Here is a 55,303-nt window from a genome sequence, read left to right on the forward strand (position 1 = left end):
ACCACCCCTCTTCCCCACCCCCCCGCACCCCCCATCTGGGGGGGTGGGGGCTACCGTCCCCCCCTCCCCCCCCCGGGGCCCTTTGTGGGGCGCGGATTGCGCCACAGATCGGCACGCGAGGTTCAGCGGGCGGCGCAGGTGGCGGTGGTGGACGGGGCGTTGCCGGTGCCCTGGAAGCCGAACTGCGTGCTCGCTCCGGCGGCGACCGCGCCGTTGTAGCCGACGTTGGTGAAGGACACCGCGCCGGTGCTGCCGCTCGGCGTGGCGCTCCACGTGTTGGTCACCGCGGCGCCGGTCGGCAGGGTGAGGCCGGCGGTCCATCCGCTGAGCGCGGCCGAGCCGGCCTTGACCGTCACGGTGGCGACGAACCCGCCGGTCCAGGCGTTGATCGAGACGGTCGCCGTGCACGCGCCGGTGCCCTGCGACTGGCTGGCCGACGGGGACGGCGAGGCGGAGCCGGAGTTGCTGGGCGACGGCGAGGTGGCGCCGCCGCCGAGCGCGCTGAGCACGGCGGTGTACGCCTGCTTCGGGTTGCCGTTGCCGTCGAAGAGCAGCGGGGTGCCGCTGGCCCGCCACGAGTCGGTGTCCCGGATGCCCCACACGGTGATGCCGTTGCAGCGGGCGACGGCGAGACAGTCGTTGGTCACGTTGCCGTACGTGGTGGCCTGGGTGCTGCCCGAGCCCTCGATGTCGAGCTCGGTGATCTGCACGTCGACGCCGAGGGCGGCGAAGTTCTGCAGCGTGGTGCGGTAGTTGCTGGGGTACGGCGACCCGCTGTTGAAGTGCGACTGGAAGCCGACGCAGTCGATCGGCACGCCCCGGGCCTTGAAGTCCTTGACCAGGTTGTAGACGCCCTGGGTCTTGGCCCAGCTCCAGTTGTCGGTGTTGTAGTCGTTGTAGCAGAGCTTGGCGGCCGGGTCGGCGGCGCGCGCGGTGACGAACGCGTCCTCGATCCAGTCGTTGCCGGTGCGCTGGAGGTTGGAGTCGCGGCGGCCGCCGGTGCTGTCGTCGAACGCCTCGTTCACCACGTCCCAGGAGTGGATCTTTCCCTTGTAGTGGGTCATGACCTGGGTGATGTGGTTCTTCATGGCGCTGCGCAGGGCGGTGCCGCTCAGGCTCTGCATCCAGCCGGGCTGCTGCGAGTGCCAGGCCAGCGTGTGGCCGCGGACCTTGGCGCCGATCTCGTTGGCGCGGGTGATGAGCCGGTCCGCGGTGGTGAAGTTGAACTGGTTCTGCGTCGGCTCGAGAGCGTCGATCTTCATCTCGTTCTCGGCCGTGAGCATGTTGAACTCGCGGTTGAGGATGGTCGAGTAGGTCGAGTCGCTCAGCTTGTTGAGCGAGACCGCGGTGCCGAAGTAGCGGCCCTTCTCGGCGGCGGCCGCGCCGAGTGTGGACGCTGCCGCGTCGGCGGTTGGGGACAGGGCGACGAACGTGCCGGCCGCCAGCAGGGCGGTGGCCAGCGCGCCGAGAACGGTACGGGGACGGGTCATGGGGATCTGCCTTCGGTCCAGTCGATTCGGGGCATCGACGGATGGCTCTGGACGGCCGAAACTTTAATGATTCGGTCCGTGATCCACCAAGGCTGAATTGTCCTTTCTCCCCGCTAATGATGAGGATGGGAGCGCGCCCATCCTCCTCCAAGGCTCCGAAACTTACGGAACTACTCGGCGATACGAAGCACCTCGGCCACCGCGAGCGCGGCGAGGTGGGCGTCGTCGCCCGTGGCGTGGACGATCACCGTGGCCCCGGCCGGCGCGCCGAGGGACATCAGGCGCAGGGCGCTGCGGGCGCTGGCGGAACGGCCGCCGTGGCGTACCTCCACGTCCGCGCTGAAGGTCGACGCGGCCCGGACCGCCTCGGCCGCCGGACGGGCGTGCAACGCCGCGGGCAGTGTCACCTCGACCTCAGAACTTGGGGACATCGCGAGCCTCCCCGGCCGCCTCGGCCACCGTGGCGAGATCGGCGCCGGTGGACGCGAGGACCGCGGCGGCCACCGCGCCCTCGACGAACGGCGCGTCCACCAGCAGCGGCCCCGGTGGCAGTTCGGCCAGCACCGCCCGGGTGGTCAGCACGGCGCTGCCCAGATCGGCCAGGACCAGCACCCCGGCCCCGGCGTCGGCGGCCGTGATCGCCGCCTCGATCCGGTCCGCGCTGGTGCCGAGCGAGCCGTCGTCGGCGCCGCCGGCCGGCTCGACCCGGACGTCCGGGCCGGCCACCTGCGCGAGCAGTTCCCGCACCCCGGCGGCGAGTGTTGAGCTGTGTGACACGAGCACGATCCCCACGTACGCCATGGGTCCCGATGGTAGTCACGCCAAAGGCTTGGCCGAATCACTCAGCGCGACCATGCTGAGGGGACCGAGGCAAAGGAGCCGGCCGTGAAGAAGTTCATCAACGATCCGAACGACGTGGTGGCCGAGGCGCTCGCGGGACTCGCCGCCGCCCATCCCGAGTTGCGTGTCGACACCGCCGAACAATATGTGGCCAGGTCGGACGCCCCGCGTGCCGGCAAGGTGGCGCTGGTCTCCGGCGGTGGCTCCGGCCACGAGCCGTTGCACGGCGGGTTCGTCGGCCCGGGCATGCTCGACGCCGCCTGTCCCGGCGAGGTGTTCACCTCCCCGGTGCCGGACCAGATCCTGGCCGCGACGAAAGCCGTCGACGGCGGCGCCGGCGTGGTGCACGTGGTGAAGAACTACACGGGCGACGTGATGAACTTCAAGATGGCCGCCGAACTGGCCGCCGACGAGGGCGTCACGGTGGAGACGGTGCTCGTCGACGACGACGTCGCGGTGGAGAACTCGACGTGGACGGCGGGCCGCCGCGGCACCGGCGCGACCCTGCTGGTGGAGAAGATCGCCGGGGCGCTCGCCGAGGAGGGCGGCAAACTGGGCGAGGTCGCCGCGATCGGGCGCGAGGTCAACGCCGCTTCCGCCTCTTTCGCGTACGCGCTGACGGCCGTCACCACCCCCGCGGCCGGCCGTCCCGGGTTCGACCTGCCGGACGACGAGATCGAGGCCGGTGTCGGCATCCACGGGGAGCCGGGCCGCCGCCGGGAGAAGCTGCGCCCCGCCCGTGAGCTGGTCCGCTCCGCGCTCGACGCGATCCTGGAGGCGAAGCCGATCGACTCCGGCGACCGGGTGATCGTGCTGGTCAACGGGCTCGGCGGCACCCCGCTGATCGAGCTGTACCTGGTCTACGGCGAGGTCGCCACGGTGCTCGCCGAGCGCGGTCTCGAGATCAGCCGGCGACTGGTCGGCAACTACGTGACGAGTCTCGACATGGCCGGGCTGTCGATCACCGTGACCCGGGTGACCGACGAGATGCTGCGGTTGTTCGACGCGCCGGTGCGTACGCCCGGGCTGCGGTGGGGTGCCTGACGTGGATGTCGCCCTCGCCACCGGATGGCTTCGCGCTGTCGCGGAATCCGTCGCCGCCGAGGCCGACGAGCTCACGAAACTGGACTCCGCGATCGGCGACGGCGACCACGGCGTCAACCTGCGCCGTGGTTTCACCGCGGTGACCGCCCTGCTCGACGGCACCGCGTTCACCAGCGTCGGCGACGTCTTCGTCCGGACCGGCGGCACCCTCATCTCCAAGGTGGGCGGCGCGTCCGGCCCGCTGTACGGCAGCGCCTTCCGCGCCCTCGGCAAGGCGCTGCCCGCGGGCCCGTCGGCGACCCTGCCGGACCTGGCCACCGGCCTGCGCGCGGGCCTGGAGGCGGTGTCCGCGCTGGGCGGCGCGGTGCCGGGCGACAAGACCATCGTGGACGCCTACCGGCCGGCGGTGGCCGCGTTCGAGGAGGCGGTGATCGGCGGCGCCGCCCTGCCCGAGGCGGCCGCCGGCGCGGCCCGGGCCGCGGGTGACGGGGCCCGCGCCACCATCTCCCTGACGGCTCGTAAGGGGCGGGCCTCCTACCTGGGCGAACGCAGCGCCGGCCATCAGGACCCGGGCGCCACCTCGACCTGGCTGATCTTCCAGGCGCTGGCCGACGTGACCGCACCCTGACTCCGGATGTGACGGCCGCGGCCGTCACATCCGTCCCTCCCGTCAATCTGGACGAAGTCGGCCCGCCGAGGCTGTCCGGACGGAGAGACTGATGCCGGGCGGCCCTCTCAAGCTCGAACCGGCGGTGCCGATCCTGCGGTCGACGGCGAGCCGGACGATGAGGGATGGGAACACCATGGGGCTGAGCAGACTGATCGACGACCGTTCGCTGCGCGTCAAGATCGGGGCCGCGGCGCTGACCGCCACGGTCAGCGGCCTCATCGTGGGCGCGCTCGCGGTCACGACGATCCACGACCTCAACGACGACGGCGCCGCGACCCAGCGACGGTCCCTGGCCATCGAGTCGGCGGTGGGCTCCTTCAGTACGAACATCGAGGCGTTCAGCGGCGCGGTGTCCGCCCTCCAGCTCTACCCGACGCTCGCCGACCGGATCAAGAAGGGCATGGAGGCGAACACGGCCGCCGTCAGCGAGGCCTTCACCGCCCTCGACACCCACCTCGCCGGGGACGAGGCGGTGGCCAAGGCCAAGACCGACTGGTCCGACTACCTCGCCTTCATCAGCGCCGACCGGACCTCGTCGACCCCGGCCCAGCTCGCCGACGCGGTCAAGCAGTACGACGCGCTGCGCGGCGCACTCGCCGAGGACCAGCAGGCGCTGCGGGAACGGGCGGTCGCGCTGGCCGACAAGAGCATCACCGACGCCGAGTCGGCGGGCTCCAGCGCCGCCTGGACGGTCGCCGCCGTGCTGGTCGTCGGCATGGTGCTCAGCCTGGTCATCGGTTTCCAGGTGGCCGGCCGGGTGCGCCGGACCGTGCGGGAGGTCTCCCGGATCGCCGAAGGGCTGGCCGAGGGCGACCTGACCCGTACCTCCGGGATCACCAGCCGCGACGAGATCGGCCTGATGGCCGCCGCCCTGGACCAGGGGGTGGCCCGCCTCCGGGAGGACATGACGCAGGTCGGCGGCAGCGTCGGCACCCTCCAGGACGCGGCCGGCCGGCTCAGCTCGGTCGCCGGTGGCGTCGACGCGGCCGCCAGCGAGGCCTCGGTGCAGGCCGGCACGGTCGCCACCGCGGCCGACACCGTCTCGCACAACCTGCAGGTGGTCTCGGCCGGCTCGCAGGAGATGGGCTCGGCGATCCGCGACATCAGCGTCTCCACCTCCGAGGCGACCGAGGTGGCCGCCCAGGCGGTCCGGGTCGCCGCCGAGACCAACGCGATCGTCGGCCGGCTCGGCGCCTCGTCCGAGGAGATCTTCACCGTGGTCAAGGTGATCACCAGCATCGCCGAGCAGACCAACCTGCTGGCCCTGAACGCGACCATCGAGGCGGCCCGCGCCGGCGAGGTGGGCAAGGGCTTCGCCGTCGTCGCCGGCGAGGTCAAGGACCTGGCCCAGGAGACCGCCAAGGCCACCGAGGACATCTCCCAGCGGGTGCAGGCGATCCAAGCCGACACCAGCGGCGCGGTCACCGCGATCGGCGAGATCACCGAGATCATCGAACGGATCAACGGCATCCAGCTGACCATCGCCTCGGCCGTCGAGGAGCAGACCGCGACCACCGCCGAGATGAACCGCACGCTCAGCGAGGCGGCCAACGGCGCCGGCGACATCGCGATGACCATCGGCACGGTCTCCGACGCGACCCGCAAGACCACCGACACGGTCGGCGAGACCCGGCACGCGGCCGAGGACCTCGGCCAGACCGCGGCGCAGCTCCAGGCGGTCGTCTCCCGGTTCCGGTACTGAAAACATCGAGAGCGTTGAACGTACGACCGCGGGGTGCCAGGGTGGGGACATGTACCCGCCCGAGCCCTGGCACCTGCGCGGACAGATGTACCTGTCGGTGTTCCTGATCCCTCGCCGTGACCTGCCGGCCCTGCCACCGGTGCTGGACGACACGGTCCGCCCGGTCACCGTCGGCGGCCGGGTCGCGGTCGGCGCCGCCTGGGTGTCGTACGAGCCCGGCGGCGTCCTGCACTACCGGGAACTGCTCAGCGCCGTCCTGGTGCACGAGCGCGGCCGCCCGCGGGTCAGCATCACCGACATCTGGGTGGACAGCGTCGCGTCCCGGGAGGGCGGCCGCCGGCTCTGGGGCATCCCCAAGGAGCTGGCCGAGTTCACCCTTGACGCGGAGACCGAGCCGCTGGTCGACGCCACGATCACCGCCCCGGACGGCGGCGGGCCGATCGGGTCGGCCCTGATCCGGCTCAAGGGGCGGCTCCCCGGCCGGTACCCGCTCGGGTTCACGGTCGCGCAGCAGCTCGGCGAGCAGGTCCGGCGGACCCCGGTGCGGGGCCGGGCCGGTCTGCGGACGGCCACCGCGGCGTGGCGCCCCGAGCCGGACGGCCCGCTCGCCTACCTGGCCGGCCGCCGCCCGGTGCTGAGCCTGGCCATCACCGACTTCTGGCTGACCTTCGGCCGCTCCGCCCAGGACCGCGCGAAGACCCGCTCCGCCTAGACCAGGCCGGCTCCTGCCGCCGTCTGAGCGCCGCTGAGACAGCGGTGAGAGCCGGCCCGCCATGACCGGGCGCCGCGGCGGCCACGATGACCGGCCGGGTCGTCGCGGGCGGATGGGCCGGCGCCGGCACCCGGCCGGGTACGGTTCGCGGGTACCACCGCAGGCCGCGACGAGGAGCACGATGAGCGCCGACCACCATCACCACGCCCATGCGGAGCTGCCGGAGTTCCCGCACGCCCGGCGGCTCACCCTGCTGTTGCTCGTGCCGGCGGTGCTGGTCACCCTGGTCGGGATGCTGCTGCTCTGGCCGCGCGACACCCCGCAGGTCGAGGGCGGGGCAGGCCCGGCCGTGGTGACCGGCGAGGTGGTGGCGCTGACCCCGCAGGAGTGCCCGCCGGTGCCGGAGGGCGACCAGCCGCTGGAGAACTGCGGGACCGTGCAGGTGCGCCTCGACGACGGCGCCGTGATCACCACGGACATCCCGAACGGGCCCGGCGCGCCCGAGGTGTCGGCCGGTGACGACGTCACCATGCTGGCGCTCAACGACGAGGGCAGCACCAGCTACGCGATCTCCGACCACCAGCGCGGCAGCGAGCTGTGGATGCTCGGCGCGGCGTTCGCGCTGGCGGTGATCGCCTTCGGCCGGTGGCGCGGGGTGACGGCGCTGGCCGGTCTGGCGGTCACCTTCGGGATCCTGCTCTGGTTCATCGTCCCGGCGATCCTGGACGGGCGGTCGCCGGTGCTGGTCGCCGTGGTCGGCGCCGCCGCGATCATGCTGATCGTGCTGTACCTGACCCACGGCCTGTCGATCACCACGACGATCGCGGTGGCCGGCACCCTGGCCAGCCTGGCGATCACCGCGATCCTGGCCGCTGTCGCCACCGGGGCGGTGCATCTGACCGGGGTCGCCGACGAGACGTCGAACTTCCTCACCATCACCCAGGGCGATGTGAACATGCGGGGCCTGCTGCTGGCCGGCATCGTGATCGGCTCGCTCGGCGTGCTCGACGACGTCGCGGTCACCCAGTCGGCCACGGTCACCGAGCTGGCGCTGGCCAACCCGTCGTACGGGTTCAAACGCCTCTACGGCGCCGCCACCCGGATCGGCCGTGCCCACATCGCTTCGGTGATCAACACGATCGTGCTCGCCTACGCCGGGGCGTCGCTGCCGCTGATGCTGCTGTTCGCGGCGGGCGACACCCCGCTCGGCGAGCTGCTCACCTCACAGATGATCGCTCAGGAGCTGGTGCGCAGCGCGGTCGGCACGATCGGCCTGGTCGCCGCGGTGCCGATCACCACGGCCCTGGCGGCGCTGCTGGCCTCCCGCCGGGCCCGGCCGGTGGCGGCCCCGCCATCGGGGGCGGAACCGCGGCCGGCCGGGGATCCGTGGGCGGCATTCGTCGACCGGAACAACTGATCAGCACTTCTTCCAGGCGACCCGGTAGAGCGTGTTGATGGCGGCGTCGGTCGAGTCCATCGACAGGAAGTTCGTGTGCTTCTTGGTGTCCGAGGACCCGCGGTTCACCCGCAGTTCCGTGTTGATGTTGAGGAATCGCCGCTCACCGCAGGGCAGGTAGCTGTACGAAGCGATCCCGATCTGATCGGTGCGCTGCCAGTTGTCCTCCATCGGGCCCTTGAAATCGTGCCGGCTGCGCGCGGTCTGCGAATGGCCCTGGAAGTAGTAACTGGCCGCCTGCTGGCCGTACGCCCCCGGCCGGAGGCTGGCGTAACCCCGGTAGTCGGCGCTGGCGATGGCGAAGGTGAATCCGGACGGCACCAGGATGTCCAGCGCGAGCTGGCAGTTCTTCCGGAAGTCCAGTGGCGAGGCCTGCGGCCCGACCGACGCGGTGTACTGCGAATAGGTCACCGTGAACGCGGTGTTGTCCGGTGAGACCTGGATGTCCGCGCTGCCGTCCGGGCAACCGGACCCGTTCGCGGAGACCACGTCGATCACCATCATCTTGTCGGGCTTGGGCGGTTGTGGCTGGGCATGGGCCGGAGCGGCCGTCGCGAGCACGCCGAGAAGTGCGGCACCAGCCGTCATGGAACGCAACATGAGCATTTCCCCCGTCAGTTTTCGGATCCCTTTCCCGGAACCGGAAAATGGTTCGGAAAAGACCTTGAAGAATTGTTTACAAGGCCCACACTAGCGAGATCCGGAACTGTCGGGAGCGGCCCGCGAAACAGCCGTACCAGCGTCCGGACAACACGTCCATTCGGCCGGATTTCCGGAATCACCGCACAGGCCCCGGGGCATTGTGGTAACGCGGCCGGTCAGCTGAGGCGCCTGGTCAGGGCGGTGTGCCGGCGGCCCGCGCCGACCGTGCGCACCGCTGCGGCCAGCGCCCGGCGCGACCCGACCAGCACCACCAGCTTCTTGGCCCGGGTGATCGCGGTGTAGAGCAGATTGCGCTGGAGCATCATCCAGGCGCTGGTGGTCAGCGGGATGACCACGGCCGGGTACTCCGAACCCTGCGAACGGTGGATCGTGATGGCGTACGCGTGCGCCAGCTCGTCCAGCTCGTCGAAGTCGTACTCGATCTGCTCGTCCTCGTCCGTCCGTACCGTCAAGGTCTGCTCCTCGGGCGACAGCCCGGTGACGACGCCGACCGTGCCGTTGAAGACGCCCGCCGCGCCCTTCTCGTAGTTGTTGCGGATCTGGGTGACCTTGTCGCCCACCCGGAACACCCGCCCGCCCAGCCGCCGTTCCGGCAGGCCTTCGCGGTGCGGGGTGAGCTCCTGCTGGAGCAGCACGTTGAGGGCGCCGGCGCCGGCCGGGCCGCGGTGCATCGGGGTGAGGATCTGGATGTCGCGGCGCGGGTCCAGGCCGAACTTGCGGGGCATCCGGCGGCACGCCACGTCGACGGTGAGCGCCGCGGTCTCCTCGGTGTCGTCACACGGGAACAGGAAGAAGTCGGTCAGGCCCTCGAACCGCGGCGGCCGGCCCTGGTTGACCCGGTGCGCGTTGGTGACCACACCGCTCTCCGCGGCCTGCCGGAAGATCTGGGTGAGCCGCACCCGCGGGATCACGTCGGCGGCCAGCAGGTCGCGCAGCACCTCGCCGGCGCCGACCGACGGCAGCTGGTCGACGTCGCCGACGAGCAGCAGGTGCGCGCCCGGCGGGATCGCCTTGACCAGCTTGTTGGCCAGGATCAGGTCGAGCATCGAGGCCTCGTCGACGACGATCAGGTCGGCGTCCAGCGGGTTGTCCCGGTCGAAGGTGGCGTCCCCGCCGGGCTGCAGCTTGAGCAGCCGGTGCACGGTGGCGGCCGGATGGCCGGTCAGCTCGGCGAGCCGCTTCGCGGCCCGGCCGGTCGGCGCCACGAGCTGGATCTTCGCCTTCTTTGCGGCGGCGAGTTCGACGATCGATCGTACGGTGAAGCTCTTCCCGCAGCCCGGCCCGCCGGTGAGGACCGCCACTTTCGACGTGAGCGCCAGTTTGACGGCCTGTTCCTGCTCGGTGGCCAGCGTCGAACCGGTGCGCTGGTGCAGCCAGTGCAGCGCCTTCGCCCAGTCCACGTCGCGGAAGTGCGGCATCCGGTCGGCCCGGCCGCTCAGCAGGGCGATCAAGCTGGAGGAGAGCGACATCTCGGCCCGATGGAACGGAACGAGATAGACCTCGTCCTGCTCGCGCACCACGCCCTCCTCCTCGACGAGTTCGTCGAGGCAGGCCGGGACCAGCGCGTCCGGCACGTCGAGGATCTTGGCGGCGTCCGCCATCAGGGTCTCCGCCGGCAGGAAGCAGTGCCCGTTGTCGGTGGCCTGCGACAGCGTGTACTGCAGGCCCGCTTTCACCCGTTCGGGACTGTCGTGCGGAATCCCGACCGCCTGCGCGATCGTGTCCGCAGTTTTGAACCCGATGCCCCAGACGTCCGCCGCCAGCTTGTACGGCGAGTTCTTGACGACCGAGATGGACGAGTCCCCGTACTTCTTGTAGATCCGCACCGCGATCGACGTGGACACCCCCACACCCTGGAGGAAGACCATCACCTCCTTGATCGCCTTCTGCTCGGCCCACGCCGAGGTGATCTTCTTCGTCCGTTTCGGCCCCAGCCCGGCCACCTCGATCAGCCGCTCCGGGGCGGTCTCGATGATCTCCAGCGTGTCCAGTCCGAAGTGGTCCACGATCCGCTCGGCGAACACCGGCCCGATGCCCTTGACCAGCCCGGATCCCAGATAGCGGCGGATGCCCTGAATGGTCGCCGGCAGCACCGTGGTGTACGAGATCACCTCGAACTGCCGCCCGTACTGCGGATGCGACGACCACCAGCCGCTCAGCCGCAGGCTCTCCCCGGGCTGCGCGCCGAGCAGCGCACCCACCACGGTCAGCAGATCGGTGCTGCTCTTGTGCGCGACCCGGGCCACCGTGTAGCCGGTCTCCTCGTTCACATAGGTCAGCCGTTCCAGGACGGCTTCGAGGACATGCTGGGGGCGGGCGGCGGCTTCCGATGGCACCGGCCCATCGTGCCCGTCCAGGGGTGGAACCGGCCAGTCCCAGCGCCTAGCGTGATCACCATGGCGCTCTTTGACTTCCCGCTCCACGAATTGCGCACGTACCATCTCGCCCGCCCGGAGCCGGACGGCTTCGACGACTTCTGGTCCGGCACGCTCGCCTCGGCGCGCCGGGCCGCCCTGCCGCCGAAACTCGCCGAGGTCGGCACCCCGCTCAAGGGCGTCACCACCCACGACGTCACCTTCACCGGCTACGCCGGCCAGCCCATCCGGGCCTGGCTCAACCGTCCGTCCACCGCTGACGGCCCGCTGCCGGTCGCCGTCGAATTCATCGGGTACGGCGGAGGCCGCGGCCTGCCGATCGACTGGCTGACCTGGACCAGCGCCGGGTACGCCCACCTGGTCATGGACACCCGCGGCCAGGGCGGCGGCTGGCGTGGCGGCGACACCCCGGACCCGGACGACCACGGCGCCGGCCCGTCCACCCCCGGGTTCCTGACCCGTGGCGTGCTCGCCCCGGAGACGTTCTACTACCGGCGGCTGATCACCGACGCGGCCCGGGCCGTGGAGACCGCCACCGAGTTGCCCGGCGTCGACGCCTCCCGGCTGGTGGTGACCGGCAAGAGCCAGGGTGGCGCGCTCGCCCTGGCCGCCGCCGGCCTGGTGCCCGACCTGGTGTCGGCGGTGGTCGCCGGAGTGCCGTTCCTCTGCGACATCCAGCGGGCGATCACGATCACCGACAGTTTCCCGTACGCCGAGGTGGTCAAGTTCCTGCGCGCCAACCCGCAGCTCGCGCAGCGCACCCTGGACACCCTCGACCACGTCGACGCGGTCCACTTCGCCCGCCGGATCACCGCGCCGTCGATCCTGTCGGCCGCGCTGATGGACGACGTGTGCCCGCCGTCCGGGGTGTTCGCCGCCTACAACGCGATCGGCGCGCAGAAGGAGATAGAGGTCTACCCGTGGGACGACCACGCCGGCGGCCGCAGTTTCTTCGACACCACAGCCCTGGAGTTCGTAGACGACCGCCTGACCTGACCCCCACCGCCCACCGTCGCCGCCCTCCGTCGATCTTGTGGAATTCGGTCACACCCGTCTCGCCGAACTCCACAAGATCGACGCGCGGGTTGGCCAGCGCCGCCGTACCCAACGCGATCTTGTGGAGTTCCGACACACTCGAGTTTCGCCATTTGGAGATCGTTTGCGTCGGCCGCGCCGGCCTTGTGGACGCCGCCGCCCACGGCGACAGTGCACCGGGTGTCCGTCGGGATGGACGGTGCGGTTGGCCAGACGCGGTCGCCGGCGTTCGGCCAGATGCGGTCGCCGGCGCTCGGCCCGGAGTGGTCTCCGGTGTGCGACGACCAGCGCACACAATGCGGCAATGTGCGATTTCACCCTCGCCGGAGCGATGACAGGCGCACACGGACGGCATAACGTGTGCGCCCGTCCCCGTCAGAGCGAAGCAGGCGCACACGATCGGCGAACGTGTGCGCTGACCATCGCAGCGCCCAGGCGAACGTGTGCGCTGACCACCGCTGCGCCCAGGCGAACGTGTGCGCTGACCACCGCTGCGACTGGCGGACCCGCCCTCGGCGGCCCGCTACCGGCACCGCCTCCGGACGGACACCCAAGGCCACAAGACCTCACGATGATCTTGCGAAGCTCGCTGAGGGTGACGTTGACCAGGACGAATGCAAGATTCACTTCAGCGTCGACCCTGACCCGCAAAGTCGCTGCCCAATATGGCGAAACTCGAGCGACACACCTGTCCCGCTGAACTCCACAAGATCGACAGCGGGCCAGGCGGGCGGCGCGAGGCGGGCGACGCGAGGCGGGCGGGCGACGCGAGGCGGGCGGGCGACGCCACGTGGGTGACGGGACGTGGGTGACGCCAGGTGGGCGGTGGGCCGGCTTTGGGTCAGAGGATTGCTCGGATTATGCCGATCGTGATGAAGACGACGATGAAGGCCAGGTCGATGGAGACGCCGCCGACCCGGAGCGGGGGCAGGATCTTGCGGACCGGGGCCAGGATCGGCTCGGTGATGCGGTAGATCACGTCGAGGGCCTTGGCGCGGGCCGATCCGGGCATGGCGGGACCGGCCAGCATGACGCTCCAGTCGAGCGCGACCCGAACCAGCAGCACCAGCTGGACCAGCAGCAACGCGAAGCTGATCAGGGCGAAGAGACCCATCGGAACCTCCTGTGAGGGGGACGTGACCCCAGTGTGCGGCGGGTTCCTGTGAAGCTGCTTAACGATCTCTGTGACGGTCACCAGATGATGTGACCGTCACAAAGCCTAAAGATCGTCAGTTGAAGTGATCCGGGTGCGGCCCGGTCCGGCCGTCGTTCTCCAGCGCGTCGATGGCGGCCAGTTCGTCGGCGGTCAGCTCGAAGTCGAAGATCCGCAGGTTCTCGGCGATCCGGGACGGGGTCACCGACTTCGGGATCACGATCCGGCCCTGCTGCACGTGCCAGCGCAGCACCACCTGGGCCGGGGTGCGGCCGTGGTCGGTGGCGATCCGCAGCACGGCCGGGTCGCCGAGCACACCGGCCTGCGCGAGCGGGCTCCACGCCTCGGTGACGACGCCGAGTTCGGTGTTCGCCACCTGGGCGTCACGCTGCTGGAGAGCCGGGTGCACCTCGATCTGGTTGACCGCGGGCACCGTGCCGGCGAGGTCGGCGACGGCCCGCAGGTGCTCGGGCAGGAAGTTCGAGACACCGATGGCGCGAACCCGGCCGTCGGCGAGCAGTTTCTCCAGCGCCCGCCAGGTGTCCAGGTACTTTCCCCGTTTCGGGGTCGGCCAGTGGATCAGGTAGAGGTCCAGATTCTCCAGTCCGAGGCGGGCGGTGCTGGCGTCGAACGCGCGCAGCGTCTCGTCGTACCCCTGATCGGTGTTCCAGACCTTTGTCGTGATGAACAGCTCGTCGCGGGGCACTCCCGCTGATTTCAGCGCGGCGCCGACACCCGACTCGTTGTGGTAGATGGCGGCGGTGTCGATGCTGCGGTAGCCCGCTTCGAGCGCGGCAGTGACCGCGGCCGCGGTCTGCGCCTCGGGAATCTGGAAGACGCCGAATCCGATCTGCGGAATCGTGACGCCGTTGTTCAGCGTGATGACAGGCGTGTCGCCCATGGAGAGTGCTCTCCCTCTCAAGCGGGTGCGGCCGCCCGGCTCGCCGACGGTGACCGGCGAGGCGAGCGATGTGCCTCTCTTGTACCCCGAAGAGGGCGTCGTCCCAACCAAGGTCCCACGGCTGCCCACCGGGGGAGCGCGGTATCACCCGGCTTCGGTGAGATTCTCGTGACAACCTGTGACATCGCGGTTAAATGCCGGACTTCTCCGGCGCATGGTGGTGGCCGTCCCGGATGGGCCACTGGTGGTGGTGGCACAGCGTCACCCCCGGACCGATCCAACGCCCGGTTTGCGAAAATAGTCACGGTCCGCGATTCGGCAAACCATCTTCCGGTACGCCTACGCGCCCCCGCCACAGCCGGAGCCCGCACGATCGCCCCCGTATGCCCGGCAGCAGCGCTCAGCCGACCCGGTCGCCGCAGCCCGGCACCCGCCGCACCACCCGGACCGTCTCCACGGGCACCACCCGCCGCACCACCCGGACCACCGCCGGGGGCGGCACCCGCCGCACCGGCCGGCCCGCCACCATGGGCGGCATCTGTCGCGCTGCCACGGGCAGCACCCGGCCCGCATCCGGCCGGCCTGTCGCCGCGGGAAGGTGCTGCCCTGTGGTGATGGGCCGCCGCCAGCAGGCGTTCACTCGTTCGCTGTGGGCCGGCCCGGCCGCATCGCGGCCGGCAGAGCCCGTTCGTCCTGTTCCGCTCGTCCCCCGTCAGCGCACGTGGGTGATTGTCCGCGGGTTCGGACCGTCCCCGGTCGCGGCGGTGTGGTCGGCCGGCCGGCGGCACCGCCGGACGTGTCGTGGCGTTCACAACGCGACCACCCGTCGGGTCGGGACCGCGCCCCGCCGCCGTCCGGTGCGACGGGTCACCGCAGTGTTCGCGGTACGTCCGTCGGCCGGCGGCCGGGTCCACGGCTCAGGCAGGCCGGCTTCGGTGTGCCGGACCGGGAGGCCGGCCTCGGCGTGCCGGACCGGAAGGCCTGCCTCGGTGCGGCGGATCGGGAGGGCCGGTTCGGCGCGCCGGACCGGGAGCCTGTCCGGCGTGCTGTCCGGCCGTCGATGACCTGGATAGCGGGAGAGGGCGGGCGCCGGCGGGCGCACCACCAGACTGTTGCCGCCACTGGCCGGCCGGGCCGGCGTGACGACCTGCGGGGGAGCCTGGCCGGACGACGGCGGAGGGGTCGCCGGTCCATGGCCATCGGGGGGCTCGGTCGTGCTCCGGGACCCGTCAACCGGTATCGCCTCGGCTCGATTCATGGCGCTCATTATTGATGAACGTGCATTTCGCGCAAGACTCCCGGAGCGCCTGTAACTGCGCGGAAACAACTTTCGCGGAGCCGGATACGCGAAGACGACATCACGCAGGGTGACCAGCAAGGCCCTGTCGCAGACCCCTGTCACGACGGCCGTCCGCCCGGCCCGGACACCCCGTCCGTGTCGTCGCCGGCGGTCCGCCCGCCGATCCGGGCCACTGCGGCACCGATCCGTCCGGCTGCCGCGAGCCTCCACGACGCCTCCCGGCTGAGGCGGGCGCGCTCCGGCCGTACTCACGCGCGGTGGCGGCCCGGACCATCGGACCGCCGCCGCCGGACCGGATGGCAGGCGCCCCGGCCCGAAAGAATTTATTCCCGCGATGCGGTCGCGCCCGGGCGGCCGGTCAGGCGGCGCCGGCGGCGTTCGTGCTCTGCCACTGGACGATCAGCACGCCGAGCACGAACACCTGCAACGGCAGCGGCAGGCCGGGCAGTTCGGCGGCGAGGTTGCCGGTCAGGGAGCTGGTCCGGCGGATCGTGCCGATCGTCCGTTCGCCGTCCATCAGGTTCTGGTCGGACCGGAAGATCGACGTGCGCCGGAACTCGTAGGCCCGGCCGCCGGCGTGGACCGTCCAGTTCTTCCGGCCGACCCGCTCGGCCTCGGCGAACACCGCGCCGGCCGCGTCGAGCATGGTGTAGCGGCTGCCCCACATGTTCGCCCGGACGTGATAGGCCCGCCCGCCCAGCTCGAATGTGCCACCCGACTTCCACCAGCTGTTGTCCCACGTGGTGATCGGCGTGCCGTTCTCGGCGATGGTGTAGGTCTTGCCCCAGAAGCTGGTGCTCTCCGCCGTCAGCATGCCGCCATCGTAGAAGCCGCGGGCTCGCCGATCAGGAAGCCGGCGAGCCGGTTCGCCGCGGCCGCCGGTGTCGACGAGGTCTCCCGGGCGGCCTCCAGGATCCCGGCGAGGGTGTCGCCGATCCCCGCGACCCGGGCGGCGACCCGCGGCGGCGTCTCCCGGTGCAGTTCGGTGGCGACGGCGTGGATGATCCCGCCGGAACCGGCCACCACGTCCGGCGCCCACAGGATGCCGCGTTCGTGCAGCAGGTCCGCGGTCGCCGGTTCGTCGAGCTGGGCGTTCGCCGGCCCGGCGACGGCCGCGCAGCGCAGGGCAGGCACGGTCGCGGCGGTGAGGACACCGCCGAGGGCGGCCGGCACGAGCACGTCGACCTCCGCGGTGAGACAGGTCCGCGGATCGGTCCAGGTCGCTCCGAGAGATTCCACGACGGTACGCCGTGAGCCGTCCACATCCGCCGCGAGCACCTGCCCGCCCGCTGCCGAGAGCAGGTCCACGAGGTGCGCGCCGACCCGGCCGACCCCGAGCACGGCGAACCTCCGCCCGGCCAGCGAGGGTGATCCGAATCGGTCAGCGACGACGGCCTGAATCGCGGCCACCACACCCGCGGCGGCGGCCGGCCCGGAATAGCCGTCCCGGCCGAGCACATGCTCGGTCCGCTCGCCGACGACCCGCATGTCCGACGGCCCGGTGCCTACGTCCGGACCGGCGGAGAAGATCCCGCCGAGACTCTCGACCACATCCCCGACGTCGTGCAGGACCGCCCGCCGTTCCCCGCCGCCGGGCGCGCCGACGTCCCCGCCGCGGGTCTCACGCCCGGCGCCGTCCCGGTTCCCGGGCAGGACCACCACGGCTGAGCCGCCGCCGTTCGGCAGGCCGGCCAGCGCGGTCTTCGAGGTCATCGCCGCGGACAGGCGCAGCGCGTCGTCGAGACCCGCGCGCCAGTCGCGGTAGACGGCCATCCGGCAGCCGCCGACCGCCTGACCGAGCGCGGTGGAGTGCACCGCGACGACGATCGGGAACCCGGTCCTGGTCCCGCGTTCGACCACGACCCGCTGGTGGATCGGCATGCGCTTCTCCCGTACATCTGAAGGGGTTGTGGTGTTGAAACTAGGAGGCCCGACGGGCCGTGAGTGATCGTGCCGAACAACGTTCGGCAAATAGTTCAGAATGATGGTCGTGGATGACATTGATTCGGCGATCGTGCGGGAATTGCAGACGAACGCCCGGCAGACCAACCGCGAGCTGGCCCGGGCCGTCGGCGTCGCGCCGTCGACCTGCCTGGAGCGGGTGCGTCTGCTGCGTGACCGTGGGGTGATCACCGGGTATCACGCGGACGTCAGCCTCACCGCGCTCGGCCGTGAGGTGCAGGCGCTGCTGCACGTCCAGGTCCGCCCGCTGAACCGGGAGGTGATCGAGGGCTTCAAGTCCTACGCGTCCGGGCTGCCCGAGGTGCTGTCGGTGTTCGTGCTGGCCGGCGGCGACGACTTCCTGGTGCACGTGGCAGTGCCCAGCGTGGAGGGCCTGCACGCCTTCCTGATGGACCGGTTCTCGGGGCGCCGGGAGATCGTCGGATTCCGCAGCTCGGTGATCTACCAGCACCACCGCAACCGGATCATCGATCCGCTGGATCCCGCCGGAAATGCCAGATGATCAGCAGGGGCACGCCGCCGGTGACCGCCTCCCACACGTGCGGCAGCAGCCCGGCCAGCGACCACGGCCACTGCTCCCACGGCCCGGTCTCCCCGGCCGGGGTCTCTCCGGCCGGTAGATCGGCGCCGGCGTTCAGTGGTACCACCGGGCCCTGCCGTGGCTCGTCGCACGACACCACCCCGAACCCGGCCGGGAGGGCCGCGCCCAGGTAGTCGGAGGTCCGGTGCCGGTGGCCGGGCGTCAGCGCCGGACGCCCGTCGTCGAGCCGGACCCGCGGCACCGAACCCATCGCGATCCACTCCTGGGCGACATCCGAGATCACCAGGTCGCCGCCGGGCCGCAGCACCCGCGCGAACTCGGCGAACACCGGCCGCAGATCGCGTACGTGCGTGAGGGCGAGCGCGCACACCACCGCATCGACCGAGGCGTCCGGCAGCGGCAGCCGCTCCAGCGGTCCCTCCCGGAAGTCGGCGCCGGGCACCTTCCGGCGGGCCCGGGCCAGCATCTCCGGCGAGCCGTCGACACCGATCACCCGGTGTCCGCGGGCGGCCAGCCACTCGCTGTGCCGGCCGGTGCCGCAGGCCGCGTCGAGCACCACGCCCGGCTTCAGATCGGCCAGGATGCCGTGGACCGCCGCCTCCTCGGCCGGGAAGAGGCCGTTGCCCGGCTCGTCATAGGTCCGCGACCACACCCGGTAGCCGTCGGTGGCCGGCACCCGCTCGGCCGCCACCGGCTCCACGTCGAGCTCGGCCATCGCCAGCAGCCGCCGCATCTCGGCCACCCGCGCCCGGCCGAACCCGGGCTCCGACTCCTCCACGAACGAGCGCAGCAGTGCGGCGCCCTCGAGAGCCAGAAGGTACTCCAACGCCCGCTGATGAATCATCCATCGATTGTCAGCGATCCCAGGGTGGTGGCACGAGCACATATCGCATGCCCGCCGCCCCGGCCGCGGCCACACCCAGCGGAGTGTCCTCGAAGACCAGGCAGTCCGCCGGGTCCACACCCAGCAGCCGGGCCGCCAGCAGATAGCCCTCCGGGTCCGGTTTCGGGCGCGCGTAGTCCTCGGCGCAGACCAGCGCCGCGAACCGGTCCAGCAGATCAAGAGCGGACAACGACGCGGTCACCGACTCGCGGGTGCTGCCCGACACGACGGCGAACGGGATCCGGCCGTACGACGCCTCGATGTGCTCGAGCACCCCCGGCACCGCCCCGATCTGCGGGAGCATCGCCTGGAACAGCTCCTCACGCCGGGCCGCGACCTCGGCCACCGGCATGCTCAGCCCCTGCCTGGTGTTGAGATCGGTGATCACGTCGACGACGGTCCGGCCGCCCCACGCGTAGAACAGCTCCTCCGGGAAGTCGCCACCCCACTCGCCGAGCGCCGCCAGCCAGGCCCGGTGGTGAGCCGGCATCGAATCGGTGATCGTCCCGTCACAGTCGAACAGGTAGGCCTTGAACTCGCCGTCCGGCAGAGGTAGCAGCACCCCGAGAGGCTACGGCCTGCTTCCGGCCCGCCTGTTCGCGCGGCGGGGAGGAGTGAGCTGGGCTACCGCGCGTGGCACGGTGGTGGCATGGACTATCGCCGCACCTACCGATCGGCTGCCATCGTCTTCGCCGATCTCGTCGCCCGCATCCCGCCGGACGCCCTCGACGGTCCCGGTCTCGGCGAATGGACGCTGCGCGACCTGCTCGGCCACACCGTCAGCTCGGCGTTGCGCCAGGTTCCCGCGGTCCTCGCCACGCCCGCTCCGACGGTGCTGGTGCCGGCGCCCGAGGCGTACTTCGCGCTGGCCCGGGTAGCGCCGGCCGACCTGGTCGCGGCCGCCCACAAGGCGTCGGACGAGGACGCCCGGGCCACCGGCGCCGCCCTCGGCGACGATCCGGCCGGCGTGGTCAGCGGCTACATCGGCCAGGCCACCGCAGCGCTGGCCGGCGCCGGCGACGACGATCTGGTCGTCACCGCGGCCGGCGGCATGCGCGTCGAGGACTGGCTGCCCACCCGAACCTTCGAACTGGTCGTGCACACCTCCGACGCCGCCGTGGCGGCCGGCCTGCCGATCGCCTTCGACCCCGACACCCTCGCGACGACGGCCGCCCTGGCCGCCCGCATCGCCGCCGCCATCGGCCACGGCATCCCCACAATCCGCGCCCTCACCGGCCGGGCCCCGCTCCCCGCCACGTTCTCCGTCCTCTGACCCACCCAGCCCCGACCAGCCGGGGTTGTGGCCGTCGTGTGCGCGATCGGTGTGGGTTGTGTGAAAGGCGGCGGAACCGGGCGGGCCGGATGGTTCGGTGTGCGGCATGACGTGCTTCCGGATTCCACCCGGGACGCTCTCAAGCTGGCCGCGGAGTCCACCCGGGACAGCGCAGGCGGCTTCCATCTGAACATCGCGATCGGCTACGACGGCCGCGAGGAGATCGTCAACGCCATCCGCGCCCTGCTCGACGAGGAGGCGGACGCCGGGTTCAGCGTCACCGACATCGCCCAGCGGCTCACCGCCGACCGGATCGCCGCCCACCTGTACACCGGGCGATGAGGGAGCGGTGAGCGACGGCTGACGGTCGGGCCGTCGCTCAGCGGCCTTATGAGGGCGGCGAAACAGGGCTGAGCGACGGCTGGCGGGTCAGAGGAGGGTGGCGGTCATGGGGAGCGGGTTGCCGAAGCGGTGGGCGGTGATGCTGATCGCCTGTTCGCGGAGGAACGGCAGCAGCTCGACCCGGCCCGACTCGGTGACCGGGGCGGACCAGATCGCCAGGTCAGGGCGTCCGCCGGTGGCGGCGGCCAGCGCCGGGGCGTCGCCACCGATCAGGCGGATCCGGCTGGCGGTGAGACCGGCCGCGAACGTCGTGTCGTCCTCGACGGTGAGGCCGGGGCAGTGGGCGGCCACCGCGGACGGCAGCGGGACCGCGCTCGACACCCGGATCTCGGCGCCGGTGAGCAGGCCGGCCGCGAGTACCCGGACCAGGTCGGCGACCGAACCACCGGCGGCGAGCCGGACGGTGACCGGCGTCGGCAGGTAGCGGAAGACGTTGCGTTCCACGGCGAGCCCGGTGACATCCGACGGCGTGCGGAAGTCGAACGCGGCGTCACTACGGGCGGCCCGCTCGATCGACGCGAGAGCATCGGCCGAGACGTCGGACGAGGCGTCGGACGCGGCATCGGCTGAGACGTCGGCCGAGGCCACGGAGGCGAGCAGGGCACGCACACCGGGGTGGGTGATCTCGGCGCCGGTGGTGGCCGGACGGGACGCCCAGCCGGTCAGGCCGACCAGGTAGTTGGGGCCTCCCGCCTTGGTGCCGGGGCCGACCGCCGACCGTTTCCAGCCGCCGAACGGCTGCCGCTGCACGATGGCGCCGGTGATGCCCCGGTTGACGTACAGGTTGCCGGCCTGGACGCGGTCGAGCCAGACACGGATCTCGTCCTCGTCCAGGGAATGCAGCCCGGACGTCAGGCCGTAGTCGACCTCGTTCACGATGTCGATCGCCATGTCCAGGGTGTCGGCGGTCATGATGCCGAGGATCGGGCCGAAGTACTCGGTGCGGTGGTAGGCGGAGCCGCGGGCCACCCCGTCGCGGACGCCCGGGCTCCACAGCTTGCCCGATTCGTCGAGCTCACGGGGTTCGAGCAGCCACGTCTCGCCGGCACCGAGGGTGGTCAGCCCGTCGCGGAGTTTCCCGGCGGCGGGTTCGACGAGCGGGCCCATCTTGGTACGCGCGTCCGCCGGATACCCCACCTCGAGCGACGACACCGCGTCCAGCAGCTGGGTGCGGAACCGCTGCGACCGGGCGACACTGCCGACCAGCACGACCAGCGAGGCCGCCGAGCACTTCTGCCCGGCGTGCCCGAACGCCGACGCCACCACGTCCTTGACGGCCAGGTCGAGGTCGGCGCTGGGGGTGACGATGATGGCGTTCTTGCCGCTGGTCTCGGCGAGCAGTGGCAGGTCGGCGCGGAACGACCGGAACAGTTCGGCGGTCTCGTACGCGCCGGTCAGGATGACCCGGTCGACGAGCGGGTGCGCGATCAGCTCGCGGCCGAGCGTGCCCTCGTCGACCTGGAGCAGGGTGACCAGGTTCGGGTCGGCGCCGGCCGCGGACAGCGCGTCCCGGAGGATACCGGCGAGCACGGTCCCGCAGCGTTCGGTGGGCCCGGCCGGTTTGAGGACGACCGACGAGCCGGCGGCGAGGGCGGCCAGCACCGACCCGGCCGGGATGGCGACCGGGAAGTTCCACGGCGGCGTGACCAGGGTGAGCCGGGCCGGGACGGGGACGGCGCCGTCGGTTTCGAGGAGAGAAGCAGCCCGCTCGGCGTAGTAGTGGGCGAAGTCGATCGCCTCGGACACCTCGGGGTCGGCCTGGTCGATGGTCTTGCCGGCTTCGGCGGCCATCACCTCGAGCAGCGTGTACCGGTGTTCCTCGAGCGCGTCGCCGACAGCGTGCAGCACGGCCCGGCGGTCGGCGGCGCCCCAATTGGCGGCGGCTGCCTTCTCCAGCGCCTCGTCCAGGTGCTCCCGGTCGCTGATCCGCGGCACGTCGACGCCGAGCGTGGACGACTCGACCCGGGCCAGCACCTCGCGGACCAGGGTGCGGTTGACGGCGACGGCCGGGTCGGTGTCGGGGGTGCCGACGAACGAGCCGGGCGCCGAGCGCGGGACGGCGGCGAACCGGTCGGCGACCCGGTGCGGTTGCGGGACGTCGTCGTTCAGGTCGGCCAGGGAGGCCCGGAAACGCGCTTCCTCACGGGCGAACAGCTCTCCGGAGGAGTGCAGCTCGAACACCGCGGACATGAAGTTGTCGGGGCTCGCGCCCTCTTCGAGACGGCGGATCAGGTACGCGATGGCCACGTCGAACTGCTCCGGGCGTACCACAGGCGTGTAGAGCAACAGGCCGCCGACCTCGCGCCGGACCGCCTCGGCCTGTCCCTCGGCCATGCCGAGGAGCATCTCGAACTCGATGCCGTCGCGGACGCCGCGCTCGCCGGCCAGGACCCAGGCGTAGGCGACGTCGAACAGGTTGTGCCCGGCCACGCCGAGGCGCACGTTGCGGATCCGGTCCGGGTGCAGCGCGTAGCCGAGGACCCGCTTGTAGTTGGTGTCGGTGGCCTGTTTGCTGTCGCAGGTGGCGACCGGCCAGCCGTGCAGTTCCGCCTCGACCCGCTCCATCGGCAGGTTGGCCCCCTTGACCAGGCGGACCTTGATGCCGGCGCCGCCGCGTTCCCGGCGTGACGCGGACCAGACCTGGAGGCGCATCATGGCGCTCAGCGCGTCCGGCAGGTAGGCCTGGAGGACGATGCCGGCTTCCAGGCCGAGCAGTTCGGGCCGGTCGAGGAGTTTGGTGAAGACCGCGATGGTGAGGTCGAGGTCCTTGTACTCCTCCATGTCGAGGTTCACGAATTTGCGCTGTTCGGCGGCGAGCGTGAACAGGGGGAGGAGCTTGCCGGCGATCTCCTCGACCGCCTCGTCGAAGGCCCACGGGTTGTGCGGGGCGACGGCCGACGACACCTTGATCGACACGTAGTCGACGTCGGGGCGGGCGAGGAGCTTCTCGGTGCTGCGGAGCCGCTGGGTGGCCTCGCCCTTGCCGAGGACCGCCTCCCCAAGAAGATTTACGTTAAGTCGGACATTTCGCTTTCGGATCCGTTTGATGGCCCGGCCGAGGCGAGCGTCGGACGCGTCGACGATCAGGTGTCCCACCATGTGACGCAGCGCACGGCGTGCGACCGGGACGACGACGCCCGGCAGGAGCGGCGCGAAGAAGCCGCCGGCCCGGACGGCGAGGCGGAGATGGGCCGGCAGGAACGCCGGAACATTGCGCGACAGATCCGCCAGCGTGCGTGCGCTGACCCGGACATCCTCCGGCCGGATCACCCCGTCGACGAAGCCGGCGGTGAACGCGAGCCCGTCCGGATCGCGAAGGACACCAGCCAGCTGAGCGGCTGAACCGCCGACCGGGACGGACGCCGCCTCGCGCAGCCAGCGCCGGACAAGGGCGATCGTCTCTTCGGCGATCTCAGACATCGGGATGCTCCTTCCGTAATGCGCAACAGTCTGCAGTCCCGAATCAGGTAAGGAAAAGCGATGCTTTGTTAGCGATGTAGTTAAGTTCAGCTAACGTAACGGGATGCTGGAGATCCGTCGTCTGATCCTGCTCCGCGAGCTGGCCGTCCGGGGCACGATCGCGGCGGTCGCCGAGGCCCTCAACTTCACCCCGTCCGCGGTCAGCCAGCAGCTCAGCCAGCTGGAGAAGGAGACCGGCACCCAGCTGCTGCGCAAGGCCGGCCGCCGGGTCCAGCTGACCCCGCAGGCCGAGGTCCTGGTCGCGTCGGTGGCCGAGGTGCTGGACACTCTGGAGCGTGCCGAGGCCCGGCTCCAGGCCGCCGCGACCCGGGTCACCGGCCGGGTCCGGGTCGCCGTCTTCCAGTCCGCGGCGCTCGCCTTCATGCCCACCACCCTCCGCGCGATGGCCCAGCGCTACCCCGACGTGCGGGTCGAGATGGTCCAGCGCGAGCCCGAGGAGGCGCTGCGCGAGACGTGGGCCCGCGACTTCGACATGGTCATCGCCGAGCAATACCCGGCGCACGCCGCGCCACACCATCCCGGCCTGGACCGGCGCGACCTGACCACCGACGCGATCCGTCTCGCTCTGCCCGCGACGGACGAGTCACTGCATCCGGTCGACTCGCTCGACACGGCCCGGCACATGCCGTGGGTGATGGAGCCGCGCGGCGCCGCCTCCCGCCACTTCGCCGAGCAGGTCTGCCGCGTCGCCGGCTTCGAGCCCGACGTCCGCTACGAGACCGCCGACCTCCAGGCCCACATGCGGCTCGTCGAGTCGGGCAACGCGGTCGCCCTCATCCCGGACCTGATCTGGGCCGGCCGCGAAACCTCCGCGAGGCTGCTCCAACTCGCCGGATCCCCGCGCCGCACGATCTTCACGGCCCAGCGCACGGCAGGCGCGGCCTCACCCGCCGCCCGCGCCTTCCGCGACATCCTCGAACAAAAAGCCTCATTCGGTACGGCTACCCGCCCCGCCCAGGCATGAGGCGTCGTCAGCCGCTGACCCATCGGTAACGGTGCTCCGGTCGTCCGGGGACCGCGTAGCGCAGCCGCACCTCGGCGCGCCCGCTGTCGCGCAGGTGTTCCAGGTACCGCCGGGCGCTGACCCGGGAGATCCCGATCCGGTCGGCGCACTCGGCCGCGGACAGGGTCTCGGCCGCCGATCGCAGCGCCTGTTCGACCAGCCGTGCCGTCTCCGGGCTGAGCCCCTTGGGCAGCCCGGCCGTGGGCGCCGCGGCACGGGCCAGCGCCCGGTCCACGTCGGCCTGGTCCCGGACCCGCACCTCGCCGAGCCCGGTGCGGCGGCGCGCGTACTGTTCGAGCCGCTGCCGCAGATCGTCCACCCCGAAGGGCTTGAGCAGGTAGTTCACCACCCCGTGACGGACCGCCGAGCGGACCGCGTCGGCCTCCTTGGCCGCGGTGATCACCATGACGTCGCAGTCGTGGCCGGCCGCCCGCAACCGCACCACCACGTCCAGACCGAACATGTCCGGCAGGTAGAGGTCGAGCAGGATCAGGTCGGGCGCGAGCGTGGCGGCCGCGTCGATCGCCTCCTGCCCGGTGTGCGCGGTACCGACCACCCGGAACCCGGGCACCTGCTCGACGAACCCCCGATGGATCCGCGACACCATGAAGTCGTCGTCGACGACCAGGACGCCGATCATGTGGCCACCCTCTCCGGGACGGTCAGCCGGGCGGTGAACATGGCGCCGTCGGGTGTGTTCGTGACGGCCACCTCACCGCCGTGCCGTTTGCAGATCAGCCTGGTCAGCGCCAGCCCGATGCCACGCTCGCCACCCTGGGCGGCCTTCGTGGTGAACCCGTGCGAGAACACCTCCTGCGCCAGCTCCGGCGCCACTCCCGGCCCGGAGTCCCGGACCACGATCTCGACAGCCGTGGTGTCCTGCCGGAGCTCGACCTCCACCCAGGCATCCCGGGCCGGATCACCTGCTGGAGAAGGGTCACCGGCCACGGACGGATCACCGGCGGCGGCCGCGTCGACCGCGTTGTCGACCAGGTTGCCGACCACCGTGGCCACGTCGGCCGACCGGTCCGCCGGCAGCCGGCCCAGGTGGGTGTTCTCCGAGATGCGCAGCCGGACCCGGCGCTCGGCGGCCTGCGCCGACTTCGCCATCAGCAGCGCCGCCACCGCGGTGTCGTGGATCCGGCTGGTCAGCGTCAGGTCGAGCGACTCCCGGTGCTTGGCCAGCGCGTTCACGTAGCGCACCACCTCGTCGTAGTCACGGATCTGGATCAGTCCGGAGATGGTGTGCAGCTGGTTGGCGAACTCGTGCGCCTGCGCCCGCAGCACCTCCGTCGAACTGCGGAAGGATCCCATCTCCCGTTCCAGCCGGGCCAGCTCGGTCCGGTCCCGCAGGGTGGTCACCGAACCGAGCCGCCGCCCGTCCTTGGTGACGTCCATCCGGTTCATCACCAGCACCCGGCCGCCGCGGACCACCACCTCGTCGCGTTCGCCCTTCTCACTGCCGGTCAGCACGTCGTGCAGCCGCCCGTCGATGCCCAGCTCGGCGAGACTGCGCCCGGCGCCGTCCTCGGGCAGATCGAGCAGGGTCCGGCCGACCGCGTTGACCATCGTGATCCGGTGCTGCGGGTCGAGCGCCACCACCCCCTCGGCGATCCCGTAGAGCATGGCCTCCCGGTACTCGGCCAGCCCGGCGATCTCCCGCGGCTCCAGCCCCAGCGTCTGATGCTTGATCCGCCGCGCCTCCAGCCAGGACCCGGCGATCCCGACGAGGCTGGCGATCCCCAGGAAGATGGCGAGGTTGCCGGCGCCGTCGCGGGCCCGCTGCCAGATCGTCGGCGACCGCTCGCCGATCATCACGGTGCCCAGCCGCTGCCCGAGGGTGCCCGGTTCGGCGCTCAGCACCGGCACCTGCGCCACCAGCTCCCGCGACCCGTCAACGGCCAGCTCACCGGACCAGCCGCGGCCCTCGGCCACCCCCGGGTCGCCGAGCGGCAGCAGGGTGCGGACCAGGATCGGGTCGGTCGAGCTGACCACCATGCCACGGGCGTCGGCGATGGTCACCGACGTGACGTCGGACTGGGTGCGGAACGCCTGCACCACCGGGGCCAGCGTCTCGCCCGGCGCCGGGCGCGGCAGCCGGTCCCGGACCAGCGGATTGTCGGCCAGCTGCTCGGCCAGCGCGGCCACCCGACGGCCCTCGACGCTGCTGAACGCGGCCGCCGACTGGGCCAGCGTCAGCGCCGCCACCGCCACCAGCACGACCAGGATGATCGTCACCTGGAGGGCGAGCAGCTGTCCGGCCAGGGTCGTTCGCCGGAAAGTCACGACCACAATGAACTCAACCTCCGTTGTCGTCACAACGCAGACCGGGCGGCCGCCGAAGGGCCACCATCATCGCGCCGGTCATCGACGAAACGAAAGAGAAACCGCGATGAAATCTCTGGCCAGGGCTTTTCTGGGGATGGCCGCCGCCGCGACTCTGGTGGCGGCGGGCGGGTGCGGCGCGACCGCGGATAAGGGTAGCGACGGCGCCGGCGGTGGGCCGGTCGCCGGGCTGCGGCTGATGGTGCCGAACAGCCCCGGCGGCGGGTACGACACCACGGCCCGCAGCATCGCCAAGATCATGGAGGACGACAAGATCGCCTCCGGGGTCGAGGTCTTCAACCTGTCCGGCGCCGGTGGCACCGTCGGGTTGCAGCGGACCGTCAACGAGAAGGGCAACGGCAAGCTCGCCATGCAGATGGGGCTGGGCGTGGTCGGTGCCTCCTACACGCAGAAGTCCCCGGCGAAGCTCACCGAGACCACCCCGCTGGCCAAGGTGATCGAGGAGCCCGGCGCGATCGTGGTGGCCAAGGACTCGCCGTACCAGACCATCACCGACCTGGTGACGGCCTGGAAGGCCGACCCGAAGAAGATCGCGGTCGGCGGCGGCTCGTCCCCGGGCGGTCCCGACCACCTGTTGCCGATGCAGCTCGCTCAGGCCGTCGGCATCGACGCCCGCCAGGTCAGCTACGTCTCCTACGACGGTGGCGGCGAACTGCTCCCGGCCGTGCTCGGCGGCAAGATCGCGTTCGGCGCCAGCGGTGTCGGCGAGTTCCTCGACCAGGTGGAGGCCGGGCAGGTCCGGGTCCTCGCGGTCACCAGCGAGAAGCGGATCGACGCGGTCGCCCAGGTGCCGACGCTCAAGGAGTCCGGCATCGACCTGATCTTCACCAACTGGCGCGGCATCGTCGCCCCGCCCGGGATCACCGACGCCGACAAGCAGACCTGGATCGACGCGCTGACCCGGATGCACGGCACCGACGCCTGGAAGGCCGAGCTCACCAAGCACGGCTGGACCGACGCGTTCGTCACCGGCGACCAGTTCGCCACCTTCCTCACCGACCAGGACAAGGCGGTCGCCGACATCCTGACCGGTCTCGGACTGGCATGAGCCAGCCGTCGCCGACCGGCTCGCCGGAGCAGGCCCCTCCTCCGGTGAGCGGCCGGGGCCGGGATCGCGCGCAGTACGGCATGTGCGCGTTCCTGGCCCTGGCCGGCGTCCTCGTCATCGTCGACGCCGTCAACACCACCAGCGCCACCAGCAGCAACGACCCGATCGGCCCGCGCCCGGTGCCGTTCCTGCTCGGGGTTCTGCTGCTGATCGCCGCCGCCGTCTACGCCCTCGACGTGCGCCGCGGCGGCCGTGGTGAGCCGGAGGGCGGCGAGGACGTCGACCCCACCTCGCCGATCGACTGGCGGACCGTGCTGCTGGTGGCGCTCGCGTTCGCCGTCAACGCGGTCCTGATCGAGCCGCTCGGCTGGGTGATCAGCGGATCGGTGCTGTTCTGGTCGACCGCGTTCGCCCTCGGCGCCCGGCGGCACCTGCTCACCGCCGCCGTCTCGATCGCCCTGGCGCTGATCACCTTCTACGGGTTCGCGATCGGTCTCGGCGTGAATCTGCCCGCCGGAATACTTCAGGGAATCCTGTGATCAACGACCTGACCCAGCTGCTGGACGGCTTCGGGCACATCCTCACGCCGATGAACCTGCTGGTCGCGCTGATCGGCGTCACCGTCGGCACCGCGGTCGGCGTGCTGCCCGGCATCGGCTCGGCGATGACGGTGGCCCTGCTGCTGCCGCTCACCTACGGCCTGGAGCCGACGCAGGCGTTCATCATGTTCGCCGGCATCTTCTACGGCGGCATGTACGGCGGCTCCACCACGTCGATCCTGCTGAACACCCCCGGCGAGTCGTCGTCGGTGGTGACCGCGATCGAGGGCAACAAGATGGCCCGCTCCGGCCGGGCCGCGCAGGCCCTGGCCACCGCCGCGATCGGCTCGTTCGTGGCCGGCCTGATCGGCACCCTGCTGCTGGTGCTGATCACGCCGGTGATGGTGGCGTTCGCGATCGACCTGGGCGCCCCCGACTACCTGGCGATCATGGTCCTCGGCTTCGTCGCGGTCAGCGCGGTCCTCGGCAACTCCCGGGTCCGTGGGTTCTCCGCCCTGCTGCTCGGCCTGGTCATCGGCCTGGTCGGGATCGACAAGGTGACCGGCCAGTCCCGGCTCACCCTGGACCTGCCGCAACTGGCCGACGGCATCGACGTGATCGTGGTGGCGGTCGGCATCTTCGCCGTCGGCGAGACCCTGTGGGTCGCCGCCCACCTGCGCCGCCGCCCGGCCGAGGTGATCGCGGTCGGTCAGCCGTGGCTGGGCCGCGACGACTGGCGCCGCTCCTGGAAGCCGTGGCTGCGCGGCACCGGGCTCGGGTTCCCGTTCGGGGTGATGCCGGCCGGTGGCGCGGAACTGCCCACCTTCCTCTCCTACGCGCTGGAGAAACGGCTCAGCAAACACCCGGAGGAGTTCGGCAAGGGCGCCATCGAGGGCGTCGCCGGGCCGGAGGCCGCGAACAACGCGTCCGCGGCCGGGACGCTCGTGCCGATGCTGGCGCTCGGGCTGCCCACCAACGCGACCGCCGCGGTCATGCTCGCCGCCTTCCAGACGTACGGCATCCAGCCCGGCCCGCTCCTGCTGACCCGGGAGTCGACGCTGGTGTGGACGCTGATCGCCAGCCTGTTCGTCGGCAACCTGATGCTGCTCCTGCTCAACCTGCCGCTGGCCCCGGCGTGGGCGCGCCTGCTGCGGATCCCCCGGCCCTACCTGTACGCCGGGATCGTCTTCTTCGCCTCGATGGGCGCCTACGCCGTCAACGCCCAGCCGTTCGACCTGTTCCTGCTGCTCACCCTCGGGCTGCTCGGGTTCGCGATGCGCCGCTTCGGGATGCCCGTGCTGCCGCTGATCGTCGGGGTGATCCTCGGGCCGATGGCCGAACGGCAGGGCCGGATGGCGCTCCAGCTGTCCGGGGGCGACCTGTCCGGGCTGCTCGGCGGGGCGGTGTCCTACGTGGTCTACGCCATCGTCGCGATCATTCTGGCGTGGCCGCTGATCAGGCGCTTCCTCCCCGCCCGCACGAGTCCGGAGCGTACTCCGGCCGTACCCCAACCGTGAAACGGCAACCGAATGTCGCGGAAGCCACCTTGCGCCGGTCGAGGATCGCGTCGCCCGCGGGGCGAAGGCCCCGGTCGGTCCAGGCGACTAGCTCGTCGAAGGCACGAGTGAGCTCGGCGGACGTGAACCCGCAGTGGGCGGCGGTGCGGATCGCCCGGGAGACGAACAGGCGGGAACGCCCGTTGGCGGCGGCGCGTCGGGCGTACTCCTGCTCCATCGAGATCGGCACGAACAGATCACCGACACCGTGCAGCGACAGCACCGGGACGCTCGGCCGCCCGTCGACGCGGGGGACACCATCAAGACCGCGATCGGGGTACGCCGTCCGCCCGACCCGCAGAACCGAGGCGTTGAGCTCGCGTTCCGCGGCGGTCGGGCGGCGGCCGTCGGTCGACCGGTAGACCGTCCGCCGGTTGTCGGTCAGGTTTCCGGGCGCGATGCCGGCCGTGCCGCCGCTCAGCCCCGGGTAGAGGCTGAACAGGAACGGCAGCCCACCCTGGCTGGCCGCGTTCCAGTAGGCGTACGCCGCCGGGAACCCGGGCCGCTCCCCGCCGCTGCGCCGCTCCAGCACGTCCGACCAGGTCCGCCCGGCCCCGGTCCCGGTGAGCGCGGCCTTGATCCGGGCGACCTGACCGGCGAACCGGGCCGGGTAGGCGGCGTCCGGCGTCAACGGGAACTCGAAGTCCACACCGGCCAGCGCGGCCGCCGTCACGTTGGCGTCCAGGAACCAGTCGAACAGCTCGGCGTCGCCCAGCACCCCGCAGTACGGCATCGCCCCGGCGAACGTGCGCGGGTACTCCTCGATCGCGACCGCCGTCACGTGCCCGCCCATCGACGCGCCGGAGATGAACACCTTCCGCGCCGGGCGGCCGGTGACCTGCCGGAACAGACCGGTCAGCGCGTACGTGTCACGGACGCCCTGACCCACGTCGTAGCCGTTGGTGGCGTAGCTGGACGCCGCCCACGCGTAACCCTCGTCGATGTAGTGCTGCCGCAGCTCCGGGTTGCTCACGTAGACGGTCGTGCCGGTCCCGCGGTAGCCGTGCGCGTAGACGACGAGCCGCCCGTTCCACCTTTCCGGGACCTCGATCCGGTACGCGGCGCCGGCGCTGACCCCGGTGCGGACCGTCGCGCCGGGCAGCGCGGTGAACGGGGTGCCGTCCAGCTCACAGTCCGGATCGGCGACCAGGTATCCGGGTTTCGTGTCGCTCGGCGCCGGCGCCGAGCACGACGGCGGGGCGGCGGCAGCGGGCTGCCCGGTCAGGATGGCGGCCAGCAGGCTGGCGGCGAGCACGGCACGGCGCACGATCATCGTGTTACCTCCCGGTAACACTTAATGACCGTCATCGATCGCTGTCAAGGACCCCCTTCAGGGCCGCCCACTGGAGCAGCATGATGGTCTTGGCGTCGGCGATCTCCCCGGAGTCGACCATCGCGAGCGCCTTGTCGAACGGCAGCTCCACCGCCTCGATGTCCTCGCCCTCGTCGGCCAGACCGCCGCCCGCGCCGGTGCGGGACTCCACCGAGTACGGCGCGGCGAAACAGTGCAGCCGCTCGGTCACCGAACCCGGGCTGGTCCACGCCCGGAACACCTCGATCAGCTCGCCGACCGTGACCCCCAGTTCCTCGGCCGCCTCCCGGCGGATCGCCTCGGCCGGGTCGTCGCCGTCGAGCAGGCCGGCCGCGGTCTCCAGGAACATGCCGTCGGGGTGGCCGTTCACGTACACCGGGAAGCGGAACTGCCTGGTCAGCAGCACGGTCCGGCGGGACGGGTCGAAGAGCAGCACGGTCGCGCCGTCACCCCGGTCGTACGTCTCCCGCTGCTCCCGGGTCCAGCTGCCGTCGCGCCGCCGGAAGTCGTACGTCGTCCGCCGCAGCACGTGCCACGCGGCGGCGAGCAGCTCCACGTCACGCACGACCACCGACGGGTTGCCGGTGAGGTCGCGGCCGGCCCGGTCCAGCCCGGTGCGGCCGCGGGCGTCCGGCACGTTGATCCCTGGTGTGTTCATGGTCGGGAACCTACACTCGAAAACGCGCAACAGTCGACAACAATGAGGAGAAACACGGAATGCTTGCCGCTGAGCGCCGTGACCTGCTGCTCGCACGGCTCGCCGCCGAGGGCAAGGTCGTCGCCAAGGACATCGCCGCCGAACTGGGCGTCGCCGAGGACAGCATCCGCCGCGACCTGCGGGAGATGGCCGCGGCCGGGCTGTGCCAGCGGGTCTACGGGGGAGCGCTGCCGGTCTCCCCGGCGGTCGCCGACTACGCGACCCGGACCGGGGTGGCGACCGGCAGCAAGGAACGGGTCGCGGCCGCGGCCGCCGCGCTGATCCAGCCGGGCCAGACCGTCCTGCTCGACGGCGGCACCACGGCCCTCGCGGTCACCGCGGCGCTGCCCCGCTCGCTGCGGGCCACGATCGTCACGCACAGCCCGACCGTCGCGGCGGCGCTGGTCACGCATCCGTCGGTCGACGTGTACGTCCTGGGCGGGCGGCTCTTCAAACACTCGGCGGTGACGTGCGGGGCGGCCGCCGCCGAGGCCGCGCAGGGCGTCACCGCCGACCTGTTCCTGCTGGGCGTGACAGGCGTGCACCACGAGGCCGGCCTGACCACCGGCGACCCGGACGAGGCGGCGATGAAACGGGCCCTGGCCGCCCGCGCCGCCGACACCTACGTGCTGGCCAGCACCGAGAAGATCGGCGCCGCCTCCCCGTTCCTGGTGCTCCCGCCTGCCGCGATCACCGCCGTGATAACCGACGCCCCACCGGCACATCCCGCCCTGCAGGACATCCCGGTCCACCCCGCCTGACCGCCGGCCGTCGCTCAGCCCGGAAAAGCAGGCCTTTTAGGCCACGTCAGCGACGGCCGGGTCCCCCGGCCGTCGCTGGCGGCGGTTTTGTGGGTGCTGAAAGTGCTGTGGGCGACGGCTGGCGGTCTCGGCCGTCGCTGACGGCGGTTTCGGGTGCCCCGAGGCCGTGGTGAGCGACGGCTGGGCCCTCCAGCCGTCGCTGGCGGCGGTTTTGTGGGTGCTGAAAGTGCTGTGGGCGACGGCCGGGGGACCCGGCCGTCGCGTACAACGGTTATGCGGAGGCGAATACCGTTGTGAGCGACGGCTGGCGGTCTGGGGTTAAGCGCGGCGCAGGCGGAGGGCTACCGTGTCGCCCTGCTGGACCAGGGTGGCCCGGTAGCCGGGCGTGGTCACGGCCACCCGGGCGAACCGGCCGTGGATTCGGCGGGCCTTCAGGACCGGGACCAGGGAGTCGTACCTGTCGGGGGTGGGGGCCGACACCTCCAGGGTGGTGTTCGCGCCGATCGTCACGTCGTCGCCGACGGTCAGCGGGGGTGCCCCGTGCGGGCGGACCGAGAGCGCGAGCGTGCCCGAGGAGAGCCGGGCCGAGCCGCTCACGTGGACCTTCGGGGCGGTCAGGCGCAGGGTGCCGCCGGAGAGCGTCACGTCGCCGTCGCCGAGGGCCTTCTTCTCCGCCGCGACCAGGGTGCCCTGGGCGATCGTGGTGCCGCCGCGGTAGCCGTTGTCGCCGGTCAGGGTGAGCGTGCCGGTGCCCAGCTTGACCAGGCCGCCGCAGCCGTCGATGTCGTTGCGCCACGTGTCGGCGGCGGCGAAACCGGTGGCGGCCGCGTCCAGGGTCACCGCGACCGTCGAGTCGAACGCGCCGTAACCGTCGGCGGCGGCGAACAGGTTGATCCGGCCCCACTGTTCGGGGCCGTCCAGGATCGGGTTTCCGGCGGCCAGACCGGTGGTCCGGAGCACCTCACGGCGCTGGGCGGCGTCGAGGTACGGCAGACGCGTCTCCAGCAACACCTCCGCCCCGGCCGGGACCTCGAACCTCAGGTTCGACCGGCGAGCGGGTAGCCCGTACGACTGCTTGGGTTTGACGATCGCAGCGTTGGCGTCCCGCTCGGCGCCGGACCGCGCGGCGACGGTGAGGTCCGGACCCGCCTGCGCCTGGAAGAAGGCGAGCGCCTGGGCGCGGGCTTCGGCCTTGAGGGTCGCGTTGGCCGGGTCGCCGAGGATCGCCGCGGTGAGCGCGGTGCCGAGGATCCGTCCGCCGATCACATCGGCGGGGGAGTGCATGCCGGTGACGATCCGGGTGTGCGCGAGGTCGTAGGCGGTGGTGACGAGTTCCTGGAAGCGTTCCGGGACCGCGTACGCGAACGCCAGCGCGGCCATGAACAGCGCGTTGGTGTGCCCGCTGACGTAACCGCCGTCCTCGGCCGGGTTGGTGCTGCGCTGCCGGAGCAACTGCGGGGTGACGACGACCTCGGAGTCGTAGACCGGGTAGCCGAACTCGTCGACCACGCCGGTGTCGACGACCTCGCTGTCCTCGGTCATCCGCCACGGGCGCGGGTACTGGTAGGCGAACTTGCTCGGGTTGCCCGAGGACCAGTTCCCGCGAACCGTGTTGACCAGGGTGACGACCTTGCCGAGGGCGGAGGCCGGGTTGCCGGCGCCCAGCGTCGAGCCGGCGGGCGCACCGGCCGGGACGGCGTCACTGACCGTGGTCGCCGGGGTGGTCGCCGGGGCCGAGGTGATGCCGGTGACGGCCTGCGCGCCGGCCCGGTACGCGTCGGCGAGCGGGCCGAGGCCGGCAGTCACCGAGTAGCTCTGGTGCTGGCGGTCGACGACGAACGACCGGGCGGCCTCGGCGGCGGTGCGGTTGCGCGTGGTCCGCACGACGTAGCGGATGTTGGCGCGCAGGAACGCCGCGTCGAGGACGGTGCCGGAGTTCCAGGTCGTGCCGGTGCTCCACACCTTCTGGAACCCGGAGAGGATCCGGACCGCGGCGTTGGACTCGACGGTCAGGTTCGCGGTGGTGTTGGTCTTGTAGGAGTCGACAAAGGCGGCGGCGGTCGCGGCGGGCGCGACGGCGGCGGAAGCGGCGTTGTTGAACAGGGTCGGCGCGGCGACCAGTCCGGCGGCTCCGGCGGCGGATATGCGCAGGATGCTGCGGCGGCTGACGTTCACGGGGACTCCATCGGGGCGCAAGGGGGCAAGATCGCCGTTCAGCCTTGGTGGATCAAGCGACCTAAAACGGAACGCGCGCTGTTGTGAACGTGAACAAAACTCGAAGGAGCTTTCGGTCGGCGTCGATCGATGGCTACTCTCCGGTAACCGTTCCCTCCGTCCGCCGGAAGGTTCCCCCGATGAAACGCTCTCTCGTGGCGCTCGCCGCAATCCTCAGCCCGCTCCTGCTGGCGCCGGCCCCCGCCTACGCCGCCAGCGGCTCGTTCTCCGTCCTCACCTACAACGTCGCCGGCCTGCCGGACATCATCTCCAGCGCCGAGGTCGACCGGCAGACCGCGCACACCGCGATCGGCCAGCGCCTGACCCCCTACGACATCGTGCACGTGCAGGAGGACTTCAACTACCACGCCTACCTGTACGCGGCCGACACCACCCACCCCTACCGCACCCCGACCAGCGGCGGCGCGGGCATCGGCTCCGGGCTCAACAGCCTGTCCAAGGTCGCCTACGACGCCGACGACTTCGAGCGCGGCGACTGGAACTCCTGCCAGTTCGACTCCGGCGACTGCCTGACGCCGAAGGGCTTCACCTTCGCCCGGCACCGGCTCGCCGAGGGTGTCTACGTCGACTTCTACAACCTGCACACCAACGCCGGGACCAGCGACGGCGACCAGGCATCACGGGCCGACAACCTCAACCAGCTGTCCGCGTTCATCGCCACCCACTCGGCCGGCAACGCGATCGTCGTCATGGGCGACACCAACACCAGATATACGCGTACGGCGGACACGATCCGTGGCTTCGTCACGGCCAACGGGCTGACCGATGCCTGGGTGAAGCTGGAACGCGGCGGCACCCCGCCCGCCGCCGGGTCGGACGCGCTGGTCTGTGACGCGGCCGCGGTCACCGACACCTGCGAGGTGGTCGACAAGATCCTCTACCGGAGCAGCAGGTTCGTCACCCTGAACGCGACCGGGTACCACAACGAGGACGCCGGGTTCCGGACCAGTGACGGCAAGATGCTCTCCGACCACTTCCCGATCAGCACGTCGTTCACCTGGTCGACGAACTCGGCGTACGAGTTCAGCGAGCAGTTCGGCGGCCCGCACGGCGACTACTACAACGACATCGACGCGGTGGTCGCCCGCCCGGCCACCGTCGGTCTGCGGGCCGGCTCCCGGGTCGACCAGGTCAGCATCGGCGCCCTGGCGCACGGCGGCACCGGCGGCACCGCCAAGTCGCTGACCCTCGGCTCGTCGGAATACGTGACCAGCGCCTATCTGTGCCAGGCCCAGTACAACGGGCACACCCGGATCTTCTACGCGAAGTTCACCACCAACCTGGGCAACAGCATCGCCGGCGGCACGACCACGTCGGACTGTGTGACCAGGACCGCGCCGAGCGGCTTCCAGATCGCCGGGTTCCACGGACGATCCGGGACCGCCGTGGACAAACTGGGCCTCATCTACAACCGTCGCTGACTCGTACGTCTCACTTCCGCATCGGGCGGCGCCCGGCCGGGTATCCGGGTGCCGCTCGATTCCCAGCGCGGGAGGCGCACATGAAACTCTGGCGGCGCGTGTTTCTGACCGGCTTCGCACTCTGGCTGCTGACCGTGGTGGTCACCTTCGCCACCGGCAACCCGAACCTCATCCCCACTCTGGTCCTGCTCGGCAGCTTCCTGGTCCCGGTCACGTTCGTGCTCTGGGCGTTCACCAAACGGCACAGCGGTGAGGTCACCGCGGAACTGCTGTTCAGCACGTTCGTCACCGGCGGCGTCCTCGGCGTGCTGGCCGCGTCGCTGCTGGAGACCTACCTGCTGCATCCGAACCCGCTGTTCTTCCTCGGCGTCGGCCTGATCGAGGAGGCCGCCAAACTCACCGCGCTCGCCTTCCTCTGCCGCCGACTCCAGCACAAGTTCGCCGTCGACGGGGTGATCCTCGGCGCCGCGGTCGGGTTCGGGTTCGCCGCGTTCGAGTCGGCCGGGTACGCCTTCACCGCCCTCTTCACCCAGCAGGGCCTGTCGCTGATGACGCTGGTCGAGACCGAGCTGCTGCGTGGGGTGCTGGCGCCGGTCGGGCACGGGCTGTGGACGGCGATCCTCGGTGGGGTGCTCTTCTCGGCCAGCGGCCGGCGGCACTTCGCGTTCACCGGGCGGCTGCTGGTCACGTACCTCGGCGTCTCGGTCCTGCATGCCCTCTGGGACGGCTGGCAGAGCATCGCCCAGGTGATCACCGACATCGCCGAGGACCCGCACCTGTTCACCCTGCTGTCCTGGGGCGGGCTGGTCGGCGTCTCCCTGATCGGCATCGCCTGGCTGCTGGTGATCCGCCGGCAGGCCGACCGCGAGGTCGTCGCCCCGCTGTGGCGCGTCCCGATCCGGTATTGAGAGCCGGGCACGTCAAGGGCCGGGGCACCAGGTGCCCCGGCCCGGAGGCAGACGGCGCGCGCGAGCCGGGGGACGGCGTCGGCCGGTGCGCGTACGTCCACGGGTGGCGGCCCGCCTTCGGGTGACGGGCCGCCGGTGGGTGGATCAGGTGGTGATGTTCCACTGCTGGCAGGCGTTGCCCAGCGACGACCACTGGCGGACCGCGACGCCGTCGGCGGTGCCGCAGTTCGTGACGTCGAGGACCAGGCCGTTGCCGCGGTTGGCGATCAGGTAGCCGCCGTTGACCGGGGTGAGGCTCCACTCCTGGCAGGCGTTGCCGAGCGAGGCCCACAGGTTGAGGGCCGTGCCGTTGGCGGTGCCGCAGTTGACCGAGTCGAGGACGGTTCCGCTGTTGACGTTGGTGATCCGGTAGTAGTTGCTGGTCGTCTTCGTGAACGTCCACTTCTGGCAGTTGTTGCCGAGCGACGACCACTGGTCGATCGCGGTGCCGTTGGCGGTGCCACAGTTGACGGCGTCCAGGACCTTGCCGCTGGCCTGGTTGGTCAGGCGGTACTGGGTGCCGGCGACCGGGAACGAGACCGTGCCGCCCGGGTCACCCGACGGGGCGGTCAGGGTGGTCGAGAGCTTGTCCGGCGTACCCAGGTTGGGGCTGTCGTCGCTGTTGAAGTTGACCTTCTTGATCCGGGTGGTCCGGGTGCCGCCGCAGCCCTGGGCGGTGGTCTCGTTGGCGTGGTAGGCCATCCACGTCTCGGTGCCGTCCGGTGACGTGAAGAACGAGTGGTGACCGGGGCCGTAGACGCTGTTCGCGTCGGAGCGGGAGAAGATCGGCGTGCTCTTCTTCGTCCAGGCGCTGGCCAGCAGCGGGTTGGTGCCGGTCAGGGTGAGCTGGCCGAGCTTGTAGTCGGGGGTGTTGCAGGAGCTGGCCGAGAACGTGAGGAACGTCTTCCCGTTGCGCTGCAGCACGTACGGGCCCTCCTCGGTGTTGCCGCCGACCTTCTCCCAGTCGTAGGTGGGGTACGAGATCCGCGTCCCGTAGGCGCTGACCGTCCACGGGTTGCTCATCGGCGCGATGAACAGGCTCTGCAGGTCACCGACCCACGACGAGTAGAGGAAGTAGTTGGCCCCGTTGATGGTGGCCACACTGCCGTCGATCGCCCAGCCGTTGTTGGCCTGCACGTTGAGCTGGCCCTTGAAGGTGTACGGGCCGAGCGGGTTGTCGCCCGAGCTCTCCAGCACGAACGAGCGCTGCCCGTCGCAGCACGCCGCGGTGCCGGCCGAGTAGTAGAAGTACCAGCGGTAGCCGTTCGGCCCGTTGAGCCGGTGCATCGACGGCGCCCACACGTTGCAGCAGCTCGCGGTGGCGGTGCCGGTGAAGATGACGTTCTCGGTGGCGCCCGGCAGCGCCGCGACCGAGGTGGCCCGCTTGATCACGATCTGGTTGTTCCAGGTGGTCGCGGCCAGGTAGTAGTAGCCGCTGTAGTAGCCCATCCACGGGTCGGCGCCGTAGGGGGCGGACGCGACCGGGTTGGTGAAGGTGGCCGCCGCGCGGGCCGGCGTGGCCGAGCGGGATTCGACGGCGACGGCGAGCGCCAGGATCAGCAGGAGAACGGCGCCGACGGATCTGAGGCGTGCAAGAGACATGGCAGTCCCTCCGGGGAAAAGGGGCGCGGGGTGAGCGGCGCCCGCCGGTGGGCCGGGGCGCGGCGGTCCGTCCTGGACGGTGGGGATGGACGAACCGGTGACTCACGTGTTGCCGCTATGTTAACGATCACAAATATGCTGTCAAGGGCGCTGCGCTCGTTCCACCAACCCGGCGGCCACGTCCCGCAGTTTGCGGTTGGCGCTCTGTGATGCTTTGGACAGGATCGTGAACGCCTCGTCCGGGCCGCAGCGGCGCTGGCTCATGATGATCCCCTTGGCCTGCTCGATCACCGCCCGGCTGTCCATCGCCGACTGCATCTGCCGGGCCAGAGCGGCTGCCGAGTGGTAGAGGTCGGCGTTGGCGAGGGCCACCGCGGCGTACCCGGCGAAGGTCTCGGCGAGCAGCACCGCGTCGTCGTCGAAGGCCCGGCACGACGTGGCGTAGACGTTCACCGCCCCGATCGTCCGGTCCCGGATCGGCAGCCCGACCGAGAGCGCGCTGCACACTCCGACACTTCCGGCATGCTCCGACCAGCCGGGCCAGCGGCGCTCGGCGGCCACGTCGTCGACGCACACCGTGGTGCGGTCGGCCGCGGCGTCCAGGCAGGGGCCCTGATGGCTCCGGTACTGCCAGCGGTCGATCAGCGCGGCCGGCTCGCCGGTGCTCGCCACCGTGCGCGGGCCGCCGTCGCGGACCAGGGTCACCGAGACCTCGTACGCCCCGGGAACCGTGCGCCGGGCCAGCTCGGCCACCCGGGCCATGACCGCGTCCATGGGGGTCTCGCCGAGGTCGATGCGCCCCAGCTCCCGGATGACGTCGGTGGTGTCCAAGCCAATGGGGTACCCCGTCGGGCGCGTACGTACCCGTCCGGTGGGTTGGGTAATATCGTCGTCCTGCGGCCGGAGTCGACGACCCCGGCGCACCAGCGTCAAGCAGCGGCGCGAGTCCGTGGGCCGTCCGGCCCTCGGGACGACACCGATCGACTGGCACGGCCGCCCCGCGGGTGGCTCGTGGACCGCTGCGGGGATCCTCTGACGTTGAAGGCGCACGACCCGACCGACGCCGCTGCCGCATTCGCGGAGCTCGGTCGCATCAAGCTGGGCGAGACCGATCTCGACGGGGTGCTGTCCCAGGTGGCGGTCCTGGCCGCCCGGATCCTGCCGGGGGCCGCGCAGGTCTCGATCACGCTGGTGCGGGAGCGCGGCGCGGTCACCGCGGCCCACACCGGGAAGGTCGCGCTCCAACTCGACGAGCTGCAGTACGAACGCGCCGCCGGCCCGTGCCTGGAGGCGGCCGCCACCCGGGTCACCGTCGAGGTGCCGGACACCGCCGCCGACGACAGGTGGGACGGCTGGGGCGCCGACGCCGCCGAGGCGGGCATGGGCAGCGTCCTGTCGCTGAGCCTGCCGATCGGCGACGCGCTGCACGGCGCGCTCAACGTCTACGCCGACGTGCCGCGGGTCTTCGGCCCGGCGACGATAAACCTGGCACAGACCTTCGTCCGGTACGCGGCGGTCGCGCTCGCCAACGCCCACCTCTACGACGCGACCGCCGGACTGGCCCGGCACATGCAGGCCGCGATGGAGAGCCGGGCGGTGATCGAGCAGGCCAAGGGCATCATCATGGGCGAGCGCCGGTGCACCGCGGACGAGGCGTTCGCGATCCTGACCCGGGTCTCCCAGGACACCAACCGCAAGCTGCGGGACGTGGCCGCCGCCCTGGTCGAGCGCACCCAGCGCGGCTAGGCGGTCACATCCAAGCGGCCGCCGCCCGAGCCGGTCTGCTCCAGGTGGCGCAGGGCCGGCTCCAGGTATCCGGCGATCGGGTTGCGTCCGGTGGGGCTCTGGTCGTACCGCCGGAAGAGGTCTTTCAGATAGACCGCGGTGATCTCCTGGGCCGGGGCCAGCCGTCCGGTGGCCCGGTCCGCGGCGATCGCCGCGGCCAGTGAGTTGATCCAGCCCGGGTTGGTCTCGCCGGGGCGGATCTGCTGGCCGGTGGCCTGATAGATCAGCTCCCGGTCGCGGTCGGTGAGGGAGGCGGCGTCCTCGCGGGCGTTCTGGTTGCGATCCCGGGTGACCGGGCGGCCGACGGTGGCGGGCGGGCTGATCGCGGAGCGGTACGGGTTCAACCGGGGAATGGACATGGGCGGCAGGACCTCCGTCCGTGGAGCGTTCGACGTTCTCCAGATCGGTGCCGGACGGGTGCTGCTGAGGGGTTTTCCGGTCTACCGGCGGGTATCCCTCAACCCGGAGAACCGTCCCCCGGTGAAGCCGACAGAAGGGACGGACGAAGATGATCTTCCCGAACCGTGCGGCGGCCGGGAAGGCCCTCGCCGAGCGCCTGGCCGCCGAACTCGGTGACCGGGCGGACCCGCTGGTCCTGGCCCTGCCGCGGGGTGGACTGCCGGTCGCCGGGCCGGTGGCGCGACGGCTCGGCGGCGAGCTGGACATCGTGGTGGCCCGCAAGATCGGCGCGCCCGGCCGCCCGGAGTTCGGGGTGGGCGCGATCGCCGAGGACGGCCCGCCCGTCTTCGACCCGGAGAACCTGCGCTGGGCCGGGGTCACCGAGGAGGGGGTGGCCGGCGTGCTGGCCGCCGAGCGCGAGGAGTTGCGGCGCCGGATCCACCGGTACCGGGGCGGGCGCCCGGCCCCGGCGCCGGCCGGCCGCACGGTGGTCGTCGTCGACGACGGCCTGGCCACCGGGGTGACCGCGCACGCGGCGCTGCGCTGGGTGCGGGAGCACGGCCCGGCCCGGCTGATCATGGCCGCGCCGGTCGGCGCCCCGCAGGCCCGGGACGTGGTGGCCGGTACGGCGGACGCGGTGGTCTGCCTGTGCCTGCCCGATCCGTTCTACGCGGTGGGCCGCTGGTACGACGACTTCGAGCAGCTCACCGACGCCGACGTAGGAAATTTCATCATGTGTTGAGTTACGGGCTTGCCCCGCCACCGGAAACTCATCTAGCGTTGAGTTCAACACTTGATGAGTTTCCGGGGAGGAACCATGGAAACCGCGATCGAGGTCCGCGACCTCGTCGTGCGACGCGGAGCGAGGACCGTCCTCGACGGCTTCTCCTGCGCCATACCGAAGGGCAGCGTCACCGGCCTGCTCGGCCCGAGCGGCAGCGGCAAGACCACCCTGATGCGCGCGATCGTCGGCGTGCAGATCGTCGCGTCGGGCACGGTCACCGTGCTCGGCCACCCGGCCGGATCGGCGCCGCTGCGCCGCAGCATCGGCTACCTGACCCAGGCCCCGAGCGTCTACGCCGACCTCACCGTCGCCGAGAACGCCCGCTACTTCGCCTCCCTCTACCGGCTCAAGGCGGCCGACGCGGACGCCGCGGTCGACGCCGTCGGGCTGACCGGGGCACGCAACCAGCTGGTCTCCGACCTGTCCGGCGGCCAGCGCAGCCGGGCCTCACTGGCCTGCGCGATCGTCAGCCGCCCCGAGGTGCTGGTCCTCGACGAGCCGACCGTCGGGCAGGACCCGGTGCTGCGCGACGAGCTGTGGGACCACTTCCGCCGGCTCGCCGCCGACGGGGCCACCGTCCTGGTCTCCAGCCACGTGATGGACGAGGCGAACCGCTGCGACCGGCTGCTGCTCATCCGGGAGGGCGCGCTGATCGCCGACGACACCCCGGCCGCCGTGAAGCAGTCGGCCGGCACCGACGACCTGGACCAGGCGTTCCTCAAGCTGATCCGCCGGCACGAGACGGTGACCTCATGATCCTCGCGAGCACGATCAAGCGCATTCTCAGCCAGCTGCGGCACGACCCGCGGACCATCGCGATGATCATCGTGGTGCCGACGCTGCTGATCACCCTGATCTATTTCATGTACGAGGGGCAGCCGCACGTCTTCGACCGGATCGCCCTCACCATGCTGGGCGTCTTCCCGTTCATCGTGATGTTCCTGATCACCAGCATCGCGATGCTCCGGGAACGCACCACCGGCACCCTGGAGCGGCTGTTCACCACCCCGGTCGGCAAGCTCGACCTGCTGTTCGGCTACGGCATCGCGTTCGGGGTGGCGGCCACCGCGCAGGCCGCCGTGGCGGGCGGGTTCGCCTACTGGGTGCTGGACATGAACACCGCCGGCGGCGTCGGCCTGGTCATCCTGATCGCCGTCGCCAACGCCGTCCTCGGGGTCGCGCTCGGCCTGCTGTGCAGCGCGTTCGCCCGTACCGAGTTCCAGGCGGTGCAGTTCATGCCGCTCGTGGTGGCGCCTCAGCTGCTGCTCTGCGGGCTGTTCGTGCCCCGCGAGGACATGGCCGGCTGGCTCCAGGCGATCAGCAACGTGCTGCCGATGTCCTACTCCGTGGAGGCGCTGACCGAGGTGGGCATGCACTCCGAGCCGACGGGCATCATGTGGCGGGACCTCACCGTCGTGGTGGGCGCGATCGTGGTGGCGCTCATCCTCGGTGCGGCCACCCTGCGGCGCAGGACGGCGTAGACCGTACGACTAAGGAGTTTGAAGCGATGGTGCGACGGACCGGACGCCGGCCCGGCAACCCGGACACCCGCGAGGCGATCCTGTCGGCCGCGCGCAGCGCGTTCGCCGAGAAGGGGTATGACGGCGCGTCGATCCGGGCCATCGCGACCGGCGCCGGGGTCGACCCGGCGCTGGTCCACCACTATTTCGGCACCAAGGACAAGCTGTTCCTGGAGACGATGAACTCGCCGATCGACCCGGTCGACATCATCAACGAGGCGACCGACGGCGACCGGGAGGAGATCGGCGTCCGGTTCGTCCGGGCCTTCCTGGCCATGTGGGACGGCCCGCGCGGCACGGCGGCGGTGGCGCTGCTGCGCTCCGTGGTCGGCACCGAGTGGACGACGAAGCTGTTCCGCGAGTTCATCATCACCCAGATCCTGCGCCGGGCCGTGCCCAAGCTGGGCCTCGACGAGGAGCAGGCGCACCTGCGGATCACCCTGGCCGCCAGCCACCTGGCCGGCCTGGCCCTGGCCCGGTACGTGATCAAGGTGGAACCGCTGGCCTCGGCGCCGTCGGAGACGCTGGTCGCGGCGGTCGGCCCGGCCGTCCAGCGCTACCTCACGGGTGACCTTCCCGGCGTCTTCCCGGCCTGAGACCGCCCCGGTGCGCGATGGGCGCCGACGTCGACGGCGGCCGGTGTGGATGGTCAGCCGGCCGCGCCGACCCGGGTCAGGAAGTGGTTGATCTCGTGCCTGATGTGCTCCGGCACGCCCTCGAACTGGAGGCCGATCTCCACGGTGGCGCCGCGCTCGACCCGCCGGGCGACCCGGGCGTCGGCCGCCGTGGCCAGCCCGTCCACCGCGATCTCGGCCCGGACCAGGTCACCGACGGCCAGCCGGGCGCCAGCCGGCACGCTGCACCCCAGCCCGTCCGAGCTGAGGTCGAGCATCTCGGCCGAGACCTGCGGCCCGGTGGCGCTCTGGAGCCGGACCACACCCTCCACCCGCAGCCGGTCGTGGCGGCGGCGTTCCAGGCGCTCGGCCACGTCGGAGAGATCGCCGATCTGGGCCATCGTCGCGTCCACACTGCGGTGCAGCCGTCCGACGATCTCGTGCTGCCGGTCGGCGATCCCGCCCAGGTGGCGCATCGCGTCCTCGATGTCGCCGACGTCCGAGATGATCGCGGTCAGCGTCTGCCGCATCTGGGCCACGTCCGATTCCAGCGCGGAGATGGTGCTGGTGATCTGCTCGGTCGAGTGGGCCGTGGTGTCGGCCAGGCTCTTCACCTCGTCGGCGACCACCGCGAACCCGCTGCCGGCGGCGCCGGCCCGGACCGCCTCGATGGTGGCGTTCAGCGCCAGCAGCCGGGTCTGCGAGGCGATCCCGGAGATCACGCCGGCGATCCCGGCGACCTGGTGCAGGCTCTCGTTCAGGGCGGTGGCCGCCGCGCCGGCCCCGTGCGCGCGCTGGACCAGGGCGTTGGCCGCGCCGCTGGTGACGGTGACCCGCTCGTGGGTGGCGGCCGCCGCGTCCCGGGCCTCGCCGACCTGCACCACCACGTCCTCGAGCTTGCCGCCGATCACGTCGGCGGTGTCGTCGATCGCCTCCCGGGCCCGGCGCCGCAGCCGCTGGTTGAGGTCACGCTGGTGGGCCTGAGCGTTCTCGGCCTGCGTGTCCAGCTCGGCTCGGAGCCGTTCGATCTCGGCGTCGCGTTCACGCAGCGCCCCGTCCGGCTCGGCGGGCTCCCGGCCGGCGCCGTCGCTCTCCGGTTCCCCGGCACGACGGCGGCCCAGCCGGAAGGCCACCAGCGCGCTGCACACCATCGCGATCAGCGTTCCCAGGAGGACCAACCAGGTCGGCATAATGTTCAGACCGTACCCCGCCCGGAAGGCCCTCGTGCGGCGTTTCAGCCCTCCGCGAGCAGGACGTCGATCTGGCCCATGGCCAGCCGCATGCCCTCCTCCATCCCCATCGCGGCCATCCGTTCCAGCTGCTCGGCGCTGCGGAACGTGGTGACCGTCGTCATCCGGGTGCCGTCACCGGCCGGCTCCAGCGTGACCACGCCGTGCGTGATGTCCTCCGGATCGGCCGGCTCGCCCTGGTCGTCGGCGAACCCGTCGTCGAACTCCAGCCGGTGCGGCTCGTCGATGTCGGTGATCACCCACCAGCCCCGCGCCTTCGTCCCGTCCGGGCCGGTCATGTGGTAGCGCACCGCGCCACCCGGCTTGAACTCGAACGTGTCGAAGGTGGCCGGCCAGGTCGGCGGGCCCCACCAGCGCTCCAGCTTGCGCGGGTCGGCCCAGACCTGCCAGACCCGCTCGGCCGGGGCCGCGAACTCGGCCACGAAGGTCAGCGTCAGCGCGCTGACGTCCTTCTGCGTGCTGATGACGGTCATGAGTCCTCCTCGAGAATCCGTTCGATACCGGCGGCACGCTGCCGCCACAGCTGTTCGTACCCGTCCAGCAGCCGCGCCACCCGGCGCACCGCCTCGACCTCACCGTGCACGATCTGCTCCCGTCCGCGCCTGGTCTTGCTGACCAGCGCCGCCCGTTCGAGCACCACGACGTGTTTCTGCACGGCGGCGAAACTCATCGGGTACGCCCGGGCCAGCTCGGACACGGACTGACCGGACCGGATCACCCGGGCCAGGATGTCCCGTCTGGTCGCGTCGGCCAGCGCGTGGAAGACCGCGTCCGTATCTACAACCATGTGGTTGTACGTTAGCCGCGACCGGGGCCACTGGCAAGCCGAACCGTCCCCCTGAAGGTGACCAATGGCCGTGACGCCGGAGGTGACACCGGAACTACCGTCCGAACATGCGGACCTCCGAAGCACAGCCCGTGGTGGCCGCCGTCGACGGCTCCCGCTCCCACCCCGTCACCCTCGACCTGGCCGCCGACGAGGCGGCCCGGCGCGGTGTGCCCCTCAACGTCCTGCACGTCTGGCCCGGCCAGTACACCGGCCGCTACCGGTGCCGTGGCCCGGTCCCCGGCGAGACCGACGGCCGCCGCCTGCTCGACGCCGCCACCCGCCGCGCCCGGCAGCGGGCGCCCTGGCTGCCGGTCCGCGCCGAACTCGTCACCGGCAGCCCGGCCGGCATCCTGGCCGAGCACTCCGAGACCGCCTCGCTGGTGGTGATCGGCCGCCGCGACGAGGGGCCGGGCCGGCCCGGCTGGGGCTCCACGGCCGCCTACCTGGCCCGGCACAGCCGCAGCCCGCTGCTGGTCCAGCGGGGCAACGGGCTGCGCACCGGGCCGGTCGTGCTCGCGGTCACCGGTCCGGACGGGCCGGCGCCGGCCGTGCGCCGTGCCTTCGAGGAGGCCGACCTGGCCGGGGTGCGACTGGTCGCGCTGGGGGTCTGGCAGCCCGGCGGTGGCCAGGACGGGCGGCAGGCGCGCCGCCAGCTGACCGAGCTGCTCGCCGGATGGGCCGCGCGGTTCCCCCGGGTCCGGGTGGAACCCCTGGTGGTGGCTGAGCCGGAGTTGCCGTACACCCTGGGCCGGGCGTCCCGGCGGGGCCGTCTGCTGATCGCCGCGGCCGGGCAGCGCGGGTGGTTCGCCGAGCTGGTCCGTGGTGTGCCGGGGCCTGGGCAGAGCCCGGTGCTGCTGGTGCCGCCGGTTTCCTTCAGCGCGGCGGTGGCCGGCCGATAGTCGGGGCCCGCAGCGTCGCGATCCTCACGGAGGCCCCGTCATGACCATCAGCATCGGAACGTCACACGCGCCGTCGGCCTGGGAGACGCACGCCGCCTGGTTGCGGCTGCGTGCGGACGACAACCGGCTGGCGGCCGACGTGGATGGCCAGGCGCCCGTTGCTCGTCGCGATCTGGTGGACTTCGGCGAGACGGGTGTGCCGGAAGTCCACCAGGTCGCGCGTGGGTGAGGTGGGTGCGGGCGGTCAGTGCAGGACGGTCAGGGCCTCGGCCAGCACGTCGGTGGCGTCCTTCACATCCACCTCGCGCATCTGCAGCGGCCCGCCGGTCTCGGTGAGCAGCGCGGCGTGCGCGCCACCGGCGTAGACCGGCGCGAACCCGAGATCCCGGATGATCATCGAGGTGGCCTGCCGGGCCTCCCGGTCGTCGGTGCAGACGTACTCGGTGAGCAGCGGATCGTGCCCGCGCCGCCGGCTCAGCACCTCGGTCGGGACCGTGTTGAACGCCTTCGCCCAGTGCGCCTCGGGCGCCCAGTCCATCAGCGTCTCCAGGCCGGAGATGTCGTCCGGGACGTCCGGGTTGGTCGCGTCGATCACCACCTTGTCGGCGAGGACGCCCCGGGTCAGGTCCACCGCCTCGTGTGCGGACGACCAGTTCGGGCTGAAGATCACCACATCACCGAAGGCGGCCGCCTGCGGGATCGACATGATCCGCAGCGTCTCGCCGTCCATCTCGGTACGCAGGCGCTCCGGATGCCGCGAGGTGACCGCGACGTCGTGCCCGCTCTCGGCGCACCACCTAGCCAGTGTCCCGCCGAGCTGACCTGCCCCAATGACACCGATACGCATGCTCCAAGGGTGCGCCCGGGATCACCCGGCCGGGTGACGATCGGCGAAATCGGCGTAGATCATCCGCAGCTCGACCGTGACCAGATCGTCGACCAGCGCCTCCGGGTCGGCGCTGCCGGCCAGGGCAGCCGTGCGCAGGTCGTCGATCAGGCGGGCCAGCACCCGCGGCGCCGGGCCGTCCGGCGCCAGGCCGGCCGCCCGGTCCCGGCTGATCCGCATCGCGAGCCGGTCCACGTGGGCCGAGCGCAGCTCCTCGCGCCACTGTGCGAGCGGCGGGCAGCCGGGCGCGGCGGCCAGCGCCCCGGCCAGCATGCGGCCGTGCTCGCGCCAGAGCCGGGCCAGCGGGGTGAGCGCCTCGCGCAGCGCCGCCGCGTCCGGCCCGGCGCCGTCCAGCCAGGGGCCGGCGTCGCGGCCGAGCTCGCCGGCCATCCCGTGCAGGAGCGCCACCAGCACCGACAGCTTGGAGTCGAAGTAGAAGTAGAAGCTGGACCGGGAGATCTCGGCCCCGGCGGCCAGCTCGTCGATGGTGATGTCGGCGAGCGGTTTGCGAGCCAGCAGCTCCCGGGCCGTCTCCAGGATCGCCCGCTCCCGGCGGTCGCCCTTGCTGGGGCCACGGCGTCGTCCCGGAGATGTGCTCATCCGAACACATTAACGCGGTGTCGAGTTTTTCGACGTACTGTCGAGAAACCACGACGACTTGTTGGGAGATCCGATGAAAGAGATCCGCCTCGCCGCCCGTCCCGTCGGCTGGCCCACCGCCGAGACGTTCGAGATCGCCGAGACGGCAACGCCCGAGCCGGGCCCCGGGCAGGTGCTGATCCGCAACGTCTACATGTCGGTCGACCCCTACATGCGGGGCCGGATGAACGACGTGAAGTCCTACATGCCGCCGTTCCAGGTGGGCGCGCCGCTGGACGGCGGCGCGGTCGGCGAGGTGGTCGCGTCCCACGCGGAGTCCGTCCCGGTCGGCGCGTCTGTCGTGCACGGCCTGGGCTGGCGGGAGTTCGCGGTGGTCGACGCCGAGCGGGCCCGGGTGGTCGACCCGGCCGCGGCGCCGTCGCTCTCGGCGTACCTCGGACTGCTCGGCATGACCGGCCTCACCGCGTACGCCGGGCTCCTCGACATCGCCCAGTTCCGCGAGGGCGACACGGTCTTCGTCTCCGGCGCGGCCGGCGCGGTCGGCAGCGTGGTCGGCCAGATCGCCCGGTTGCGCGGGGCCAAGCGGGTGATCGGCAGCGCCGGCTCCGCCGAGAAGGCCCGGCACCTGACCGAGGACCTGGGCTTCGACGCGGCCTTCAACTACCGGGACGCGCCGGTTCGCGACCAGCTCAAGGCGGCCGCGCCGGACGGGATCGACGTCTACTTCGACAACGTCGGCGGCGACCACCTGGAGGCCGCGATCAGTGTGCTGAACAAGTACGGCCGGATCGCCATGTGCGGCGCCATCGCGCAGTACAACGACACCGCTCCGCCGGCCGCGCCGCGCAACCTGGCCTCCGCCATCGGCAAGGAGATCAATCTGCGTGGCTTCCTGGTCGGCAACCACTCGCACCGGATGCCCGATTTCGTGGCCGAGGTCGGCGGCTGGCTCCGCGCCGGGCAGATCACCGCGCGCGAGACGGTCGTCGAGGGCATCGAGAACGCGCCGGAGGCCTTCCTCGGCCTGCTTCGCGGCGAGAACACCGGCAAGATGGTGGTCAAGCTGCGTTAACCAGGGATTAAGGTTCGCTCGGCGACCTTTTCGTACGGGTCGCCGGGTATCGCCTGGAACTGAACGGTAACTCAGTAGCTCTCGCGAGCGGACCGGATACGGAACGTACGGATGATCGCCCTCGTCCGTACGGGTGAGGTGACTGACGGAAAGCAGACACTAGCGTTCCCGTGTGGCGAATCGGTTCCCCCTCTGGGGACAAGCGGGCTGGGCTAGTGCCGAGGTGGTCGGCGAGACGCACTACGCGAAGGCGATACGTGCCCTCTTCGGTAGCGACTTCGACCCCCGCGGAACCGACATAAACATCGCCGTCCAGCTCATACCCGACCGCAACAACCGTCACGACCGCAACGCCGTCGGGGTCTGGTCCGGCAACAGCCTGCTCGGGCACCTGCCCCGCCCGGAGGCCGCCCGGTACACCGCCGTCCTCACCGCCCTGCACGGCCGCGGCCTGCTGCCCGAGGTCAACGCCCGGATCACCGGCCGCGAGTGGAGCGCCGCCGACGGCCGCCCGGCCACCTTCGACGGGACCATCCGGCTCGACCTGGCCGAGCCGCACATGCTGGTCCCGGTGAACGCGGCCCCGGTCCAGGAGCACCGGCTGCTGCCGTCCGGCTCGGCCGTGCAGGTCGTCGGCCAGCAGCAGGCCCTGGACGTGCTGGTCCCGCTGCTGCGCCCGGAGGGCGAGTGCTGGGTCTACGTGACCCTGCACGAGATGGCCGACCACCTGGTCGAGGTGCGCATCGGCGACGCCCGGGTCGGCGACCTCAGCCCCAAGATGAGCGGCGAGCTGTCCCCGGTGCTGCGGCACCTGGCCGAGCGGGGCCTGGTCACCGCGGCCCGCGCCATGATCAAGGGCCACGGCGGCAAGACCGAGGTCATGCTCTACATCGCCCGCGTCCAGGACCTGCCGGAGAGCTGGCAGGCCGGTCCGAGCCGCCCGGCCGCCGCGCCGTCGGCCGGCCGTGGCACGGCGAGCGTCCCGGCCCCCGGCGTGGCCAGCACGGGACCGGCCACGCCGGGTCCCACCCCGGTGTCGCCGTCGCCCCCGCTCGCGCCGTCCTCCCCGCTCGCATCACCCCCGCTCGCCCCGGCCGCGGCCGGCGCCTCGGCGGTGCCCGGCATGAGCATGCCGGGCGGCCTGATGACCGGCGGCCCGGCCTCCGGCGGCCTGGTGCCGAACTGGGTGACCCCGGCCGACGCGCTGCCCAGCTGGGCGTCGCCGCCGTCGGCCATGCCCGCGGTGGCCCCGCTGCCGCCGTCCACCCTGCCGGTCAACCCGGTCTCACCGGGCGTCCCGGCGCCGCCCACCGGCTCCCCGGCTTCCCCCTCCGGCGCTCCCGGCTCCCCGGCCGTTCCGTCCGGGGCTCCCGGCTCGCCCGCGGTCCCGTCCGGATCGCCGGCCTGGAACAACGTGAGCCCGCCGGCCGTCGACCCGGCCTGGAACAACGTGAGCCCGCCGGCGGTCGCCCCGGCGTGGAACAACGTGAGCCCGCCGGCCTGGAACGCCGGCAGCTACCCCACGCCGTACGTGTCCGGCAGCCGTTTCGAACCGCCGGCCACCACCCCGGTCCACCAGACCGAGGGGCCGGGCACGCTGCTCACCGACCCGTCGGCAGGCGCCCGCCCGGTCAGCCCGGCGCCGTACTCCGAGGCGGAGCAGCTGGCGATCGCCGAGACCACGGTCATTCCGGCGCTCGCCGCCGTGGTGAAGGCGAACTCGGGCGCCCTGGCCGGCCTGTCCCCGGTCTCGCCGGCCCCGGCCGAGGGCAACCAGCACCCGCCGATCCCGTCCGCGCCGACAGGCATCCGGTTCGTGGTGCCGCCGGGCTGGCCGCTCCCGCCGGACGGCTGGTACCCGCCGGAGGGCTGGCGCCCGGACCCGGCCTGGCCGCTGGCCCCGGCAGGCTGGTCATGGTGGGTCCCGGCCTGGGACTGACCCCTCCCGGGCCCCTTTCTGCACCAGAAACGTCGGATTAACCCGGAAAACCACCACGGTGACCCACCTCGCCTTGCTGGAATGGGCGAATGCGGTGGGATGAAGCTGACGGGTTGACCGGGCGGCCGGATGCGCGTGTCCGGGGAGTGCTCGAAAGCTGGCGTGCCGGTCTGCTCGACCTCACCGCCTCCAACCCGCTCATCCACGCGGACCCGTGGGGCCCCGGGATGGTGGCGATCGACAGCCCGTCGCCGCGTGGCGTGCTGGAGGCGTTGCAACAGGGCCGCGAGTGCGGGTTCCTCGGCGTCGAGGAGCAGGAGGAGGGCCCGCGCCCGCGGACCGCCAGCGTGTTCCAGACCCACATGACCGACGCCGAGATGGACGCCACGCTGCGCGCGCTGCGCCGCACCGACCATCGCGACCAGCTCGAATACGGCATCTCCGCGCTCTACCTGGCGCTCGGCACGCTGCACTGGAAGGACGACCAGCAGGAGTACGCCAGCCCGATCCTGCTCCTCCCGGTAGACCTGGTCGACTCCGATCCGCTGGACTACCCGCGGCTGCGGGCCCGCCCGGACGACCCGCTGGTCAACCCGGCCCTCGCCGTGCGGCTCAAGTCGCACGGCGTCGAGCTGCCGGTCGTGGAGGGCCTGACCGGGCTGGACGTCACCGTGTTCTGGGCCCGCCTGGACGCGGCGATCGGCGACCACCCGGAGTGGCGTACCGACGAGGCGATCCTGCTGTCCCGGTTCACCGTGCACCGTGAGGTCGTCTACCGGGACCTGGTCGACAACGAGCGGCAGATCCTCGCCCACCCGGTGGTCCGCGCGCTGGCCACCGAGGCCCGCTCCCAGATCGACGCGTTCAAGTTCGAGCCGATCAGCGCCCGCCGCATCGACGACGTGGCCTCGCCCGACGACATCCCGCTCGTGCTGGACGCAGACGCGGCCCAGCGTTCCTGCGTCGCGGCCGCGCTGGCCGGGCGCAGCTTCGTGATGCGCGGGGCGCCCGGCACCGGCAAGTCGCAGACCGTCGCCAACATGATCGCCGCGCTGATCTTCGCCGGTAAGCGGGTCCTGCTCGTCTCCGAGAAGGCCGCCTCCCTCGACGTGGTCCGGGACCGGCTGGCCCACGCCGGGCTCGACGACTACCTGCTCGAACTGCACACCGACCAGACCGGGCGCGACCACGTGGCGGCCACCCTGGCCGCCGCCCTCGACTTCATCCCGCTGCCGCCGCCCAGCCTCTCCACCGACGAACGCCAGGAGCTGCGCGAACACCGGGAACGGCTGAACGCGTACGCCGAGGCGATGAACGAGGTCCGCGAGCCGCTCGGCCACCGGCTGCACGACGTGCTGGGCATGTGCGCGCAGATGACCGACGTGCCGGCCGCCCCGGTGCCGCCGGTCCTGCCGATCCCGCTGACCACCCAGTCGCTGCAGAAGGTCCGCGACGCCGCCGAACGCCTCGGCCGCGCCTGGCGCCCGGCCGTGCAGGGCGACGCCTTCCTGTGGCGTGACGTCGCCGACCGCAACCGGCTCGACGCCCGTCTGCACCAGGCCCAGACCGCGCTGGAACACCTCGTCGAGGCGGCCGGTGACGACGCGCTCGCCGCCGCGTTCCGGGCCCGGCACCTGCCCGACGCGATCGCCCTGACCACGCTGATCGGGCACGCCGCCCGGCGCCCGCCGGAGGCCGCCGACGAATGGCTCACCCTGGACAGCCTGGAACCGGTGGCCCGCGCCGCCGAGGGCCTGCTGCGCCACCTCAAGTCGCTGCACCAGGCCGAGGACGCGGTCCGGTCCCGGGCCGGGGTCACCTGGTCGGCGCTGCCCACCCCGGGCAAACTGCCGATCGTGCCGAGCCTGGTGCACCTCGACCCGCCGGCCGTGGAGCTGCTGCCGCTGACCGCCGCGCAGGCCCGCGGCCTGGCCCGCCGGTTCGCCGACGAGGCCGACCGGCTGGAACAGCACCAGCACAGCCTGGACCGGGTCACCGCCCGGCTCGGCCTGCCCAACGTGGTCGCGTTCTCCGACATCAGCCGGGTCGCGGCCATCGTCGACCTGCTGTCCCGGGCCGACAAACCGGAGTCCGGCTGGTTCGACGCCGCCGGGATGGCCGCCGCGCACACCGCCGCCCGGCTGCTCCAGCGGGCCGTCGAGGTGGTCAAGGCCGCCGAGGACAAGGCCCGCGAGCACTTCAACGAGGGCGCGCTCGCCCACCCGGTGGACGAGCTGGCCGACCGGTTCGCCAGCGTGCACAAGGGGCTGAAGAAGCTGCGGGCGCCGTACCGGCGGGACAAGAAGGCGGCCGCCGAGATCGCCCGGCCGGACGTGAAACGCAAGCAGGCCGTGGCCAACCTGGCCGCCGCGGCCGCCTGGAAGAAGGCGCTCACCGAGCTCGACGAGACCGAGCGCGAGCACGCCCGGGTCCTCGGTCGTCACTGGCAGCGGATGGACACCGACTTCGAGGCGATCCGCAACGCCCTCGGCACCGCCGAGGAGGTGATGCGGGTGACCCCGCCGGAAGCCCTGCCCGCGGTCATCGAACGGGTCAGCGCGGCCACCCCGAACAGCGCGATCATCCGGATCGTGTCGGAGGCCCGCAAGGAGTTCGACAGGTGGACCCTGGCCCTGCGGCCGCCACCCGAGCCGGCCCCGCGCCCGCAGCTCGCGGCCGGGCCGGTGCACGACGCGGTCACCTGGCTGCGGGCGCACGTCGAACCGCTCACCGCCACGGCCGAGCTGGTCCAGGCGTACAGCGTCGCCGCCGGACGGGACTTCTCGCTCGCCGAGTCGGCCGCCATCGGGCTGCTCCGGGAGAGCGCCGCCGACGCCGCCGCGGCGCTGGCCGCCAACGCCGGCGAGTACGCCAAGGTGCTCGGCAACGCGTACCGCGGCACCCAGACCGACGTGGAGGCGCTGGCCACCGCGATGGCCTGGACCTCGGAGGCCCGGCGCATCCGGGTCGGCGTGGACACCGCGCTCACCGCCGACCAGGTAGAGGCCCTCGGCAAGTCCCGGCCCACCGACACGCTGCCGTCCCGGGTCGCCGAGTGGCAGGCCGCCCGCGACTGGATCCTGCGCGCGTTCGCACCCCGCCGGCACGCCCAGCTCACCGGCGCCCTCGACGACTACGAGCACGCCCGGCAGCTCATCCAGGCGCTGCTCGAGGACGGCAAGGGCCAGCAGGAGTGGTTCGACTACCAGGCGGCCCGCACCGTTCTCGCCGACCACGGCCTGGACGCGGCGGTCGACTTCTGCGCCCGCGAGGACCTGGCGGTCGAGCAGATCCTGCCGGTCCTCGGCCGGGCCCTGTTCCAGTCGTGGGCGGACACCGTGATCCGCGAGGACGACCGGCTCCCACCGCTGGACGCC

At 71.8% G+C, this 55,303-nt stretch carries 53 protein-coding genes (1 of these 53 cut by a window edge); 26 read left to right on the forward strand and 27 right to left on the reverse strand.

From position 1 onward, the window contains the following. Positions 1-122: 122 nt before the first annotated feature. From AB0E94_RS42745 to dhaM, 3 genes are all read right to left on the reverse strand, one after another. Complete coding sequence (locus tag AB0E94_RS42745; RefSeq protein ID WP_360338855.1) at positions 123-1,490, reverse strand: endo-1,4-beta-xylanase; 1,368 nt, start codon at positions 1,488-1,490, stop codon at positions 123-125. Between the two features lie 170 nt (positions 1,491-1,660). Continuing rightward, positions 1,661-1,921 carry an HPr family phosphocarrier protein gene (locus AB0E94_RS42750; RefSeq protein WP_360338858.1) on the reverse strand — a complete coding sequence of 87 codons (261 nt, stop codon included), beginning with the start codon at positions 1,919-1,921 and terminating at the stop codon, positions 1,661-1,663. Continuing rightward, positions 1,905-2,291 (reverse strand): dihydroxyacetone kinase phosphoryl donor subunit DhaM, encoded by a 387-nt coding sequence (gene dhaM / locus AB0E94_RS42755; protein ID WP_360338861.1) that lies wholly within the window; start codon positions 2,289-2,291, stop codon positions 1,905-1,907. Before dhaM ends, AB0E94_RS42750 begins: the two co-directional genes overlap by 17 nt. An 84-nt stretch (positions 2,292-2,375) precedes the next feature. Here dhaM and dhaK point away from each other — a divergent pair, with 84 nt between their 5' ends. The 5 genes from dhaK to AB0E94_RS42780 all read left to right on the forward strand — a co-directional run bounded on the left by dhaK (position 2,376) and on the right by AB0E94_RS42780 (position 7,875). Next, complete coding sequence (gene dhaK / locus AB0E94_RS42760; protein ID WP_360338864.1) at positions 2,376-3,374, forward strand: dihydroxyacetone kinase subunit DhaK; 999 nt, start codon at positions 2,376-2,378, stop codon at positions 3,372-3,374. A 1-nt stretch (position 3,375) separates the two neighbouring features. Further along, the gene (gene dhaL / locus AB0E94_RS42765) at positions 3,376-4,002 is read left to right on the forward strand and encodes a dihydroxyacetone kinase subunit DhaL (RefSeq protein WP_360338867.1); all 627 of its coding nucleotides are present in this window, start codon (positions 3,376-3,378) and stop codon (positions 4,000-4,002) included. Between the two features lie 175 nt (positions 4,003-4,177). Then, positions 4,178-5,746 (forward strand): methyl-accepting chemotaxis protein, encoded by a 1,569-nt coding sequence (locus AB0E94_RS42770; RefSeq protein ID WP_360338870.1) that lies wholly within the window; start codon positions 4,178-4,180, stop codon positions 5,744-5,746. Between the two features lie 49 nt (positions 5,747-5,795). After that, complete coding sequence (locus tag AB0E94_RS42775; protein WP_360338873.1) at positions 5,796-6,458, forward strand: acetoacetate decarboxylase family protein; 663 nt, start codon at positions 5,796-5,798, stop codon at positions 6,456-6,458. Positions 6,459-6,639: 181 nt separating this feature from the next. Further along, a complete protein-coding gene (locus AB0E94_RS42780) occupies positions 6,640-7,875 on the forward strand; it encodes a YibE/F family protein (RefSeq protein ID WP_360338876.1) in 1,236 nt (411 codons plus the stop codon). Here AB0E94_RS42780 and AB0E94_RS42785 read toward each other — a convergent pair whose 3' ends face one another. Continuing rightward, on the reverse strand, positions 7,876-8,502 hold the full coding sequence (locus AB0E94_RS42785) for a DUF4360 domain-containing protein (protein ID WP_360338879.1): 627 nt from the start codon (positions 8,500-8,502) through the stop codon (positions 7,876-7,878). A gap of 230 nt (positions 8,503-8,732) precedes the next feature. Beyond that, complete coding sequence (locus AB0E94_RS42790) at positions 8,733-10,913, reverse strand: ATP-dependent RecD-like DNA helicase (RefSeq protein WP_360338882.1); 2,181 nt, start codon at positions 10,911-10,913, stop codon at positions 8,733-8,735. Between the two features lie 60 nt (positions 10,914-10,973). Between AB0E94_RS42790 and AB0E94_RS42795 the strand changes: the two genes are divergently transcribed. Beyond that, positions 10,974-11,948: an acetylxylan esterase gene (locus AB0E94_RS42795; protein ID WP_360338885.1), complete on the forward strand. Its 975-nt coding sequence runs from the start codon at positions 10,974-10,976 to the stop codon at positions 11,946-11,948. 880 nt (positions 11,949-12,828) lie between these two features. Here the strand turns inward: AB0E94_RS42795 and AB0E94_RS42800 are convergent. From AB0E94_RS42800 to AB0E94_RS42825, 6 genes are all read right to left on the reverse strand, one after another. Next, positions 12,829-13,101, reverse strand: coding sequence for a YggT family protein (locus AB0E94_RS42800; protein WP_360338888.1), 273 nt, complete (start codon positions 13,099-13,101; stop codon positions 12,829-12,831). Between the two features lie 115 nt (positions 13,102-13,216). Further along, positions 13,217-14,041, reverse strand: coding sequence for an aldo/keto reductase (locus AB0E94_RS42805; RefSeq protein WP_360338891.1), 825 nt, complete (start codon positions 14,039-14,041; stop codon positions 13,217-13,219). Between the two features lie 400 nt (positions 14,042-14,441). Continuing rightward, complete coding sequence (locus tag AB0E94_RS42810) at positions 14,442-14,594, reverse strand: hypothetical protein (RefSeq protein ID WP_360338894.1); 153 nt, start codon at positions 14,592-14,594, stop codon at positions 14,442-14,444. Positions 14,595-14,849: 255 nt separating this feature from the next. After that, the gene (locus tag AB0E94_RS42815; protein ID WP_360338897.1) at positions 14,850-15,299 is read right to left on the reverse strand and encodes a hypothetical protein; all 450 of its coding nucleotides are present in this window, start codon (positions 15,297-15,299) and stop codon (positions 14,850-14,852) included. A gap of 400 nt (positions 15,300-15,699) precedes the next feature. Beyond that, complete coding sequence (locus AB0E94_RS42820; protein ID WP_360338900.1) at positions 15,700-16,155, reverse strand: hypothetical protein; 456 nt, start codon at positions 16,153-16,155, stop codon at positions 15,700-15,702. After that, positions 16,149-17,222, reverse strand: coding sequence for a Glu/Leu/Phe/Val dehydrogenase dimerization domain-containing protein (locus tag AB0E94_RS42825; RefSeq protein WP_360338903.1), 1,074 nt, complete (start codon positions 17,220-17,222; stop codon positions 16,149-16,151). Before AB0E94_RS42825 ends, AB0E94_RS42820 begins: the two co-directional genes overlap by 7 nt. Positions 17,223-17,325: 103 nt before the next feature. On the opposite strand from AB0E94_RS42825, the gene AB0E94_RS42830 reads away from it, so the two are divergent. Next, positions 17,326-17,805, forward strand: coding sequence for an Lrp/AsnC family transcriptional regulator (locus tag AB0E94_RS42830; RefSeq protein ID WP_360338906.1), 480 nt, complete (start codon positions 17,326-17,328; stop codon positions 17,803-17,805). Here the strand turns inward: AB0E94_RS42830 and AB0E94_RS42835 are convergent. Together AB0E94_RS42835 and AB0E94_RS42840 are read right to left on the reverse strand one after the other, a co-directional pair. Further along, positions 17,768-18,688 (reverse strand): class I SAM-dependent methyltransferase, encoded by a 921-nt coding sequence (locus tag AB0E94_RS42835; protein ID WP_360338909.1) that lies wholly within the window; start codon positions 18,686-18,688, stop codon positions 17,768-17,770. The genes AB0E94_RS42830 and AB0E94_RS42835 overlap by 38 nt on opposite strands. A gap of 10 nt (positions 18,689-18,698) precedes the next feature. Next, positions 18,699-19,289: an HAD family phosphatase gene (locus AB0E94_RS42840; protein WP_360338912.1), complete on the reverse strand. Its 591-nt coding sequence runs from the start codon at positions 19,287-19,289 to the stop codon at positions 18,699-18,701. 87 nt (positions 19,290-19,376) lie between these two features. Between AB0E94_RS42840 and AB0E94_RS42845 the strand changes: the two genes are divergently transcribed. Together AB0E94_RS42845 and AB0E94_RS42850 are read left to right on the forward strand one after the other, a co-directional pair. Beyond that, positions 19,377-20,000 carry a maleylpyruvate isomerase N-terminal domain-containing protein gene (locus tag AB0E94_RS42845; protein ID WP_360338914.1) on the forward strand — a complete coding sequence of 208 codons (624 nt, stop codon included), beginning with the start codon at positions 19,377-19,379 and terminating at the stop codon, positions 19,998-20,000. Positions 20,001-20,060: 60 nt separating this feature from the next. Next, positions 20,061-20,342, forward strand: a complete 282-nt coding sequence (locus tag AB0E94_RS42850) for an undecaprenyl diphosphate synthase family protein (protein ID WP_360338917.1) — start codon at positions 20,061-20,063, stop codon at positions 20,340-20,342. Between the two features lie 87 nt (positions 20,343-20,429). Here AB0E94_RS42850 and AB0E94_RS42855 read toward each other — a convergent pair whose 3' ends face one another. Further along, positions 20,430-23,822, reverse strand: a complete 3,393-nt coding sequence (locus AB0E94_RS42855) for a bifunctional proline dehydrogenase/L-glutamate gamma-semialdehyde dehydrogenase (RefSeq protein WP_360338920.1) — start codon at positions 23,820-23,822, stop codon at positions 20,430-20,432. 103 nt (positions 23,823-23,925) lie between these two features. On the opposite strand from AB0E94_RS42855, the gene AB0E94_RS42860 reads away from it, so the two are divergent. After that, positions 23,926-24,846, forward strand: coding sequence for a LysR family transcriptional regulator (locus AB0E94_RS42860; protein ID WP_360338923.1), 921 nt, complete (start codon positions 23,926-23,928; stop codon positions 24,844-24,846). Between the two features lie 7 nt (positions 24,847-24,853). Here the strand turns inward: AB0E94_RS42860 and AB0E94_RS42865 are convergent, their stop codons facing one another. Then, positions 24,854-25,525: a response regulator gene (locus AB0E94_RS42865; RefSeq protein WP_360338926.1), complete on the reverse strand. Its 672-nt coding sequence runs from the start codon at positions 25,523-25,525 to the stop codon at positions 24,854-24,856. Beyond that, complete coding sequence (locus AB0E94_RS42870) at positions 25,522-27,171, reverse strand: ATP-binding protein (RefSeq protein WP_360338929.1); 1,650 nt, start codon at positions 27,169-27,171, stop codon at positions 25,522-25,524. The genes AB0E94_RS42865 and AB0E94_RS42870 overlap by 4 nt, the downstream gene beginning before the upstream one ends. Before the next feature lie 106 nt (positions 27,172-27,277). Here AB0E94_RS42870 and AB0E94_RS42875 point away from each other — a divergent pair, with 106 nt between their 5' ends. The 3 genes from AB0E94_RS42875 to AB0E94_RS42885 are packed head-to-tail and all read left to right on the forward strand — an operon-like array spanning position 27,278 to position 30,335. After that, positions 27,278-28,279 (forward strand): tripartite tricarboxylate transporter substrate binding protein, encoded by a 1,002-nt coding sequence (locus AB0E94_RS42875; protein ID WP_360338932.1) that lies wholly within the window; start codon positions 27,278-27,280, stop codon positions 28,277-28,279. Continuing rightward, positions 28,276-28,818, forward strand: coding sequence for a tripartite tricarboxylate transporter TctB family protein (locus AB0E94_RS42880; protein ID WP_360338935.1), 543 nt, complete (start codon positions 28,276-28,278; stop codon positions 28,816-28,818). Before AB0E94_RS42875 ends, AB0E94_RS42880 begins: the two co-directional genes overlap by 4 nt. Continuing rightward, positions 28,815-30,335: a tripartite tricarboxylate transporter permease gene (locus AB0E94_RS42885; RefSeq protein WP_360338938.1), complete on the forward strand. Its 1,521-nt coding sequence runs from the start codon at positions 28,815-28,817 to the stop codon at positions 30,333-30,335. The genes AB0E94_RS42880 and AB0E94_RS42885 overlap by 4 nt, the downstream gene beginning before the upstream one ends. Here AB0E94_RS42885 and AB0E94_RS42890 read toward each other — a convergent pair. Further along, positions 30,274-31,647 (reverse strand): phthalyl amidase, encoded by a 1,374-nt coding sequence (locus AB0E94_RS42890; RefSeq protein ID WP_360338941.1) that lies wholly within the window; start codon positions 31,645-31,647, stop codon positions 30,274-30,276. The two genes, AB0E94_RS42885 and AB0E94_RS42890, sit on opposite strands and share 62 nt — an antisense overlap. 31 nt (positions 31,648-31,678) lie before the next feature. Continuing rightward, positions 31,679-32,344: an NUDIX domain-containing protein gene (locus AB0E94_RS42895; RefSeq protein WP_360338944.1), complete on the reverse strand. Its 666-nt coding sequence runs from the start codon at positions 32,342-32,344 to the stop codon at positions 31,679-31,681. Positions 32,345-32,403: 59 nt separating this feature from the next. On the opposite strand from AB0E94_RS42895, the gene AB0E94_RS42900 reads away from it, so the two are divergent. Then, a complete protein-coding gene (locus AB0E94_RS42900) occupies positions 32,404-33,144 on the forward strand; it encodes a DeoR/GlpR family DNA-binding transcription regulator (RefSeq protein WP_360338947.1) in 741 nt (246 codons plus the stop codon). 318 nt (positions 33,145-33,462) lie between these two features. Here AB0E94_RS42900 and AB0E94_RS42905 read toward each other — a convergent pair whose 3' ends face one another. Further along, positions 33,463-35,319, reverse strand: coding sequence for a phosphatase PAP2 family protein (locus AB0E94_RS42905; RefSeq protein ID WP_360338950.1), 1,857 nt, complete (start codon positions 35,317-35,319; stop codon positions 33,463-33,465). Between the two features lie 179 nt (positions 35,320-35,498). On the opposite strand from AB0E94_RS42905, the gene AB0E94_RS42910 reads away from it, so the two are divergent. Both AB0E94_RS42910 and AB0E94_RS42915 read left to right on the forward strand, forming a co-directional pair. After that, positions 35,499-36,800 (forward strand): jacalin-like lectin, encoded by a 1,302-nt coding sequence (locus tag AB0E94_RS42910; protein ID WP_360338953.1) that lies wholly within the window; start codon positions 35,499-35,501, stop codon positions 36,798-36,800. Positions 36,801-36,880: 80 nt separating this feature from the next. Beyond that, entirely contained in the window at positions 36,881-37,708 is an 828-nt protein-coding gene (locus AB0E94_RS42915; protein WP_360338956.1) for a PrsW family glutamic-type intramembrane protease, read from the forward strand. A gap of 144 nt (positions 37,709-37,852) precedes the next feature. On the opposite strand, the gene AB0E94_RS42920 is transcribed toward AB0E94_RS42915, so the two are convergent. Further along, positions 37,853-39,349 carry a family 43 glycosylhydrolase gene (locus AB0E94_RS42920; protein ID WP_360338959.1) on the reverse strand — a complete coding sequence of 499 codons (1,497 nt, stop codon included), beginning with the start codon at positions 39,347-39,349 and terminating at the stop codon, positions 37,853-37,855. Between the two features lie 141 nt (positions 39,350-39,490). Continuing rightward, positions 39,491-40,123, reverse strand: coding sequence for a GAF and ANTAR domain-containing protein (locus AB0E94_RS42925; RefSeq protein ID WP_360339019.1), 633 nt, complete (start codon positions 40,121-40,123; stop codon positions 39,491-39,493). A 264-nt stretch (positions 40,124-40,387) separates the two neighbouring features. Here AB0E94_RS42925 and AB0E94_RS42930 point away from each other — a divergent pair, with 264 nt between their 5' ends. After that, entirely contained in the window at positions 40,388-41,095 is a 708-nt protein-coding gene (locus tag AB0E94_RS42930) for a GAF and ANTAR domain-containing protein (protein WP_360338962.1), read from the forward strand. Here the strand turns inward: AB0E94_RS42930 and AB0E94_RS42935 are convergent. Next, positions 41,092-41,493 (reverse strand): hypothetical protein, encoded by a 402-nt coding sequence (locus AB0E94_RS42935; RefSeq protein WP_360338965.1) that lies wholly within the window; start codon positions 41,491-41,493, stop codon positions 41,092-41,094. The two genes, AB0E94_RS42930 and AB0E94_RS42935, sit on opposite strands and share 4 nt — an antisense overlap. 149 nt (positions 41,494-41,642) lie before the next feature. Here AB0E94_RS42935 and AB0E94_RS42940 point away from each other — a divergent pair, with 149 nt between their 5' ends. The 4 genes from AB0E94_RS42940 to AB0E94_RS42955 all read left to right on the forward strand — a co-directional run bounded on the left by AB0E94_RS42940 (position 41,643) and on the right by AB0E94_RS42955 (position 44,433). Next, positions 41,643-42,275 carry a phosphoribosyltransferase family protein gene (locus AB0E94_RS42940; protein ID WP_360338968.1) on the forward strand — a complete coding sequence of 211 codons (633 nt, stop codon included), beginning with the start codon at positions 41,643-41,645 and terminating at the stop codon, positions 42,273-42,275. Positions 42,276-42,350: 75 nt separating this feature from the next. Then, positions 42,351-43,073: an ABC transporter ATP-binding protein gene (locus tag AB0E94_RS42945; protein ID WP_360338971.1), complete on the forward strand. Its 723-nt coding sequence runs from the start codon at positions 42,351-42,353 to the stop codon at positions 43,071-43,073. Beyond that, on the forward strand, positions 43,070-43,798 hold the full coding sequence (locus tag AB0E94_RS42950) for an ABC transporter permease (RefSeq protein ID WP_360338974.1): 729 nt from the start codon (positions 43,070-43,072) through the stop codon (positions 43,796-43,798). The genes AB0E94_RS42945 and AB0E94_RS42950 overlap by 4 nt, the downstream gene beginning before the upstream one ends. Before the next feature lie 26 nt (positions 43,799-43,824). Then, the gene (locus AB0E94_RS42955) at positions 43,825-44,433 is read left to right on the forward strand and encodes a TetR family transcriptional regulator (protein WP_360338977.1); all 609 of its coding nucleotides are present in this window, start codon (positions 43,825-43,827) and stop codon (positions 44,431-44,433) included. A 53-nt stretch (positions 44,434-44,486) separates the two neighbouring features. On the opposite strand, the gene AB0E94_RS42960 is transcribed toward AB0E94_RS42955, so the two are convergent. Genes AB0E94_RS42960 through AB0E94_RS42970 form a run of 3 tightly spaced genes read right to left on the reverse strand, consistent with a single transcriptional unit; the run spans position 44,487 to position 46,488 of the window. Next, on the reverse strand, positions 44,487-45,641 hold the full coding sequence (locus AB0E94_RS42960; RefSeq protein ID WP_360338980.1) for a methyl-accepting chemotaxis protein: 1,155 nt from the start codon (positions 45,639-45,641) through the stop codon (positions 44,487-44,489). A 44-nt stretch (positions 45,642-45,685) separates the two neighbouring features. Continuing rightward, a complete protein-coding gene (locus tag AB0E94_RS42965; RefSeq protein ID WP_360338983.1) occupies positions 45,686-46,174 on the reverse strand; it encodes an SRPBCC domain-containing protein in 489 nt (162 codons plus the stop codon). Then, positions 46,171-46,488: a helix-turn-helix domain-containing protein gene (locus tag AB0E94_RS42970; RefSeq protein ID WP_360338986.1), complete on the reverse strand. Its 318-nt coding sequence runs from the start codon at positions 46,486-46,488 to the stop codon at positions 46,171-46,173. The genes AB0E94_RS42965 and AB0E94_RS42970 overlap by 4 nt, the downstream gene beginning before the upstream one ends. A 107-nt stretch (positions 46,489-46,595) precedes the next feature. Here AB0E94_RS42970 and AB0E94_RS42975 point away from each other — a divergent pair, with 107 nt between their 5' ends. Continuing rightward, on the forward strand, positions 46,596-47,429 hold the full coding sequence (locus AB0E94_RS42975) for a universal stress protein (protein WP_360338989.1): 834 nt from the start codon (positions 46,596-46,598) through the stop codon (positions 47,427-47,429). A 40-nt stretch (positions 47,430-47,469) separates the two neighbouring features. Then, complete coding sequence (locus AB0E94_RS42980; protein ID WP_360338992.1) at positions 47,470-47,658, forward strand: hypothetical protein; 189 nt, start codon at positions 47,470-47,472, stop codon at positions 47,656-47,658. Between the two features lie 15 nt (positions 47,659-47,673). Here the strand turns inward: AB0E94_RS42980 and AB0E94_RS42985 are convergent, their stop codons facing one another. Both AB0E94_RS42985 and AB0E94_RS42990 read right to left on the reverse strand, forming a co-directional pair. After that, complete coding sequence (locus AB0E94_RS42985; RefSeq protein WP_360338995.1) at positions 47,674-48,276, reverse strand: NAD(P)-binding domain-containing protein; 603 nt, start codon at positions 48,274-48,276, stop codon at positions 47,674-47,676. A gap of 21 nt (positions 48,277-48,297) precedes the next feature. Beyond that, the gene (locus AB0E94_RS42990; RefSeq protein WP_360338998.1) at positions 48,298-48,915 is read right to left on the reverse strand and encodes a TetR/AcrR family transcriptional regulator; all 618 of its coding nucleotides are present in this window, start codon (positions 48,913-48,915) and stop codon (positions 48,298-48,300) included. Between the two features lie 73 nt (positions 48,916-48,988). On the opposite strand from AB0E94_RS42990, the gene AB0E94_RS42995 reads away from it, so the two are divergent. From AB0E94_RS42995 to AB0E94_RS43005, 3 genes are all read left to right on the forward strand, one after another. After that, on the forward strand, positions 48,989-49,987 hold the full coding sequence (locus tag AB0E94_RS42995) for an NADP-dependent oxidoreductase (protein ID WP_360339001.1): 999 nt from the start codon (positions 48,989-48,991) through the stop codon (positions 49,985-49,987). Between the two features lie 172 nt (positions 49,988-50,159). Continuing rightward, the gene (locus AB0E94_RS43000; protein WP_360339004.1) at positions 50,160-51,926 is read left to right on the forward strand and encodes a hypothetical protein; all 1,767 of its coding nucleotides are present in this window, start codon (positions 50,160-50,162) and stop codon (positions 51,924-51,926) included. An 89-nt stretch (positions 51,927-52,015) separates the two neighbouring features. Further along, positions 52,016-55,303: the 5' portion of a DUF3320 domain-containing protein gene (locus tag AB0E94_RS43005; protein WP_360339007.1), read on the forward strand. Its footprint extends 2,871 nt past the window's final position; 3,288 of the gene's 6,159 nt are visible here — the first part of the coding sequence; the start codon lies at positions 52,016-52,018; its stop codon lies beyond the right edge, outside the window.

The organism is Actinoplanes sp. NPDC026670 (genome assembly GCF_040638175.1).
GTDB lineage: Bacteria > Actinomycetota > Actinomycetes > Mycobacteriales > Micromonosporaceae > Actinoplanes.

What these genes read in the sequence shown, in the direction of transcription:
- dhaM (WP_360338861.1), bottom strand. Translation starts at nt 2,291, where the DNA reads ATGGCGTACGTGGGGATCGTGCTCGTGTCACACAGCTCAACACTCGCC.
- AB0E94_RS42800 (WP_360338888.1), bottom strand. Translation starts at nt 13,101, where the DNA reads ATGGGTCTCTTCGCCCTGATCAGCTTCGCGTTGCTGCTGGTCCAGCTG.
- AB0E94_RS42965 (WP_360338983.1), bottom strand. Translation starts at nt 46,174, where the DNA reads ATGACCGTCATCAGCACGCAGAAGGACGTCAGCGCGCTGACGCTGACC.
- AB0E94_RS42945 (WP_360338971.1), top strand. Translation starts at nt 42,351, where the DNA reads ATGGAAACCGCGATCGAGGTCCGCGACCTCGTCGTGCGACGCGGAGCG.
- AB0E94_RS42985 (WP_360338995.1), bottom strand. Translation starts at nt 48,276, where the DNA reads ATGCGTATCGGTGTCATTGGGGCAGGTCAGCTCGGCGGGACACTGGCT.
- AB0E94_RS42815 (WP_360338897.1), bottom strand. Translation starts at nt 15,299, where the DNA reads ATGAATCGAGCCGAGGCGATACCGGTTGACGGGTCCCGGAGCACGACC.
- AB0E94_RS42845 (WP_360338914.1), top strand. Translation starts at nt 19,377, where the DNA reads ATGGACTATCGCCGCACCTACCGATCGGCTGCCATCGTCTTCGCCGAT.
- AB0E94_RS42830 (WP_360338906.1), top strand. Translation starts at nt 17,326, where the DNA reads ATGGTCGTGGATGACATTGATTCGGCGATCGTGCGGGAATTGCAGACG.
- AB0E94_RS42920 (WP_360338959.1), bottom strand. Translation starts at nt 39,349, where the DNA reads ATGTCTCTTGCACGCCTCAGATCCGTCGGCGCCGTTCTCCTGCTGATC.
- AB0E94_RS42995 (WP_360339001.1), top strand. Translation starts at nt 48,989, where the DNA reads ATGAAAGAGATCCGCCTCGCCGCCCGTCCCGTCGGCTGGCCCACCGCC.
- AB0E94_RS42950 (WP_360338974.1), top strand. Translation starts at nt 43,070, where the DNA reads ATGATCCTCGCGAGCACGATCAAGCGCATTCTCAGCCAGCTGCGGCAC.
- AB0E94_RS42880 (WP_360338935.1), top strand. Translation starts at nt 28,276, where the DNA reads ATGAGCCAGCCGTCGCCGACCGGCTCGCCGGAGCAGGCCCCTCCTCCG.
- AB0E94_RS42785 (WP_360338879.1), bottom strand. Translation starts at nt 8,502, where the DNA reads ATGACGGCTGGTGCCGCACTTCTCGGCGTGCTCGCGACGGCCGCTCCG.
- AB0E94_RS42970 (WP_360338986.1), bottom strand. Translation starts at nt 46,488, where the DNA reads ATGGTTGTAGATACGGACGCGGTCTTCCACGCGCTGGCCGACGCGACC.
- AB0E94_RS42795 (WP_360338885.1), top strand. Translation starts at nt 10,974, where the DNA reads ATGGCGCTCTTTGACTTCCCGCTCCACGAATTGCGCACGTACCATCTC.
- AB0E94_RS42875 (WP_360338932.1), top strand. Translation starts at nt 27,278, where the DNA reads ATGAAATCTCTGGCCAGGGCTTTTCTGGGGATGGCCGCCGCCGCGACT.
- AB0E94_RS42915 (WP_360338956.1), top strand. Translation starts at nt 36,881, where the DNA reads ATGAAACTCTGGCGGCGCGTGTTTCTGACCGGCTTCGCACTCTGGCTG.
- AB0E94_RS42955 (WP_360338977.1), top strand. Translation starts at nt 43,825, where the DNA reads ATGGTGCGACGGACCGGACGCCGGCCCGGCAACCCGGACACCCGCGAG.
- AB0E94_RS42775 (WP_360338873.1), top strand. Translation starts at nt 5,796, where the DNA reads ATGTACCCGCCCGAGCCCTGGCACCTGCGCGGACAGATGTACCTGTCG.
- AB0E94_RS42820 (WP_360338900.1), bottom strand. Translation starts at nt 16,155, where the DNA reads ATGCTGACGGCGGAGAGCACCAGCTTCTGGGGCAAGACCTACACCATC.
- AB0E94_RS42960 (WP_360338980.1), bottom strand. Translation starts at nt 45,641, where the DNA reads ATGCCGACCTGGTTGGTCCTCCTGGGAACGCTGATCGCGATGGTGTGC.
- AB0E94_RS42805 (WP_360338891.1), bottom strand. Translation starts at nt 14,041, where the DNA reads ATGGGCGACACGCCTGTCATCACGCTGAACAACGGCGTCACGATTCCG.
- AB0E94_RS42890 (WP_360338941.1), bottom strand. Translation starts at nt 31,647, where the DNA reads ATGATCGTGCGCCGTGCCGTGCTCGCCGCCAGCCTGCTGGCCGCCATC.
- AB0E94_RS42825 (WP_360338903.1), bottom strand. Translation starts at nt 17,222, where the DNA reads ATGCCGATCCACCAGCGGGTCGTGGTCGAACGCGGGACCAGGACCGGG.
- AB0E94_RS42780 (WP_360338876.1), top strand. Translation starts at nt 6,640, where the DNA reads ATGAGCGCCGACCACCATCACCACGCCCATGCGGAGCTGCCGGAGTTC.
- AB0E94_RS42925 (WP_360339019.1), bottom strand. Translation starts at nt 40,123, where the DNA reads ATGGACGCGGTCATGGCCCGGGTGGCCGAGCTGGCCCGGCGCACGGTT.
- AB0E94_RS42895 (WP_360338944.1), bottom strand. Translation starts at nt 32,344, where the DNA reads ATGAACACACCAGGGATCAACGTGCCGGACGCCCGCGGCCGCACCGGG.
- AB0E94_RS42980 (WP_360338992.1), top strand. Translation starts at nt 47,470, where the DNA reads ATGACCATCAGCATCGGAACGTCACACGCGCCGTCGGCCTGGGAGACG.
- AB0E94_RS42865 (WP_360338926.1), bottom strand. Translation starts at nt 25,525, where the DNA reads ATGATCGGCGTCCTGGTCGTCGACGACGACTTCATGGTGTCGCGGATC.
- AB0E94_RS42745 (WP_360338855.1), bottom strand. Translation starts at nt 1,490, where the DNA reads ATGACCCGTCCCCGTACCGTTCTCGGCGCGCTGGCCACCGCCCTGCTG.
- AB0E94_RS42935 (WP_360338965.1), bottom strand. Translation starts at nt 41,493, where the DNA reads ATGTCCATTCCCCGGTTGAACCCGTACCGCTCCGCGATCAGCCCGCCC.
- AB0E94_RS42750 (WP_360338858.1), bottom strand. Translation starts at nt 1,921, where the DNA reads ATGTCCCCAAGTTCTGAGGTCGAGGTGACACTGCCCGCGGCGTTGCAC.
- AB0E94_RS42900 (WP_360338947.1), top strand. Translation starts at nt 32,404, where the DNA reads ATGCTTGCCGCTGAGCGCCGTGACCTGCTGCTCGCACGGCTCGCCGCC.
- AB0E94_RS42975 (WP_360338989.1), top strand. Translation starts at nt 46,596, where the DNA reads ATGCGGACCTCCGAAGCACAGCCCGTGGTGGCCGCCGTCGACGGCTCC.
- AB0E94_RS42770 (WP_360338870.1), top strand. Translation starts at nt 4,178, where the DNA reads ATGGGGCTGAGCAGACTGATCGACGACCGTTCGCTGCGCGTCAAGATC.
- AB0E94_RS42835 (WP_360338909.1), bottom strand. Translation starts at nt 18,688, where the DNA reads ATGATTCATCAGCGGGCGTTGGAGTACCTTCTGGCTCTCGAGGGCGCC.
- AB0E94_RS42860 (WP_360338923.1), top strand. Translation starts at nt 23,926, where the DNA reads ATGCTGGAGATCCGTCGTCTGATCCTGCTCCGCGAGCTGGCCGTCCGG.
- AB0E94_RS42855 (WP_360338920.1), bottom strand. Translation starts at nt 23,822, where the DNA reads ATGTCTGAGATCGCCGAAGAGACGATCGCCCTTGTCCGGCGCTGGCTG.
- AB0E94_RS42910 (WP_360338953.1), top strand. Translation starts at nt 35,499, where the DNA reads ATGAAACGCTCTCTCGTGGCGCTCGCCGCAATCCTCAGCCCGCTCCTG.
- AB0E94_RS42940 (WP_360338968.1), top strand. Translation starts at nt 41,643, where the DNA reads ATGATCTTCCCGAACCGTGCGGCGGCCGGGAAGGCCCTCGCCGAGCGC.
- AB0E94_RS42990 (WP_360338998.1), bottom strand. Translation starts at nt 48,915, where the DNA reads ATGAGCACATCTCCGGGACGACGCCGTGGCCCCAGCAAGGGCGACCGC.